52 protein-coding genes (1 of these 52 running past the window's edge) are annotated in these 57137 nt (G+C 62.3%); 10 read left to right on the forward strand and 42 right to left on the reverse strand.

Annotated features, from left to right (window positions below; genetic code table 11):
- Positions 1–233: 233 nt before the first annotated feature.
- The 14 genes from AAZU54_RS11110 to AAZU54_RS11175 form a co-directional block, all read right to left on the reverse strand.
- On the reverse strand, positions 234–923 hold the full coding sequence (locus AAZU54_RS11110) for a response regulator (RefSeq protein ID WP_186555734.1): 690 nt from the start codon (positions 921–923) through the stop codon (positions 234–236).
- The gene (locus tag AAZU54_RS11115; RefSeq protein ID WP_186555733.1) at positions 920–3574 is read right to left on the reverse strand and encodes a sensor histidine kinase; all 2655 of its coding nucleotides are present in this window, start codon (positions 3572–3574) and stop codon (positions 920–922) included. Before AAZU54_RS11115 ends, AAZU54_RS11110 begins: the two co-directional genes overlap by 4 nt.
- Before the next feature lie 60 nt (positions 3575–3634).
- On the reverse strand, positions 3635–4186 hold the full coding sequence (gene kdpC / locus AAZU54_RS11120; protein WP_434727153.1) for a potassium-transporting ATPase subunit KdpC: 552 nt from the start codon (positions 4184–4186) through the stop codon (positions 3635–3637).
- Positions 4187–4197: 11 nt separating this feature from the next.
- The gene (gene kdpB, locus AAZU54_RS11125; RefSeq protein WP_434727154.1) at positions 4198–6252 is read right to left on the reverse strand and encodes a potassium-transporting ATPase subunit KdpB; all 2055 of its coding nucleotides are present in this window, start codon (positions 6250–6252) and stop codon (positions 4198–4200) included.
- 10 nt (positions 6253–6262) lie between these two features.
- Positions 6263–7957 carry a potassium-transporting ATPase subunit KdpA gene (gene kdpA / locus AAZU54_RS11130; protein ID WP_186555730.1) on the reverse strand — a complete coding sequence of 565 codons (1695 nt, stop codon included), beginning with the start codon at positions 7955–7957 and terminating at the stop codon, positions 6263–6265.
- A 9-nt stretch (positions 7958–7966) separates the two neighbouring features.
- Positions 7967–8056, reverse strand: coding sequence for a K(+)-transporting ATPase subunit F (gene kdpF, locus AAZU54_RS11135; protein ID WP_186555729.1), 90 nt, complete (start codon positions 8054–8056; stop codon positions 7967–7969).
- 367 nt (positions 8057–8423) lie between these two features.
- On the reverse strand, positions 8424–9476 hold the full coding sequence (locus AAZU54_RS11140; RefSeq protein ID WP_186555728.1) for an AI-2E family transporter: 1053 nt from the start codon (positions 9474–9476) through the stop codon (positions 8424–8426).
- A gap of 12 nt (positions 9477–9488) precedes the next feature.
- Positions 9489–10271, reverse strand: coding sequence for a DUF4892 domain-containing protein (locus AAZU54_RS11145; RefSeq protein WP_312155816.1), 783 nt, complete (start codon positions 10269–10271; stop codon positions 9489–9491).
- A gap of 109 nt (positions 10272–10380) precedes the next feature.
- On the reverse strand, positions 10381–11235 hold the full coding sequence (locus AAZU54_RS11150; RefSeq protein WP_186555726.1) for an alpha/beta fold hydrolase: 855 nt from the start codon (positions 11233–11235) through the stop codon (positions 10381–10383).
- Positions 11232–12020 (reverse strand): alpha/beta fold hydrolase, encoded by a 789-nt coding sequence (locus AAZU54_RS11155; RefSeq protein WP_186555725.1) that lies wholly within the window; start codon positions 12018–12020, stop codon positions 11232–11234. The genes AAZU54_RS11150 and AAZU54_RS11155 overlap by 4 nt, the downstream gene beginning before the upstream one ends.
- A 103-nt stretch (positions 12021–12123) precedes the next feature.
- On the reverse strand, positions 12124–12465 hold the full coding sequence (locus AAZU54_RS11160; protein WP_434727155.1) for a hypothetical protein: 342 nt from the start codon (positions 12463–12465) through the stop codon (positions 12124–12126).
- A gap of 96 nt (positions 12466–12561) precedes the next feature.
- A complete protein-coding gene (gene sixA / locus AAZU54_RS11165) occupies positions 12562–13020 on the reverse strand; it encodes a phosphohistidine phosphatase SixA (RefSeq protein ID WP_186555723.1) in 459 nt (152 codons plus the stop codon).
- Complete coding sequence (locus tag AAZU54_RS11170; RefSeq protein WP_186555722.1) at positions 13017–13364, reverse strand: DUF4389 domain-containing protein; 348 nt, start codon at positions 13362–13364, stop codon at positions 13017–13019. Before AAZU54_RS11170 ends, sixA begins: the two co-directional genes overlap by 4 nt.
- Before the next feature lie 36 nt (positions 13365–13400).
- Positions 13401–14426: an NAD(P)H-dependent glycerol-3-phosphate dehydrogenase gene (locus AAZU54_RS11175; RefSeq protein WP_186555721.1), complete on the reverse strand. Its 1026-nt coding sequence runs from the start codon at positions 14424–14426 to the stop codon at positions 13401–13403.
- A 181-nt stretch (positions 14427–14607) separates the two neighbouring features.
- Between AAZU54_RS11175 and AAZU54_RS11180 the strand changes: the two genes are divergently transcribed.
- From AAZU54_RS11180 to fabB, 5 genes are all read left to right on the forward strand, one after another.
- A complete protein-coding gene (locus AAZU54_RS11180; protein WP_434727156.1) occupies positions 14608–16755 on the forward strand; it encodes a TonB-dependent receptor plug domain-containing protein in 2148 nt (715 codons plus the stop codon).
- Complete coding sequence (locus AAZU54_RS11185; protein WP_186555719.1) at positions 16755–17645, forward strand: ABC transporter substrate-binding protein; 891 nt, start codon at positions 16755–16757, stop codon at positions 17643–17645. Before AAZU54_RS11180 ends, AAZU54_RS11185 begins: the two co-directional genes overlap by 1 nt.
- Complete coding sequence (locus AAZU54_RS11190) at positions 17642–19573, forward strand: response regulator (RefSeq protein WP_434727157.1); 1932 nt, start codon at positions 17642–17644, stop codon at positions 19571–19573. The genes AAZU54_RS11185 and AAZU54_RS11190 overlap by 4 nt, the downstream gene beginning before the upstream one ends.
- Before the next feature lie 206 nt (positions 19574–19779).
- Positions 19780–20295, forward strand: coding sequence for a 3-hydroxyacyl-[acyl-carrier-protein] dehydratase FabA (fabA, locus tag AAZU54_RS11195; RefSeq protein ID WP_101318173.1), 516 nt, complete (start codon positions 19780–19782; stop codon positions 20293–20295).
- Between the two features lie 11 nt (positions 20296–20306).
- The gene (gene fabB / locus AAZU54_RS11200) at positions 20307–21527 is read left to right on the forward strand and encodes a beta-ketoacyl-ACP synthase I (RefSeq protein WP_186555717.1); all 1221 of its coding nucleotides are present in this window, start codon (positions 20307–20309) and stop codon (positions 21525–21527) included.
- A 242-nt stretch (positions 21528–21769) separates the two neighbouring features.
- Here the strand turns inward: fabB and AAZU54_RS11205 are convergent, their stop codons facing one another.
- Complete coding sequence (locus AAZU54_RS11205) at positions 21770–22774, reverse strand: amidohydrolase family protein (protein WP_186555716.1); 1005 nt, start codon at positions 22772–22774, stop codon at positions 21770–21772.
- Between the two features lie 116 nt (positions 22775–22890).
- Between AAZU54_RS11205 and AAZU54_RS11210 the strand changes: the two genes are divergently transcribed.
- Positions 22891–23754 (forward strand): pirin family protein, encoded by an 864-nt coding sequence (locus tag AAZU54_RS11210; protein ID WP_405129275.1) that lies wholly within the window; start codon positions 22891–22893, stop codon positions 23752–23754.
- 28 nt (positions 23755–23782) lie between these two features.
- Here AAZU54_RS11210 and AAZU54_RS11215 read toward each other — a convergent pair whose 3' ends face one another.
- The 4 genes from AAZU54_RS11215 to AAZU54_RS11230 all read right to left on the reverse strand — a co-directional run bounded on the left by AAZU54_RS11215 (position 23783) and on the right by AAZU54_RS11230 (position 27505).
- Positions 23783–24508 (reverse strand): dienelactone hydrolase family protein, encoded by a 726-nt coding sequence (locus tag AAZU54_RS11215; protein WP_312152706.1) that lies wholly within the window; start codon positions 24506–24508, stop codon positions 23783–23785.
- Between the two features lie 59 nt (positions 24509–24567).
- Positions 24568–26475 carry a molecular chaperone HtpG gene (gene htpG / locus AAZU54_RS11220; protein ID WP_186555713.1) on the reverse strand — a complete coding sequence of 636 codons (1908 nt, stop codon included), beginning with the start codon at positions 26473–26475 and terminating at the stop codon, positions 24568–24570.
- Between the two features lie 95 nt (positions 26476–26570).
- On the reverse strand, positions 26571–27029 hold the full coding sequence (locus AAZU54_RS11225) for a PaaI family thioesterase (RefSeq protein WP_186555712.1): 459 nt from the start codon (positions 27027–27029) through the stop codon (positions 26571–26573).
- A complete protein-coding gene (locus tag AAZU54_RS11230) occupies positions 27026–27505 on the reverse strand; it encodes a PaaI family thioesterase (RefSeq protein ID WP_186555711.1) in 480 nt (159 codons plus the stop codon). The genes AAZU54_RS11225 and AAZU54_RS11230 overlap by 4 nt, the downstream gene beginning before the upstream one ends.
- Before the next feature lie 156 nt (positions 27506–27661).
- On the opposite strand from AAZU54_RS11230, the gene AAZU54_RS11235 reads away from it, so the two are divergent.
- Complete coding sequence (locus AAZU54_RS11235; RefSeq protein ID WP_186555710.1) at positions 27662–27937, forward strand: hypothetical protein; 276 nt, start codon at positions 27662–27664, stop codon at positions 27935–27937.
- Positions 27938–27988: 51 nt separating this feature from the next.
- Here the strand turns inward: AAZU54_RS11235 and AAZU54_RS11240 are convergent, their stop codons facing one another.
- The 11 genes from AAZU54_RS11240 to sdhC form a co-directional block, all read right to left on the reverse strand.
- Entirely contained in the window at positions 27989–28753 is a 765-nt protein-coding gene (locus AAZU54_RS11240) for a DUF599 domain-containing protein (RefSeq protein WP_186555709.1), read from the reverse strand.
- Positions 28754–29028: 275 nt separating this feature from the next.
- Positions 29029–30342 (reverse strand): branched-chain amino acid transport system II carrier protein, encoded by a 1314-nt coding sequence (gene brnQ / locus AAZU54_RS11245; protein WP_186555708.1) that lies wholly within the window; start codon positions 30340–30342, stop codon positions 29029–29031.
- Positions 30343–30813: 471 nt separating this feature from the next.
- Entirely contained in the window at positions 30814–31698 is an 885-nt protein-coding gene (sucD, locus tag AAZU54_RS11250) for a succinate--CoA ligase subunit alpha (protein ID WP_016393102.1), read from the reverse strand.
- Positions 31698–32864: an ADP-forming succinate--CoA ligase subunit beta gene (sucC, locus tag AAZU54_RS11255; protein WP_186555707.1), complete on the reverse strand. Its 1167-nt coding sequence runs from the start codon at positions 32862–32864 to the stop codon at positions 31698–31700. The genes sucD and sucC overlap by 1 nt, the downstream gene beginning before the upstream one ends.
- Positions 32865–33036: 172 nt before the next feature.
- Positions 33037–34473 carry a dihydrolipoyl dehydrogenase gene (gene lpdA, locus AAZU54_RS11260; protein WP_434727158.1) on the reverse strand — a complete coding sequence of 479 codons (1437 nt, stop codon included), beginning with the start codon at positions 34471–34473 and terminating at the stop codon, positions 33037–33039.
- Positions 34474–34565: 92 nt separating this feature from the next.
- A complete protein-coding gene (odhB, locus tag AAZU54_RS11265) occupies positions 34566–35786 on the reverse strand; it encodes a 2-oxoglutarate dehydrogenase complex dihydrolipoyllysine-residue succinyltransferase (protein WP_392465314.1) in 1221 nt (406 codons plus the stop codon).
- Positions 35787–35828: 42 nt separating this feature from the next.
- Complete coding sequence (locus AAZU54_RS11270; RefSeq protein ID WP_186555704.1) at positions 35829–38660, reverse strand: 2-oxoglutarate dehydrogenase E1 component; 2832 nt, start codon at positions 38658–38660, stop codon at positions 35829–35831.
- A 246-nt stretch (positions 38661–38906) separates the two neighbouring features.
- Complete coding sequence (locus AAZU54_RS11275; RefSeq protein WP_172231853.1) at positions 38907–39611, reverse strand: succinate dehydrogenase iron-sulfur subunit; 705 nt, start codon at positions 39609–39611, stop codon at positions 38907–38909.
- Positions 39612–39622: 11 nt separating this feature from the next.
- The gene (gene sdhA, locus AAZU54_RS11280; protein ID WP_186555703.1) at positions 39623–41395 is read right to left on the reverse strand and encodes a succinate dehydrogenase flavoprotein subunit; all 1773 of its coding nucleotides are present in this window, start codon (positions 41393–41395) and stop codon (positions 39623–39625) included.
- Positions 41396–41398: 3 nt separating this feature from the next.
- Positions 41399–41767: a succinate dehydrogenase, hydrophobic membrane anchor protein gene (gene sdhD / locus AAZU54_RS11285; RefSeq protein ID WP_186555702.1), complete on the reverse strand. Its 369-nt coding sequence runs from the start codon at positions 41765–41767 to the stop codon at positions 41399–41401.
- Positions 41761–42147, reverse strand: coding sequence for a succinate dehydrogenase, cytochrome b556 subunit (gene sdhC, locus AAZU54_RS11290; RefSeq protein WP_186555701.1), 387 nt, complete (start codon positions 42145–42147; stop codon positions 41761–41763). The genes sdhD and sdhC overlap by 7 nt, the downstream gene beginning before the upstream one ends.
- Before the next feature lie 351 nt (positions 42148–42498).
- Here sdhC and gltA point away from each other — a divergent pair, with 351 nt between their 5' ends.
- Complete coding sequence (gene gltA, locus AAZU54_RS11295; protein ID WP_186555700.1) at positions 42499–43788, forward strand: citrate synthase; 1290 nt, start codon at positions 42499–42501, stop codon at positions 43786–43788.
- 71 nt (positions 43789–43859) lie between these two features.
- On the opposite strand, the gene AAZU54_RS11300 is transcribed toward gltA, so the two are convergent.
- From AAZU54_RS11300 to AAZU54_RS11340, 9 genes are all read right to left on the reverse strand, one after another.
- A complete protein-coding gene (locus tag AAZU54_RS11300) occupies positions 43860–44465 on the reverse strand; it encodes an START domain-containing protein (RefSeq protein ID WP_186555789.1) in 606 nt (201 codons plus the stop codon).
- A gap of 33 nt (positions 44466–44498) precedes the next feature.
- On the reverse strand, positions 44499–44753 hold the full coding sequence (locus AAZU54_RS11305; RefSeq protein WP_186555699.1) for a YkgJ family cysteine cluster protein: 255 nt from the start codon (positions 44751–44753) through the stop codon (positions 44499–44501).
- Between the two features lie 116 nt (positions 44754–44869).
- Entirely contained in the window at positions 44870–45376 is a 507-nt protein-coding gene (locus tag AAZU54_RS11310) for a hypothetical protein (RefSeq protein WP_405129277.1), read from the reverse strand.
- Between the two features lie 107 nt (positions 45377–45483).
- The gene (locus AAZU54_RS11315) at positions 45484–46926 is read right to left on the reverse strand and encodes a PLP-dependent aminotransferase family protein (RefSeq protein WP_186555697.1); all 1443 of its coding nucleotides are present in this window, start codon (positions 46924–46926) and stop codon (positions 45484–45486) included.
- Between the two features lie 232 nt (positions 46927–47158).
- The gene (locus AAZU54_RS11320) at positions 47159–47968 is read right to left on the reverse strand and encodes an OmpA family protein (protein ID WP_312152625.1); all 810 of its coding nucleotides are present in this window, start codon (positions 47966–47968) and stop codon (positions 47159–47161) included.
- Positions 47965–48318, reverse strand: a complete 354-nt coding sequence (locus AAZU54_RS11325) for a DUF4398 domain-containing protein (RefSeq protein WP_186555695.1) — start codon at positions 48316–48318, stop codon at positions 47965–47967. Before AAZU54_RS11325 ends, AAZU54_RS11320 begins: the two co-directional genes overlap by 4 nt.
- 10 nt (positions 48319–48328) lie before the next feature.
- The gene (locus AAZU54_RS11330; RefSeq protein ID WP_312152626.1) at positions 48329–49150 is read right to left on the reverse strand and encodes a substrate-binding periplasmic protein; all 822 of its coding nucleotides are present in this window, start codon (positions 49148–49150) and stop codon (positions 48329–48331) included.
- Positions 49151–49226: 76 nt separating this feature from the next.
- Positions 49227–50156, reverse strand: coding sequence for an electron transfer flavoprotein subunit alpha/FixB family protein (locus AAZU54_RS11335; protein ID WP_186555693.1), 930 nt, complete (start codon positions 50154–50156; stop codon positions 49227–49229).
- On the reverse strand, positions 50157–50906 hold the full coding sequence (locus AAZU54_RS11340; RefSeq protein WP_434727159.1) for an electron transfer flavoprotein subunit beta/FixA family protein: 750 nt from the start codon (positions 50904–50906) through the stop codon (positions 50157–50159).
- A gap of 543 nt (positions 50907–51449) precedes the next feature.
- Here AAZU54_RS11340 and AAZU54_RS11345 point away from each other — a divergent pair.
- On the forward strand, positions 51450–53114 hold the full coding sequence (locus AAZU54_RS11345; protein WP_434727160.1) for an electron transfer flavoprotein-ubiquinone oxidoreductase: 1665 nt from the start codon (positions 51450–51452) through the stop codon (positions 53112–53114).
- Between the two features lie 125 nt (positions 53115–53239).
- Here AAZU54_RS11345 and AAZU54_RS11350 read toward each other — a convergent pair whose 3' ends face one another.
- The 3 genes from AAZU54_RS11350 to AAZU54_RS11360 all read right to left on the reverse strand — a co-directional run bounded on the left by AAZU54_RS11350 (position 53240) and on the right by AAZU54_RS11360 (position 55764).
- Positions 53240–54565, reverse strand: coding sequence for an MFS transporter (locus AAZU54_RS11350; protein WP_434727161.1), 1326 nt, complete (start codon positions 54563–54565; stop codon positions 53240–53242).
- A 69-nt stretch (positions 54566–54634) separates the two neighbouring features.
- Positions 54635–55120, reverse strand: a complete 486-nt coding sequence (locus AAZU54_RS11355) for a histidine kinase (RefSeq protein ID WP_186555689.1) — start codon at positions 55118–55120, stop codon at positions 54635–54637.
- Between the two features lie 167 nt (positions 55121–55287).
- A complete protein-coding gene (locus AAZU54_RS11360; protein WP_186555688.1) occupies positions 55288–55764 on the reverse strand; it encodes a sigma-70 family RNA polymerase sigma factor in 477 nt (158 codons plus the stop codon).
- A 208-nt stretch (positions 55765–55972) separates the two neighbouring features.
- On the opposite strand from AAZU54_RS11360, the gene AAZU54_RS11365 reads away from it, so the two are divergent.
- Positions 55973–57137: the 5' portion of an efflux RND transporter periplasmic adaptor subunit gene (locus tag AAZU54_RS11365; protein ID WP_186555687.1), read on the forward strand. The gene runs 14 nt beyond the window's last position; 1165 of the gene's 1179 nt are visible here — the first part of the coding sequence; its start codon is at positions 55973–55975; its stop codon lies off the right edge, out of view.

Raw genomic sequence — 57137 nt, forward strand, 5'->3', positions numbered from 1 at the left:
TGGTCCGCTACAACCTGAAGCGCCTCCACAGCTACAACGGTTATCAAACCCCGGTAGCCATGGAGAAAAAGCTCAAGGATGCGGCATGAAACCTTAACTGGTGTCCAAAATAAGTTGACCAGTTCAGTTTACCCGCGAACGAGGGCTTAGCCCTCGCCATAAGGGGATGGTGGCCATGCCAGCTTGTTCGCGGATAAACCACTGCCACAGAGACTGAGGGGAGAGGTTGCAGCTTAAGGCGCGACCAATCGATACCCAACCCCAGGCTCGGTAATGATGAAGCGCGGCGCAGTCGGGTCATCGCCGAGCTTCTGCCGTACATGAGCGACGACGATGCGCAGGTAATGGCTGTCGTCGACGTGGGTCGGGCCCCAGATGTCCTTGAGCAGTTGTTGCTGGGTGATCACGCGACCGGGGTGCCCGGCCAGCTGGGCCAGCAGCGCGTACTCTTTGCGAGTCAACGCCACTTCGACGCCATCGAGGGTCACTTTGCGAAAGGCGAAGTCGACCAGCAGCGGGCCAAAGCTGGCCGTCGCCTGCCCTACTTCGGCTTGTGGGGCTTGGCGTAACAAGGCGCGGATGCGCGCGAGAAACTCCTGGATGCCAAATGGCTTGGTCACGTAGTCGTTGGCGCCGCCATCCAGCGCATCGACTTTCTGCACTTCGCTGGCGCGCACCGACAGCACCATCACCGGCACCGTGCTCCATTCGCGCAGCTCGCGCAGCACCTGCTGGCCGTCCATGTCAGGCAAGCCGAGGTCGAGCACCACTAGGTCCGGTTTGGCCAGCGCGGCTTGAGCCAGGCCTTCGGCGCCGTTGGCGGCTTCGATCACTTTGTAGCCCTGGGACACCAGGCTGATGCGCAGGAATTTGCGAATCTGTGGCTCATCGTCGATGACCAACAGGGTGGCGGCTTGGCTCATGAGTCTTGGCTTTCGGTTTCAGGTTGGGTGGGCAGCGGCAAGCATAGAGTGATGCAGGTGCCCTGGCCATCGATGCCTTCGCCGACCAGGATGCTACCGCCGTGGGCACCGATCATGCCTTGGCAGATCGCCAGGCCCAGGCCAGTGCCTTGCCCCCCGCGGTCGCCGCGGGCGGCGGTGTAGAACATGTCGAAGATCTTCTCGCGCTCGGCCACCGGGATGCCTGGGCCTTGGTCGCTGACGACAAGGCACAGTTGCTCGTCGCGCACCTGTACGCGCAGTTCGAGGCGGCCGTTGTTGGGTGAGAAGCGCGCGGCGTTTTCCAGGACATTGACCAATGCTTGCTCGATCAACGCAGCATGCACGAACAGCAGCGGCAACTCAGTGGGTACGTCGGTGCTCACCCGCAGTGGCGCCAGCACCACGCGCAGGCGGTTGAGGGCGCTGCCGACGATGTCGGCCGGGGCGACCCAGTCGCGGGCCAGCTTGAGACCACCGTGGCCGAGACGGGTCATGTCGAGCAGGTTCTGGATGTAGCGATCGAGACGCTCGGCTTCGTTGCGGGTGCCTTCGAGCAACTCGCGACGGTCCTCGGGAGGGATCGCATCGCCCAGCGCCAGCAGGCTGTCGATGCTGCCGCGCATGGCGGTCAGTGGGGTGCGCAGGTCGTGCGAGACCGAGGCGAGCAAGGCGCTGCGCAGTTGTTCGGTTTCGCCGTGCAGGCGCGCCGCTTCCAGTTGCTCGCCCAGGCGCGCGCGGGCCAGGGCCTGGGCCAGCGGTTGGGCCAGGGCCATCAGCAGCCGGCGGCGCTGGGGGCTCAGGCTGTCGTTTGTACGCGGGCGCACGCCCAGCAAGGCCAGCGGCTGGTCTTCGACCGCCAGCGGCCACCACCACCAGCGGCCATGGGGCAAGGTGTCGCTGCCGTGGCCGGCGGCCTGGCCATGTTGCCAGGCCCAGTCGGCCGCGGCGCGTTCGTTATCGGTCAGCGCCGGCGGCTGGCCACTGGCGACCTGCAGCAGGCCTTCGCTACCGCGCTCCATCAGGCACACCTGCACGTCTTGCCAGCCATCGAGGTGCTGGTTGGCGGCGTTGAGCACGGCCTGACGGTCGGTGGCCACTGTCAAGCGGCGCGACAGGTCGAGCAGTTGGTTGGTCTGCGCCTGAGTCTCGCGCAGGGCTTGCAGCTGGCGACGCTGACGCGCGGCAAGGTTGCCGGTCAGTGCCGCCATGAGCAGGAAGAACACCAGGGTCAGCACGTCTTCTTCGCGCTGGATGCTGAAGGAGAAGTTGGGCGGGATGAACAGAAAATCATAGGTCAGGAACGACAGCGCGGCGCAGGCCAGTGCCGGGCCGAGGCTGCTGCGTACTGCGACCAGCAATACAGCGGCGAGGAACACCAGCGAGATGTTCGGCAGCGCCAACACGCTGGACACCGCCCAAGCCAGACCCGCTGCCAGCGCGGTGGCGAGCAGCGCCAGCAGGTAATGGCGCCAGACCCAGACACGCTTGACCACCGCCCGCGCCGCTACCGGTTGCACATCGCGGTCGAGCACGTTGATCTCCAGGCCATGGCTTTCACGCAGCAGACGTGTAGCCACGCCCGCGCCGAAAAGACGACGGCGCCAGCGGTCGCGCGATTGGCCGACCAGCACCAGGCTGGCGCGGCGCTCGCTGGCGTGCTGGATCAGCGTGCGTGCGACTTCGCCAGCGCGCAGCAAGACCACCTCGCCGCCCAGCCGTTCGGCCAATTGCTGGGCCGCTTGCAGGCGTTGCCGGGCATTCTCGTCGCGCAGCTTGCCGTTATCGACATGGACCAGGCTCCACGGCAGGTGGCGGCGCTGGGCGACGCGGCTGGCGTGGCGCACCAGGCGCTCGGCCTGCTCGTCGCCGTCGACACCGACCAATAGCCGGCCGCGCAAGGCCGGAGCTTCCTGGCCGCGTTGGCGGTAGCCGTGGGCGAGGTCGGCATCGACCTGCGCGGCGGCGGTTTGCATGGCCAGCTCGCGCAAGGCGCTGAGGTTGGTTTGCGAGAAGAACGCGTCGATGGCGGCGCGGGCCTGCTCGGGGACGTAGACCTTGCCTTCGCGCAGGCGCTCGAGCAGCTCGCGCGGCGGCAGGTCGATCAGGACCAGTTCGAAGGCTTCTTGCAGGACCCAGTCCGGCAGGGTTTCGCGCACCTGCACGCCGGTGATGTCGCGGACTTTGTCGTTGAGGCTTTCCAGGTGCTGGACGTTGACCGTGGTGTAGACGTCGATGCCGGCTGCCAGCAGTTCCTGGACGTCTTGCCAGCGTTTGGCGTGGCGGCTGTTGGGGGCGTTGGTGTGGGCCAGTTCGTCGACCAGGACCAACGGCGGTGCGGCCTTGAGCAGGCCGTCGAGGTCCATTTCTTCCAGGGTTACCCCGCGGTAGTCGCTGCGTAGCAAGGGTTGCTGGAGCAGGCCGGCGAACAGCGCTTCGGTTTCGCCGCGGCCGTGGGTTTCGACCACCCCAGCGACCACTTGCACGCCTTGGCGTTGCTGGGCGTGGGCGGCCTGGAGCATGGCGTAGGTCTTGCCTACGCCAGGGGCGGCGCCGAGAAATACCTTGAGCCTGCCGCGGCCTTCGCGGGGCAAGCCCGCCAACAGCGCGTCGGCGCGGGCGGAATCACTCATGTTGCATCCTTCACTTTTGCGGCGGTCAGTCGGACTTGGGCCGCAATGCGGCCCCCACTATCAATGTGGCCATTTTTCCAAGGCCTGATTCAAGGCCAGGACGTTGACCACTGGCGGGCCGATCAATGGGTGGAGGGTGGCCTCTTCGAGCAGGGCTTGCAAGCGCTCTACCGGTACTTGCCGCGCCGCTGCCACCCGCGGGATCTGATAGGCCACCGCCGCTGGCGGCAGGTGCGGGTCCAGACCGCTGCCGGAGGTGGTCAGCAGGGCCTGCGGCACCGGGCCAAGATCTGCGCGGTAAAGCGCACTGGCATCGGCCGTTATCCGCTGCGCCAGCGCCGGATTACTCGGGCCGAGGTTACTCGCACCACTGGCCACAGTGGCATACCCTGCCGCCGAAGGCCGTGGATGGAACCAGCCATCGCCCGTGGCCTGCTGGGCGATCAAGGCAGACCCGCGCACCTGCCCTTGGGCGTCGCGCACCAGGCTGCCATTGGCCTGTTCGGGGAAGGCGAGCTGGGCAATCCCGGTCACCGCCAGGGGATACAGCGCACCGGTCACCAGGGTCATCAGCAGGGCCAGGCTCAAGGCCGGGCGTACATAAGCAGTCATGTTGGTCTCCTTCACACCAGGTGCAATGCGTTGAGCAGCAGGTCGATCAGCTTGATCCCGGCAAACGGCACGATGATCCCGCCCACGCCGTAGATCAGCAGGTTGCGCCGCAGCAGGTGGGCGGCGCTGGCGGCTTGCACGCGCACGCCGCGCAGGGCCAGCGGGATCAGCACGATGATGATCAGCGCATTGAACACGATCGCCGAAAGGATCGCGCTCTGCGGGCTGGCCAGTTGCATCAGGTTGAGCACGCCCAGTTGCGGGTAGATCGCGGCGAACAGCGCCGGAAGAATGGCGAAGTACTTGGCCACGTCGTTGGCGATCGAGAAGGTGGTCAGCGCGCCACGGGTGACCAGCAGTTCTTTGCCCACCTGGACCACGTCGAGCAGCTTGGTCGGGTCGCTGTCCAGGTCGACCATGTTGGCCGCCTCGCGGGCCGCCTGGGTGCCGTCGTTCATGGCCATGCCGACGTCTGCCTGGGCCAGGGCCGGGGCATCGTTGGCGCCGTCACCACACATGGCGACCAGGCGGCCGTCGTTCTGCTCCTGGCGGATGCGGGCGAGCTTCTTCTCTGGGGTGGCTTCGGCGAGCACGTCATCGACCCCGGCCTCGGCGGCAATGGCGGCGGCGGTCAGCGGGTTGTCGCCGGTGACCATCACGGTGCGGATGCCCAGCTTGCGCAATTGGGCGAAGCGTTCGCGAATGCCGGGCTTGACCACGTCCTTGAGGTGGATCACGCCGAGCAGGCGTTTGTCGACGCAAACCAGCAATGGCGTGCCGCCGCTCTGGGCGATGCGTTCGACCTCCTTGGCCAGCGGCACGGGCATCTCCAGGCGCTGCATGCCGACGAAGGCCAACACGGCATCGACGGCGCCCTTGCGGTAGCGGTGTTGTTGCAGGTCGACGCCAGAGAGACGGGTCTCGGCGCTGAAGGCGATGGGGGTCAATTGCTCAGGCGAGGGCTCGATGAAGTCGTGCAGTTGGCGCAGGTACTCGACAATCGACTTGCCTTCGGCAGTATCGTCGGCCAGCGACGCAAGCAAGGCGCCCTCCCCCAGCTCTTTGGCGCTAATGCCGGGTGCCGCGTGCAGCGCGCTGCAACGACGGTTGCCGAAGGTGATGGTGCCGGTCTTGTCGAGCATCAGCGTGTGCACATCACCCGCGGCCTCGACCGCGCGACCGGAGCGAGCGATCACATTCAACCGCACCAGGCGATCCATGCCGGCGATACCAATCGCCGACAGCAGGCCACCGATGGTGGTGGGGATCAGCGTGACCAACAGTGCGGCAAGGAAGATCAGTGGCAGGCTCCCTCCCACGAAATGGGTGAACGGCTGCAAGGTCACCACCACGATCAGGAAGATCAGGGTCAGGCCAATCAGCAGGATGTCCAGGGCGATTTCGTTGGGGGTTTTCTGCCGTTTGGCGCCTTCGACCAGGGCGATCATGCGGTCTAGGGTCGACTCGCCGGGGTTGCTGCTGATGCGGATCAGCAGCCAGTCGGACACCAGCCGGGTGTTGCCGGTGACGGCCGAGCGGTCGCCGCCGGACTCGCGGATCACCGGCGCTGATTCACCGGTAATGGCCGCTTCATTGACCGCAGCGATGCCTTCGATCACCTCGCCGTCACCGGGGATCAACTCACCGGCAATCACCTTGACCACGTCGCCCTTGCGCAGCTCGCTGGCGGCAACCTGCTCGAACTGGCCAGCGGCGTTGCGGCGGGTGGCTTGCAGCCCTTGGCTGCCGGCCTTGAGGCTGTCGGCGCGGGCCTTGCCACGGCCTTCGGCGAGAGCTTCGGCGAAGTTGGCGAACAGCACGGTGAACCACAGCCACAGGGCGATCTGCACCGCCACCGCGGTACTCACGCCGCTGTCCGGCGCGAAGCACAGCAGGGTGGTGAGGATGGCGGTCAGTTCGACCACCAGCATCACCGGCGAGCGTTTGAGCTGGCGTGGGTCGAGCTTGACCAACGCCTGGATCAGGGCCGGCCGCCACAACGCGGCGAGGCGGGTCTGGTCGGCGCTGACGCGCGGCGCTTTGACTTCAGCAATGGGCATGTTCATGGTTGATTCCTCAGAAACCCAGGCTCAGGTGTTCGGCAATGGGGCCCAGGGCCAGCGTTGGCAAGAAGGTCAGGCCGCCGACCAGCAGGATGGTGACCAGCAGCAGGCTGGTGAACAGTGGGCCGTGGGTGGGGAAGCTGTTGTGCCCCAGCGGCGCGCTTTTCTTCGCCGCCAAGCTTCCCGCCAGGGCCAGCACCGGCAGGATGTAGCCGAAGCGGCCGATGAGCATGGCCAGGGCGATCATCAGGTTGTGGTAGATCGTGTTGGCGCCGAAGCCGGCGAAGGCCGAGCCGTTGTTGGCGGTGCCGGAGGTATAGGCATAGAGCAGCTGGCTAAAGCCGTGCGCGCCGGGGTTGGTTACGGCAGCGGCCGGGCCTGGCAAGCTGGCGGCGATGGCGCCGAGCACCAGCACGCCAACGGGCATCACCAACAACGTCGCCACCAGCAACTGCACTTCGCGGGCCTGGAGCTTCTTGCCCAGATATTCCGGAGTGCGGCCGATCATCAGCCCGGCCAGGAACACTGCGATCAAGACGAACAGCAGCATGCCGTAGAGCCCGGCGCCGACGCCGCCGAAGATCACCTCGCCGACCATCATGTTGACCATCGCGACCATGCCGGTCAGCGGGTTGAGGCTGTCGTGCATGGCGTTGACCGAGCCGTTGGAGGCGGCGGTGGTGGTGACCGTCCATAGCACCGAACCGGTGGTGCCGAAGCGGCTCTCCTTGCCCTCCATCGGCGCCGATTGCTGCACCTGAGCGTTCTCAATTGCGGGGTTGGGCTGATATTCGGACCACAGCGCGGTGCTGCCACCGATCAGGAACAGCGCCAACATGCAGGCAAGGATTGCCCGGCTCTGGCGTAGGTCCTTGACGTAGTGGCCGAAGGTGAACACCAGTGCGACCGGGATGAGGATGATCGAGGCCACCTCGAACAGGTTGCTCCAGGCCGTTGGGTTCTCGAACGGGTGCGCCGAGTTGACGCCGAAGAAGCCGCCGCCGTTGGTGCCCAGCTGCTTGATGGCGATCTGGCTGGCGGCAGGGCCCAGTGGGATGGTCTGCTCGCTGCCTTGCAGGGTCAGCGCGTGGGCATAGTCGGCGAACGTCTGCGGTACGCCCTGCCAGACCAGCAGCAGCGCGAGCACGATGCACAGCGGCAGCAGGCCGTAGAGGGTGGCGCGGGTCATGTCGACCCAGAAGTTACCGAGGGTGGTGGACGAGCGCCGGGCGATGCCACGGCACAGCGCGACCAGCACGGCAAGACCGGTGGCGGCACTGACGAAGTTCTGCACGGTCAGGCCCAGCATCTGGCTCAGGTAGCTGACCGAAGCTTCACCGCTATAGGCCTGCCAATTGGTGTTGGTGACGAAGCTCACCGCCGTGTTGAACGCCAGCGACCATTCCTGGCCGGGTAGCTGTTGCGGATTCAGTGGCAGGTAACCCTGCAACAGCAGCACCGTGAACAGCAGGAGGAAGCCGGCCAGGTTGAATGCCAGCAGCGCCAAGGTGTACTGCTTCCAGTTCTGCTCCTGCTCGGGGCGCACCCCCGCCAGGCGATAGCAGCCCTGCTCCACGGGCGCAAGAACGGGTGACAGCCAGGTACGCTGGCCTTCCATGACCTTGTAGTAGAACCTTCCAAGCCACGGTGCTGGCAGCAGCACAATGGCGAAGAACGCCAGCAACAACGCGAAATCATAACTGTGCATGGCCGCTCCCTAGCTGCGATCGGCGCGCAACAGCGCCACCAGCAGGTAAACCGCCAACGCCACTGCCAGCAGCAGTGACACCCCATCGAGCATATTCATGAGCGATCTCCCCGAATTGCGGCGTTGGCCGCTTTGGGGAAATTGTCCGAGGGAGGGCCGTAAAGGGGCGAGATCGCGGGGTGGCTCAAGCCATAAAGAATGCGTAAAGACCAGCAGTTTGCTGTTAGCGGCTGCTGAGCCTGCGGGCTTGTCCCGCTCCAGTAATGCTGTTCACTTAAGGCCCTTGTCGCCTGCTTTGGGGCCGCGTTGCGGCCCTTCGCGGGCAAGCCCGCTCCTACAGGTACGGCGCTGACCGTCCGAGCGGTGCTATACCTGTGGGAGCGGGCTTGCCCGCGAAGGGCTGCAACGCGGCCCCAAAATCTTAAGTGAACAGCATTACGCTCCTCCAGGCGTTGTGCGGGCCGGATCAGCGCTGTGGCGTGTGCTGCCCGGCGCTACGGCTCCAGTCCAGCAGCAGGCTGTAGGCCACTGCGAGCAAGGTCGGCCCGATGAACAGGCCAATGAAGCCAAATGCGATCAACCCGCCAAATACCCCAAGCAGCACGATCACCAACGGCAGGTTGCCGCCGCGGCTGATCAAGTAGGGCTTGAGCACGTTATCCACGCCGCTGATGACGAAGGTACCCCAGATACCGAGGAACACCGCCATCCCATACTCCCCCTGCCACACCAGCCAGGCCGTCGCGGGGATCCAGGCCAACGGTGGCCCCATGGGGATCAGGCTGAGCATGAAGGTGACCAGGCCAAGCACGATAGCGCCAGGGACCCCAGCGATCAGGAATCCGATCATCGCCAGCAGCCCTTGCGCCGCCGCGGTACCAATCACGCCGTTGACCACCCGCTGCACGGTGCCGGCCACCAGGTCGATGTAGTACTCGGCACGCTCGCCGATCAACCGTTGCAACAAGCGCAAGACGAACGCCGCCAGACGTGGCCCGTCGCGGTAGAAGAAGAACACGAACACCAGGCTCAAGGTCAGCTCGAGCACGCCGCTGCCAATCTGTGCACTGCGCGCCAGCAGCCAGTTGCCCACCTGGCCCAGGTACGGTTTGATCGATGCAATCAGCGCAGCGCCTTGCTGGTCGACAGAGTCCCACATCGCCACCAGTCGTTCACCGACAAAGGGAATACCCCCCAGCCAACTCGGTGCGTCGGGCAAGCCATCGACCTGGACATCGCGCACGAAGGCCGTGGCATCACGAATATGATCGGCCAGGTTGAACCCCAGCCACACCAGCGGCAGCGCCACCAGCAAGATCCACACCGTGGTCAGCACGCTGGCGGCGAGGGTCTCGCGCCCGCCGAGCAGGCGCGTGAGCAGGCGCATCAATGGCCAGCTGGCGAACGCCAGGATAGCGCCCCACAGCAGCGCGGAAATAAACGGCGCCATCACCCACAAGCCGGCACCGAGCAGCGCCAGCAGGAGGATCTGGACCAGCAGGCGATCATTGTTGGCCATGGTGACTCACTTTCAGCGGATCAATTCCAGGTGCAAGCCTTCTGTCGGTGCCGTGCCCACTTCCAGGCGCGCGCTACGCACACCGGCCTTGGCCAGTTGTTCGCGCCAGGCTTCGGCTTGCTCGCCGCTCAAGCTCACGCGCAGGGTGCTGTCGAGGTTGAGGCTGCGGCTCAGCAGGGTCACCCAGGCATCCTTGGGCTCAGCAAGATCAGGGTAGTCGAGCTTGCCGGTGTCGCGCAGCTCGCGCATCACCGTAGCCGAGGTGGGCAGCAGTTCGCCCAGCGGTTGCTCGGCAACGAACTCTTCCACATGCAGGTAGGCGCGCTTGTTGCCAGCGGTGACGCTGTACAACGCTACCAGGGTGTTGGGCTCTTCTGCCGAGCGCCGCAGGAGGATGAACGCCTGTTGGTCGTCGCCGCCATTGAGCCGAGCGTTCTTGAACACTTCATTGGCCCACAGGCTGGCTTCGCCGCAGTCACGTTTTTCACACCAGAACAACGGGTAGCCGCCGTCACGCTGCAGCGCTTCGCGGGCGCTGGTGAAGGCTTCGCGCGCGGTACGCTCGGTGGGCAACAGGTAAGTGACGGAATTGACCTGGCCACGGCTCTCGACCTTGCCTTCAACGCGCAGGCGGCCACTGATCTTGCGCAATGCGCCCATCGGATAGACGCGCTCCTGCTCGACCGCAGGGCGCTCATCGACAACTTTGCCGTCCAACGGGACCGGCAGCGTGCCGGCCCACACTATCGGGCTGGCCAGGCCCAGGCAGGCGGCGATGACGATTCGAATGCTCATCGGCCACCCATGCCGCACGCAGCGCCGGTGATCGATGGATGGATGTCTGGCATGTACATGGTTGTCTCCCTGTTCAACCCGCCAAGCCTCGACACTTGTCCGGTGCAAGTCAAGGAAACCCGAAAAAGCGATTGATACAGTCTGCGACAAGGGTCGCGCCGTGCTCGTCATTCAGGTGCAGGTGATGGCCGCCTGGCAGTGAAACCTGTTCAAAGGGTAGCTGCTCCAGCAACGCCGTGTGCCGGGCAAGCATGCCATCGGCGGCCACCACCAGGCAGGCATTGCACTTTACGCGTTTGACGAAGGCCATGGCCTGGGTTTCGCTCAGCCGCACGGGCGATGGCAGGGTCAGGCGGCTGTCGCTGCGCCAGCTGTAACCGCCGGGCACCGGCATCAGGCCGCGCTGGGCCAGCAGTTCGGCGGCTTCGCGACTGACGGCGACCATGCCTTTCATGCGCGCCTCGACGCCCTCCTCCAGGTTGGCGTACACCGACTTGCGCTTGCCATCCAGGCGCAACTGGGCCTGCAGCGCCATGCCTAGCCGTTCGGCTGCGTCTTGCTCGACGCCGGTCGGCGCAATGACGCCGTCGATCATCAGCAAATGGCTGACCCGGTCAGGCAAGGCGCCGGCCAGTTGCACGGAAATGATCGCCCCCAATGAGTGCCCAAGCAGGCCGAAGCGCTCCCAACCGAGCTGTTGGGCAACCCGCACTACGTCGTGGGCGTAATCGGCCAGCGCATAGCTGGCGCCGGCCGGGCGATGCTCCGAGTAGCCATGCCCGGCCAAATCCAGCGCGACGATGCGCAGCCCTTTGAGACGGGGTGCCAGGCGGGCGAAGCTGTTGGCGTTGTCCAGCCAGCCATGCAGGGCGATCACCGGGATGCCGTCGGCGGGGCCGAACAGGTGCGCGGCCAGTTCGATATGGCCCAGGTTCAGGCGGATTTCCTCGACCTGCGCGCTCATGCCTGGCTCCAGCGATCGAACAGGCCCTTGATCAGGCTGGCGGTATCGTCAGGGCGCTCCAGCGGGAACATGTGCCCGCCCGGCACGCTGTGGTATTCGCCCTGGGGCATGCCGCGCACGGCCAAGGCATGGTGGCGGCGGATCACCCGGCTGCGCTCGCCGCGGACCATCGCCAGCGGCACCTGCAACTGGCGCGCCGGAGCTGGGCTGAGGTGGGGAATGCTGCGGTAGATGCTGATCTCGGTGGCCGGATCGAAGCGCAGGCGCAGGCCGTCTTGCGCTGCTTGCAGGCCGTGTTCCAGATAAGCTTCCAGGCAATCCGGGTCGAAGTGGCGGAACAGAGTCTTGCCGGCAAAGTAGCCACGGGCGCTGTCGCGATCACTGAACGACTCGCGCCGGCCCAAGGTGCGCCCAGCCGGGGTGATGCGGTCGATGAAGCCAAAGCGCTTGGCCGCGCGGATTACCCATTGATCGGCGCGGGTCAGCACGGGCGAGTCGAGCATTACCACGCCGCGGTAGTACTGCGGGCAACGCAGCGCCGCATGCAAGTGCAGCACGCCGCCCAGCGAGTGGCCGACGCCCCAGACCGGCGCGTCCTGTTGGGCCAGGTGATGGAGCAGCTCATTGACCAGGTTCAGCCAGTTGTCATCGACCGGAAAGCGCGGATCGTGCGCATGCTGCTCCAGGTGCTGGACTTGGTAGTCCGGCGCCAGTGCGGCAAACAGCTTGCCGTAGGTGGCCGAGGGAAAGCCATTGGCATGGGCGAAGAAGATCTGCTGCGACATGGCCGGCTGCTCTGCTGGGGGAATGATGGCCCATTGTCGGCAAGCGCGGCGGTGGCGGCAACGTTTGGATAGGTCATCGCCAAGGGCGATCAGGTCATCGAAGTCAATCGAAACTGGCCATCGAGCGGCGCAGACAGGCGTGCATATACGCCAGCTGATACTCCAGCGCCTCACGCGCCAGGCCTTTATCGCGCTCACTGAGCTGGAGCCTGCGCAAGGCCAGGCAGCTGGTTTGCAGCAAGTGCGCCATGCGCATACTGGCCTGGCGCAGCTGTTCGAGTTCGTATTGGCTCTCGAACTTGCGCAGCAACAGGTTGAAGCTGGCATCTGCGCAGTCTTGCAACAAACGGTGCTCGGCAAAATCCGGGACGCCCCGCTCATTGAGCTTATCCAGTGCCGCCTGCGGCTTTACCGACTGCACCAACTCCAGACGCCGACTGCTCATTCAATGCTCCCTGGCCCACTGCCCGCTTGATGTGCCGGCAACGCTAGCAACGCCCCCAACGCCAAAGCAACTGACAAAACTACCAGTTGCCAGGGATCAGCCTGGGTGGCTAAGGGCGCGCAGGGTCATCAGGCCCGCCAGCGGCCAATCGCCTTCCAGCTCGGCGAGGCTGGCGGTACTCATTGGCGCGGCTTGTTGCCCATGGCCATGCTCGAGCATGCCGACCAGCGCCCCAACCAACGGCTGGTGGCTGACCAACAAGACATGCTCCAGGCCCAACCGCTCGATCTCACCGATAACCTTTTGCACATCGCTTTCCGGAGTCAACCAGGGCACGGTGCGCACCGGCTCGGCGAAGCCCAGGGTGTCATGCACCAGTGCGGCGGTCTGCTGGGCGCGCACATAGGGGCTGGCGATGATCGCCTGCAGCGGCTGGCCGAGCAGCCGCGCAGCGCTGTGCAACACTTGCTCGCGGCCATGGGCGGTGAGGCGTCGCTCGGCATCGGTATTGGCGCGCGGCTCGGCCTCGCCGTGGCGTAGCACCCACAGCTTCACAGCTTGGGCTCCTCGTCACGCACCGGATGGGGCGCTGGGGCGACGGCATGCGGCGCCTCGCCTTCCGGGGTGCGCGGGGTTGGCCAGTCGGCGAACGGCCATGGCTTGTTATCGGTATGGAAGGTGCCGAAGCGACCGATCTGCGCCAGGTACTGGCTGAGGCTGTCGCCAAAGTTCATCAGGCTGGCGCTGGGCGCGCCATAGATCAGCCGGTAGATCAGCTGGACCAGGACCAGGCCGCCGAGCAGCAGCTCGGCCAGCTGCCAGACCACCAGGAACACCAGCATCCACAGCACCCGCAGGATGATCGACTCGCGCTGAGCGCGCTCGGGGGTATCGTTCATGTATTGCTCCTTGCTCTGGTCAGAGCCGCTGACGGCTCAGTTGAAACCGCTGGTGGAAATGAAGTCGACGTCGGTTTTCGGTTCGGCGCGCATCAGGTGCTCGATGACCTGGTTGAGCGTGCGACCCTCGAACAGGATCGCGTGCAAACCGGCCACCAGCGGCATGTACACCTGCGCCTCGTGGGCCTTGGCCTTGAGTACCTTGAGGGTGTTGACCCCTTCGGCCACTTCGCCTAAGCGGCTGACGGCCTGTTCCAGCGACAATCCCTGGCCCAAGGCATGGCCGACCTGGTAGTTGCGGCTCTTGGGCGAAGAGCAGGTGACGATCAGGTCACCGACCCCGGCCAGGCCAAGGAAGGTCATCGGGTTGGCGCCCAGGCTCACGGCAAAGCGGGTCATCTCGGCCAGGGCACGGGTAATCAGCATGCTCTTGGTGTTCTCGCCCATGCCCAGCGCCACAGCCATGCCGGCGATGATCGCGTAGACGTTCTTCAGCGCACCGCCCAGCTCGACGCCGAAGCGGTCGGCGCTGGCGTAGACACGGAAAGTGCGGCCATGCAGCACCTCCTGTACGCGCTGGCACAGCGCTTCATCTTCACTGGCGACCACGGTGGCGGTCAGCGCGTGCTCGGCGATCTCGCGGGCCAGGTTCGGCCCGGACAGCACGCCAATGCGCGCCTGCGGGGCGATCTCTTCGAGGATCTGGCTCATCAGCTTGAAGCTCTGCGCCTCGATGCCTTTGGTCAGGCTGACCAGGCATTTGCCCCGCAGCAGCTCGGCATGCGGCGCCAGCACGCTGCGCAGCGCGCTGGATGGCAGGGCGACGAAGATCAGCTCGGCGGCTTGCAGGGTAGCCAGCAGGTCGTTGACTGGCTCGACGCCGTCCTGCAGGCGAATGCCTTTGAGGTAGCGCGGGTTCTCGCGATTGACGCGCATGGCCTGGGCCTGGTCCGGATCGCGCATCCATTGGCGTACCGGGTTGCCGTTTTCCGCCAGCAGGTTCGCCACGGCGGTGCCAAAGCTGCCGCCTCCCAGCACCGCAACAGGTTGCTGTTCAGTCATATCCAATCCGTTAAAGCCATAAGTTAAGTGGCAACCGCTGCATTATACGGCCCGTGTGCGTCAGAACCAGTGGCAGACGCGTGCAAGCTGCGAAGTTGCAGGCAGCCTGCATGCGTGAACAAGCCAACACAGTACTCAGCCTTGACCTGAGCCGCTGGAAAAACCCGCAAGGTCAGTTAACATGCCTGTTTCAACACTGATACAAGGCCGTACCGTGTTTCCTGGCCCGCCACCGGTTCCTCGCCTGCTATTGCTGACTGCCCTGCTCGGCGGCCCTGCTGTGGCCGACGATCTGTTCATCGACAACCAGGACCTGCCGCAAGTTCTGACCGCCACCCGCCTGAAACAATCCCCAGCCGCGGTGCCGGGCAGCATGACCGTGCTCGACAGCGACCTGATCCGCGCCAGCGGCGCCCGGGATATTCCCGAGCTCCTGCGCCTGGTGCCAGGGATGATGATCGGCTATGGCGCCGGCAACCAGCCGACGGTCAACTACCACGGCAGTAACGTCAGCGAAGCCCGGCGCATGCAGGTGTTGATCGATGGCCGCTCGGTGTACCGCGCAGGCCTGGCCACGGTGGACTGGAGCGATATCCCGGTAGCCCTTGAGGATATCGAGCGGATCGAGGTGTTTCGCGGCCCCAACACCGTCAGCTACGGCGCCAACGCGCTGATGGCGGTGGTCAACATCCTCACCCGCAACCCCGCCGACAGCCATGGCACCCGGCTGAAAGTGACCCGCGGCGAGGACGGCATCAGTGATTTCTATGCCAGCCAAGGGCTTGGCTGGGACGGTGGGGATCTGCGCTTGTCGCTGTCTGGCCAGCAGGACGATGGGTTCGACCAGGACCAGTACGGCCGTGACTACCGCGACAGTCGCCGGTTGAACCGGATCAACCTTAATGTCAGCCACATGCTTGCGCCTAACCAGACCCTGGAGTGGCAGCTGGCGGCCAAAGAGGGTAGCAACCAGCGGCCATATACCTACCGACCGGTGTTTCCCTTCGTGACCCTGAGCGGCGACAGCGCCGACGTGAACGCCAAGGACTATGCCGGTTCGCTGCGCTGGAGCATCGATATCAACCCCGAACACAGCCTGTACGTGCAGGGTTCGGCGCAGCACTTCGACCGCCAGCAGGTGTGGCGGGCCTGTGATGCGGCACTCTCGTTCAGCCAGGAACTGACTCGTCTGTGGCAGATAGACTCGAACTACGCCGAGCAGGTGGCACGCAACATCACCAATCCCCCGGGCAACAGCAACCCCGCCTTACAGGCGTTGCGGGACCAGGTGAAACAGCAGTGGGACAGCCAGGGTGGCAGCCAGGTGGTGTGCGGCGATGTCGACCAGAGCACCCGGGAAACCCGCTATGACCTGGAGATCCAGGACACCCTGAGCCTGACCGACAACCTGCGCCTGCTCAGTGGTGCCAATTTCCGCTATGACAAAGCCGACTCGCAGACCTACTTCAATGGCACGCTGGACGATCAGACCTGGCGCTTGTTCGGCCAACTGGAGTGGCGCGCGGACGAACACTGGATCCTGCAAGGCGGGGCGATGTTCGAAGACAGTCGCCTGTCCGGCAGCTCGCTGACGCCACGGGTCGCGGTGAATTACCTGATCACCCCGCGGCATGGCTTGCGGGCCGTCTACTCTGAGGCGGTGCGCTCGCCAGACATGTTCGAGAACAACGTCAACTGGAGCTACACGGTCAACAACCTGACGCCCTATCAACCCTGGATGGGCAATGGTGAGTACTTCGTCAAGACCCGCGGCCCGGGCGATCTGGACCAGGAGCGGATGCGCTCGCGCGAGCTGGGTTACAACGGTAACTTCAGCGATATCGACCTGAGCATGGATGTGAAGCTGTTCTACGACGAGATCACCGGAATGATCAGTGAACCGCTGCGCAACAACCAGTACATTGCCAGCAACGCCAACAAGGCCAGTTTTCGTGGCACCGAGGCGCAGGTCGACTGGCGCCCGAGCCTGCGCGATCGCCTACGGCTGAGCTACGCCTACGTCGACGCCTGGGCCAGCAACCGCAATGACAGCCAGAACAGCGCACGCAACAGCGGCTCGGCTGGCTGGATGCGTGACTGGGGCGCGGGTTGGTCCAGCGCGCTGTTCTACTATGGCGATGCCAACCTCAACGACTATCGCTTCGAGCGCATCGACCTGCGCGTGGCCAAGCGCCTGCGCATTCAGGGCACCACCCTGGAGCTTGCCGCACTCTGGCAGCAGCGTCTGGACGACGAGCCGATCACCCTGCCCCAGAACCGTTACGACAGCCGTCACCGCCTGAGCGTCAGCGCGGAGCTGGAGTTCTGATGCTGCGTCTGCTGCGCCTGCTGCTGCTCTGCCTATGGCCACTGGGGACGCTGTCAGCCAGCGAGATCCTGTTGGTCGGGGGTGACGATCAGCCCGGCATCCGCAATTTCGTCGAGGCCATGCAAAGCCGTCGCAGCCATGACCAGGTGCGCTTTCAAAGCGTGGCCGAGCTGCCCCGCCCCAGCCAGCTGAAAAGCGATATTCGCCTGATCCTGCTCGACAACGCCGCGCTGGAATGGCGCCTGGGCGAAACCGCCGGGCCGCCGGCTTTGGCCATGCGGGTCAGCCGGGTGCAAGTTGAACAGCGCCTGGGAAAGTCGCGTCCGGCCTATTTGTGCCTGCTCTGGAGTGACCCGCCGCTGGCCCGGCAACTGCGCCTGACACGCTTGCTGCTGCCCCAGGCCCGCCGAATTGGCGTGCTGTACGGTGAACAAAGCCGCTTTCTGCTCGACGAACTGCGCCAGGCCGCCCAGCCCCTGGGCCTGGAGATAGTCGCCCAGGACTGGCCCGACCTGCGTGACAGCCGCCCGCTGCAGCACCTGTTGGGCAACAGCGACGTGCTGCTGGGGATCGATGACCCCGACCTGTACAACTCCAAGACCGCCAAGAACGTCCTGCTCAGCAGCTATGGCCGGCAGCTGGCACTGATCGGCCCCAACGTCGGCTTCGTTCGCGCTGGCGCCCTGGCCAGCACCTACAGCGACCAGGACGACTGGCTGGCGGTGCTCGACCGGCTGCTCGACCAGCCCCCGGCGCGCTGGCCGCGTAGCCTGTATCCCTCGCACTTTGGCGTCAGTGGCAACCAACAGGTCGCCCGCGCCCTGGGCCTGGAGCCGATTGATCCGAAGGCCGCCGCCCTGGCCCTGGCCGAAGGAGAACCCACCCCATGAGAAAGCGCCTGAGCTGGGACATCCATACCCGCACGCAAATCATCAGCCTCGGCCCGGCCTTGTTGCTGACGCTGTTGCTGATCAGCTTCTTTACCTTCGTGCGTATCCAGGACTTGCGCCAGGAGCTCAACCACACCGGCCAGCTGATCGCCAACCAGCTGGCGCCGGCCTCGGAGTACGGGGTGATCTCCGGCAACAACGAGGTGCTGGAAAGCCTGATGCGCGCGACCTTGAGCATTCCGCACGTGCGTTTTCTAGAAGTGCAGGACAGCCGCAACCATATCCTGGTGTATGTCGAGCAAGCCGATGAAAGCGCCAACCGCGCGCAGCGCGTGGAAGTGTTCCAGGCGCCGATCCGCCTCCAGCAGATCCGCCTGGACAACGACTTCCTGCAGCAAGGCAAGACGCCGATGCCGCGCATTGGCGATGACTACCTGGGCCGGGTAATCGTCGGCATGTCGGACGACGCCTTCAGCCAGCGCCAGCAAGAAATCGTCATCAAGGCCGGGATCCTGGCCCTGTTCGCCCTGTTGTTCACCTTCCTCCTCGCGCGCCGCTTGGCCATGAGCCTGGCCAAGCCCATCAGCGACATGGGCCACGCGGTCAAGGCGATCCAGCAGGGCGAGTTCAATGCCCCGGTGCCGGTGGTAGATGATAGCGAGCTGGGCCATCTGGCGCGTCACATCAACAACCTGGCCAGTGCCCTGGAGCAGGCCAGCCAAGAACAGAAGCAGGCAATCGCGCAGTTGATCCAGGCCCGCGAAGAGGCCGAACAGGCCAACCGCGCCAAGTCGGACTTCCTGGCCATGATGAGCCATGAACTGCGCACGCCGATGAATGGTGTGTTGGGCATGCTGCAATTGCTCGAAACCACCCAGCTGACCCACGAGCAGGCTGACTACACGGCAGTGGCCAGCGAATCGACCGGGCACCTGCTCAAGGTGATCAATGACATCCTCGACTTCTCGCGGATCGAGCGCACCAGCCTTGAGCTGGAGCATATCGATTTCAACCTGGGCGAGCTGATCAGCAGCAGCGTGCAGTCGTTCCAGCACAGCGCCCAGCAGCGCGGCCTGGACCTGCAGTTGAAACTGCCGACAGGCCTGGACCGGCTGGAAGTTGTCGGCGATCCGACACGCATCCGCCAGATCCTCCTGAACCTGATCGGCAACGCCTTGAAGTTCACCGAGCGCGGCCAGGTCGAAGTCGAGCCGCGCTGGCAGGTGCTCGACCGCCAGTTGATCTGGTTCAGCTGCGCGGTACGCGACACCGGCATCGGTATCGACAGCGACCGCCTGGAAATGATGTTCGTCGCCTTCCAGCAGGCCGACAGCTCGATCTCCCGACGCTACGGCGGTACTGGCCTGGGCCTGGCAATTGCGCGGACCCTGGCCGAACGCATGGGCGGCCAGTTGCGCGCCGAGAGCCGCGAGGGCCTGGGCTCGACCTTTACCCTGGAAATGCCCCTGGCCCTGGCCAGCAAGCCCGCCGCCCTGCTCCCAGGCAGCGCGGCGCATGGCCAGCCAGGCGAGGCTGGCGGGCGGATCCTGCTGGTCGAGGACAACCCGGTCAACCAAAGCGTGATCGAGGCGATGCTGCGTAGCCTCGGCTTTGAGGTCAGCGTGGCCATGGACGGCGCGCAGGCGGTAGAGCAGGTCGACCAGCAGCGCTTCGCTGCGGTACTGATGGATTGCCGCCTGCCGCTGATGGACGGCTATGAAGCGACCCGGCGCATTCGTCAGCTACGCCAAGGCGCCGGGCTACCGATCATCGCCTTGACCGCCAGTGCCTTGCAGGGCGATCGCGAGCGTTGCCTGGCGGCTGGCATGGACGATTACCTGAGCAAACCCTTCAAACGCACGGAACTGCAGCGGATCCTGCAGCGTTGGTTACCCGGACAGACAGCCGCGACTGGCGATAAATGCTAAAGTGCGGCAGTCTTAGACTAGACAGGACCGCCGCTGGGCCTGAAAATACTGGTTTCAGTGAACACCTGTACTTCATTTTCCAGGTGCGCTGTGACTTTCACCACAACGCAATAGTCTACCTGTAGGCTGCCGCCTTGAGCTCATAGTGCTCTGGGATGGCCGGGAAGATTCATCCCCTGCCGCATGGGGATTATTGAGGAGCTCGCATGACCAAACAAAACGCCTTTACTCGGGAAGACCTGCTGCGCTGCAGTCGCGGTGAGCTGTTCGGCCCAGGTAACGCGCAACTGCCCGCCCCGAACATGTTGATGGTCGATCGCATCACGCATATCAGCGAGGAAGGCGGAAAGTTCGGCAAAGGTGAATTGGTCGCCGAGCTGGATATCACTCCGGACCTGTGGTTCTTCGCCTGCCACTTCGAAGGTGATCCGGTGATGCCGGGCTGCCTGGGCCTCGATGCCATGTGGCAGTTGGTCGGTTTCTTCCTCGGCTGGCAGGGTCTGCCGGGCCGCGGTCGCGCCCTGGGTTCGGGCGAAGTGAAATTCTTCGGTCAGGTGCTGCCTACCGCCAAGAAAGTCACCTACAACATTCATATCAAGCGCGTCCTGAAGGGCAAGCTGAACATGGCCATCGCCGATGGCTCGGTCAGCGTCGACGGCCGCGAGATCTACACCGCCGAAGCCCTGCGGGTCGGCGTGTTCACCTCCACTGACAATTTCTAAGGGTTATTCGCATGCGCCGCGTCGTTATCACTGGTCTGGGCATCGTATCGTGCCTGGGCAATGACAAAGAGACCGTCACCGAAAACCTGCGCAAGAGCCGTCCGGGCATTCGCTACAACCCGGAATATAAGGAAATGGGGCTGCGTAGCCAGGTTTCCGGTTCCATCGACCTCAACCTCGAAGAACTGATCGACCGCAAGGTGTTCCGCTTTGTCGGCCACGCGGCTGCCTACGCCTACCTGGCGATGCAGGACGCGATCAAGGACTCGGGCCTGACCGAAGAGCAGGTTTCCAACCCACGCACCGGCCTGGTAGCAGGCTCCGGCGGCGCATCGACCCTGAACCAGATGGAAGCGCTGGATACCCTGCGCGAGAAGGGCGTCAAGCGCGTCGGTCCATACCGTGTCACCCGGACCATGGGCAGCACTGTATCGGCGTGCCTGGCAACGCCGTTCAAGATCAAGGGCATCAACTACTCGATCTCCTCGGCTTGCGCCACCAGCGCCCACTGCATCGGTACCGCGCTGGAGCAGATCCAGTGGGGCAAGCAGGACATCGTCTTCGCCGGCGGCGGTGAAGAAGAGCACTGGAGCCAGTCGTTCCTGTTCGACGCCATGGGCGCGCTGTCCACCAAGCGCAACGACACCCCTGAGCTGGCCTCGCGCGCCTACGACGCTGACCGTGACGGTTTCGTCATCGCCGGCGGCGGCGGCATGGTGGTGGTCGAAGAGCTGGAACATGCCCTGGCCCGTGGCGCCAAGATCTACGCCGAAATCGTCGGCTACGGCGCGACCTCCGATGGCTACGACATGGTCGCACCGAGCGGTGAAGGCGCCATCCGCTGCATGCAGCAGGCACTGTCCACCGTCGACACACCGATCGACTACCTGAACACCCACGGCACCTCGACTCCGGTCGGTGACGTCGCGGAAATGAAAGGTGTGCGTGAAGTGTTCGGCGACAAAGCGCCGAAGATCAGCTCGACCAAGAGCCTGTCCGGTCACTCGCTGGGCGCCGCTGGCGTGCACGAGGCGATCTACTGCCTGCTGATGATGGAAAACAACTTCATCGCCGGCTCCGCCAACATCGATGAGCTGGACCCAGAGGTCGCTGACCTGCCGATCCAGCGCGAAACCATCGAGAACGCCAAGATCGATACGGTCATGAGCAACAGCTTCGGCTTCGGTGGCACCAATGCCACCCTGGTACTGAAGCGTTGGGAAGGCAAGTAAGACCTTAGCGCTCTAGCGAAAACGCCCCGACTGGTTCGGGGCGTTTTTTGTTTGTGGCGTTGCTGGGGCTGTGCCGACGCTATCGCGGGGCAAGCCCGCTCCCACGTGGAAGTACGCGCATTACGTGGCTGTACGCGCATGGCGTGGATCTACGCGCATTGCGTGGATGTACGCGCATTAAGTGGCTGTACGCGCATTACGTGGGAGCGGGCTTGCCCCGCGATAGGGCCGGTACAGCCAGCTCAATGCCCCTTGGGCAACACCGCCAGAAAATTCTCCCGCGCCACCTTCTGCGCGACCTGCTCGGGCAATGCATCCAGGAACGGATCAAAGCCATGCAGCTGCTCGCCCAAGGTGCCAAACCGGCCCACCACATCCGAGCCAAGCATGAACCGATCAGGATAGCGCTCGACCAACGCCAACCACGCCTGGCGCGGCTTGCCCTGCTCATCCAGCAAGTACGGCTCTAGTACGCTCCACGACAGATCAATGTACAAGTTGGGGTAATCCTTGAGCATTCGGGTCAGCACTGGCAAGAGAAAGTCCATCTGCGTCTGGTGCCGATGAATCTCCATGCTGGTACCCGCATGCGCCCAGATGAAGCGGGTGTGCGGATGATTGCGCAGCGGCTCCTCGATCTCGGCCAAGTACAGCGGGTTGCGCTCGCGCTTGGAGGTGATGTTGGAGTGAATCAGTACGGGTAGATCGCGCTCAGCCGCCAGGTGATAGATGCGCGTCATCGCCTCGTTGTTGGCCCTGGGCGTGTCGCCGCTGGTCAGGGCAGTAAGGTCATCGTGGCGGGTGAACACCTCGCCAATGCCTTGCCACAGCCCCGGATACAGCTCAAGCATGCGCTCAATATGGCTGACAGCATTCTTGTCCACCGGATTGAAGCCGGTCAGAAACGGATGGAAGCGCTTGCGCTGCTGCGGCGTTAACTTTTCAAGAGCAGCCGCCACATAGATATCAGTGGCGCTGTACCAATACGCATCGGCGTCGTCACCCGCGTAATAGCGTGGGCGCTTGGGTTCGTCTTCATGCCATTTCTTGGCCACCGAAACGCCAGAAATCATCGACTGGTCGATCCCTGCCTGGTCCATCGCCTCGAGCAAGGCCGGCATGCCTTCGGTTTCCTGGAAGAAGTCGACGTAGTGCAGGTGGGCATCGCTGTAGCGGTAGTCGCGGGCCTGGGCCACCTGGCAGAGCAGGCCCGAAACCAGCACGGCAGCCAGTGTTCTGGCGATCATGGCAGCATCCTTATCCTGATTCGAACAGAGTAGACCCGCGCGCGCTCGCCGCGGTTCAGCAATCGACCACAACCCGTTATGCTGGTGGGCACTTACCGCGCCGCCTGGAGCCGAACATGAGCAGCCCGTTGATCATCCGTCCGCGCGCCGAATCGGTCGAGGGCCAGCCGATCCTGCGCCCACTGCCTTCGGCGCAGTGCCGCAGCGTCGGCCCGTTCGTCTTCTTCGACCATATGCTGGAGACCGACTATGCGCCTGGCAGCGGCATGGATATCCGCCAGCATCCGCATATTGGCCTGTCGACCCTGACCTACTTGTTCGAGGGCGAAATCCTGCACAAGGACAGCCTGGGCTCGGATCAGCGGGTTTTGCCTGGCGATGTCAGCTGGATGACGGCCGGGCGCGGCGTCGCCCATGTCGAGCGCACGCCCGCGGAGGGTTTTGCCAACGGCTCGCGCCTGCATGGGCTGCAGGTATGGCTGGCCTCGCCACGTGAGCATGAGCAGGGCCTGGCAAGCTACAGTCATCACCCCGCGGCGAGCCTGCCGGTCAGTGAAGCGCTGGGCGTGCGCATCTGCTTGATTGCCGGCAACGGCTTTTGCCTGGAGTCGCCGGTGCCCGTGCTCTCCCCTACCCTGTACGCCCATGTGCGCATGCAACCGGCGACAACCCTGCTGGTGCCGAGCGAGCATGCCCAGCGGGCGCTGTACCTGCTCGATGGCGAGTTGCAGCTCAATGGGCAGGAGGTCGAGCCGTGCAGCCTACTGGTGTTGCCGGAGGGTGAAGAGGTGACGCTGTATGCCGAGGGCGAATGCCAGTTGGTGCTGATCGGTGGCGCGCCGCTGGATGGGCCACGGCGGATGAACTGGAATTTTGTCGCAAGTGATCCGGCGCTGATCGAACAGGCCCGGGTGCGCTGGGCTGCTGGGGATTGGCCGGTGGTGCCTGGGGAAATCGAACGGATCGAGTTACCGCGCTAGTTGGGGCCGCTGCGCGGCCCCGGCACACTCAACCTTTGAACACTTCCGCCAGCAGGTTGTGCATCGCCTTGAACGCCCGCTCCGAGGTCTTGCGGTCGTACTGCATCTTGCCCGGCACATTGGCATTCGGATCAGTGAACGAATGCACCGCACCGCCATAGCTGAGCAACTGCCAATCGACCTTGGCGGCATTCATTTCTTCCTCGAACGCCGGCAACTGCTCACGCGGCACCAAGGGGTCCGAGGCACCATGCAGCACCAGCACCGAGCCCTTGATGCGCTTGGCGTCTTCTGGGTTCGGCGTATCCAGGGTGCCATGGAACGACACGGCAGCCTTAAGATCAGCCCCGGTACGCGCCAACTCCAGCGCACAGCAACCGCCAAAGCAGAAACCGAAGGTCGCCACCTTACCCGGCTCCAGCAGCGCCTTGGACTGCCCCAGCAGTTGATCCAACGCCTCTTTCATGCGCTTGCGCAACTCACCGCGATCATTCTTCAGCGGCATCATCGCGTTGCCTGCCTCATCGGCATTGGCCGGGCGCACCGACTGGCCATACAGGTCAGCGATCAATACCACATAACCCTTTTCGGCAACTTCCTTGGCAATGCGCTCGGCACCTTCACCGATACCCATCCAGTTCGGCGCCATCACCAGGCCTGGTCGCCCCAGCGCACCGGGCTCATACACCAAGCGGCTTTCATAGGTCTTGCCGGACAGGTGATAGACCAGCGATTCGACGATTACCTTGCTCATCAAACTCCTCCTTGCACCATGAAAAAAGCCCGCCGAAGCGGGCTTTCCTAGCAACTAACTCAAGCAGACAGCTCGACCAGCAGCTTGTTCAAGCGACGAACGTAGGCCGCTGGGTCCTTCAGGCTGTCGCCAGCCGCCAGCGCGGCCTGATCGAACAGGATGTGCGAAAGCTCCGCGAAGCGGTCTTCGCTCTGCTCGTTGTCGAGCTTGTCGATCAGCGGGTGAGCCGGGTTGAATTCGAAGATCGGCTTGGAATCCGGCACCTTCTGCCCGCTGGCTTCGAGGATCTGGCGCATCTGCAGACCCAGGTCCTGCTCGCCAATGGCGAGGATCGCCGGCGAATCGGTCAGACGATGCGAAACACGCACTTCGGCGACGCTGTCACCCAGGGCAGTCTTCAGACGCTCGACCAAGCCTTCCTTGTTTTTGGCGACTTCTTCCTGGGCCTTCTTGTCTTCTTCCGAATCCAGCTGGCCCAGGTCCAGGTCACCGCGAGCGACGTCGACAAAGTTCTTGCCGTCGAAGTCGCTCAGGTAGCTCATCAGCCACTCATCGATACGATCGGTCAGCAGCAGCACTTCGATGCCTTTCTTGCGGAAGACTTCCAGGTGCGGGCTGTTCTTGACCTGCGCGTAGGTTTCGCCGGTGAGGTAGTAGATCTTGTCCTGACCTTCCTTGGCGCGCGCCAGGTAATCGGCCAGCGACACGCTTTGCTCGCCGCTGTCGTCATGGGTCGAAGCGAAACGCAGCAGGCCGGCGATCTTCTCTTTGTTGGCGAAGTCTTCAGCGGGGCCTTCTTTGAGCACCTGGCCGAAGTTCTTCCAGAAGCCCTTGTACTGCTCAGGCTCGTTCTTGGCCAGTTTCTCCAGCATGTCCAGCACGCGCTTGGTCAGGGCCGTTTTCATCGAGTCGATGATCGGGTCCTTCTGCAGGATTTCACGCGAGACGTTCAGCGACAGGTCGTTGGAGTCGACCACACCCTTGATGAAACGCAGGTACAGCGGCAGGAACGACTCGGCCTGGTCCATGATGAACACGCGCTGCACGTACAGCTTCAGGCCGCGTGGCGCTTCGCGCTGGTACAGGTCGAACGGCGCGCGGGCCGGGACGTACAGCAGCGAGTTGTATTCGAGCTTGCCTTCGACCTTGTTGTGGCTCCAGGCCAGCGGGTTCTCGAAGTCATGGCCGATGTGCTTGTAGAACTCCTGGTACTCCTCGTCCTTGACCTCGGTGCGCGGACGGGTCCACAGGGCGCTGGCGCGGTTGACGGTTTCCCACTCTTGCGCAGGTTGCTCTTCGCCTTCAGCGGCTGCGGCTTGCTCTTTGGGCAGTTCGATCGGCAGGGCAATGTGGTCGGAGTACTTCTTGACCACGTTGCGCAGACGCCAGCCATCGGCGAACTCTTCTTCACCCTTTTTCAGGTGCAGGACGATACGGGTGCCACGCTGTGGCTTGTCGATGGTGGCGACTTCGAACTCACCCTCGCCCTTGGACGACCAGTGCACGCCCTCGGCAGCTGGCAGGCCGGCGCGGCGGCTGTAGACGTCGACTTTGTCGGCGACGATGAACGCCGAATAGAAGCCCACGCCGAATTGGCCAATCAGGTGCGAATCTTTTTTCTGATCGCCACTGAGGTTCTTCATGAAGTCGGCAGTGCCGGACTTGGCGATGGTACCCAGGTGGGCGATGACGTCTTCACGGCTCATGCCGATACCGTTGTCCTCAAGGGTCACGGTGTTGGCGTCTTTATCGAAGCTGACGCGGATCTTCAGGTCGGCGTCGCCTTCGAGCAGCTCAGGCTTGGCCAAGGCCTCGAAACGCAGCTTGTCAGCGGCGTCGGAGGCGTTGGAAATCAGCTCGCGCAGGAAGATTTCCTTGTTCGAGTACAGCGAGTGGATCATGAGGTGCAGCAGTTGCTTTACCTCGGTCTGGAAGCCCAGGGTTTCTTTTTGTGTCTCCACACTCATGGTCTTCAAAACTCCGATCTGATGGCAGTTGTCGCCCAGCGGCCCGATTGGCCTGCTTTTACGGCGGGATGACAAGCAGATGGGGGCTGACCTGACTATTTCAAGGGCTTTTCTGGTTCGATCTTGAAATGCGCACGGGCGGTGGCGATCGGCGTGTCCCGATCAGCCTGCCAGGCGGTGATGGCAACGTTGGTCACCCGCCTGCCCTGGCGCCACAGCTGGCAGTGGGCAAAGGTGTCGCGCAGGTGGCCGGCGCGCAGGTAATCGATGGAAAAATCGATGATCTTGGGAATGCTCACGCTTTCGCTGTAGATCAGCAGGTACAGCGCGGCGCTGAGCTCCATGAAGCCTGCGATCACCCCGCCATGAATCGCCGGCAACAGCGGATTGCCAACGTTGTCCGGGTTGGCCGGCAGGCGGAACAGCAGCTCGTCGCCGCGACGTTCGCACTCGATGCCAATCAGGCCTGCATAAGGGATCAATGCCAGCAGCGGCCGGTAGTCGCCCGCCGCGTGCGCTTCGTTAAGGCGCTGGCGAACATCGCGGGGGATCATACGCCCTGCTCCTTCTTCAAGCTGTTTCCAAAGCGGATGCCCCCTTTGACCTCCTGGCCCAGGCGCATGAAGGTGCCGACCACCTGGCAGATGGGTTGCTCGGGGTCATCCTGATAGGCCGTGCCGCGGGTGAAGATCACATCACGGGTCACCCGATAGCAGTATGCGTGACCGTGGATAGCCTTGCCGGGGTCGGCCGGGTGCATGTAATCGATGCGCAAATCCAGGGTCGGGCACACCTCGAACTGCTCCAGCGCGCAGAGCGTGGCCATGCCGCAGGTGGTGTCCATCAGCGTGGTCAGCGCACCGCCATGCACGGCGCCGGTCTGGGGGTTGCCGACAATCATTGGCGACCAGGGCATTACCAGGGTCATGCCACTGGCGTCAGCGTGATGCACGCGCATCTGCAAAACCTGACAATGTTTCAATGCTGAGAGAAAGCGCTCAGCCATGGCTATCAAGGGTGTGTCGCTCATCGGGCGATTTCCTTGTACTGATTCGTCAGCGGCACAAAATCAGTGAAAAGTCTATGTAGAACGGGGCGTTATATATCTGTAATCTTCGCGGAACTTATTCCACTTACTTGAGCTCGAAGGAACAAGTAAGTTATTCCACCAAGGAGAGACACCCCCATGCGTAAACCTTTTGCTTTTGCTCTGATGCTGGCCGCTGCCATGGGTCTGGCCGCTTGCGACAAGGCAAGTGAAGACAAAGCCCAGGACGCACAGCAACACGCTGAGCAAGCCCAGGAAAAAGCGGGCGAAGCTCAGGATAAAATGAACGAGGCTGCCAAGGAAAACGCCGAAGCCGCCAAAGATCAGGCCGAAGCGCAGCAAAAAGCTGCTGAAGAAGCCGCTGAAGAAACCGCACCTGCTACCCCGGCTCCAACCGAGCCAGCTAAGCAGTAATCGGTATAAACAAAAAAACCCGACACTGTCGGGTTTTTTTGTGCCTGATGTTTAAGGATTAATCGTTTCAGTCGATGCAATGGAACTTTCTTTAGCCGCATCGATCGGTGCACTTTCGGTCGGTGTGAACACCATCACGTCCAACACATCCGAATGGAACTCGCGGCGATAAAGAATCAGCACTACGCCAATCGTAGTGCCCATGAATATCCAGGGGCTAATGAACCAGGTCAACATGGCCATGCCGAAGTAATAAGAGCGCAAGCCCAAGTTGAACTGGTTGGCCGCCAGCGACAACACCCGCGCCGCGCGCGAGGCAAACGCCTTGCGCTCCAGTTCATTGACCAGGCGTTCGCCGATCATCGGCGCCGAACCGACCAGCACTGCAGCAAAGTTGTATTGGCGCATGCACCAGCTGAAGGTGAAGAAGGCATAGACGAACACCGCCGCCAGGCTCAGCAGCTTGATCTCCGAGACGCCCTGCGACGCCTCCTGCACCAAGGGCAGGTCGGCCAGCAGCGACAATGCCCGATCCGAGGCGCCAAGCACGGTGAGGATACCGGCCAGGATAATCAGGGTACTGGAGGCGAAGAACGAGGCGTTGCGCTCCAGGTTACCGATTACGCTGGCGTCGGCGATGCGGTTGTCGCGCAGGAGCATGCGGCGCATCCAGTCCTCGCGGTACAGGTGCAGGACACTGGCCAGGCAAGCGGTGTCGCGGCCCTTCCAGATGGCGTAGCGGGTGTAGCCACCCCAGCACAGGGCGAACCAGCAGACCGCCAACAGATTGCTCAAATTGCTTTGGATGAAGCTCATGCAGGGTTCTCGACCGTTCAGGTGCAAAGAAAGATATTGACCGGTTTTCGACGTTTGGATTCGGTAAAAGGCACGTGCTTGAGAGAATAATCTGCTTTGCTCGTGCGGGCCTTATCGCGGGGCGAGCCCGCTCCCACGCACGACATCTGCGCAGATGCCTGAGTGGGGACCGACCAGAAAAAAACCCCGCATCCTGACGGATACGGGGTTTTTGGTCTCAACCATTTGCTGGCGCCCTTCGGCTTGTGGCCGGCGCCTGCCTCCTGGTCAATCCATCAGGCCATGGCCTCGCGCGGCTTGCCGAGCATACGATCGCAGACCACAGCCCCGGCCAGAGTGATGACCGAAGGCACCAGCCAGGCCATGCCTTCATTGCTGAACGGCAGGTGAGCCATGAAGTCGGGCAGCACGTGAGCCAGGCTGCTGCCCTTGATCGCATCGACCACGCCGAATACCAGCGAGACCAACATCACCGGCGCCAGAATGCGCGTCGGCGAGTTCCACAGGTCTTTGACGAAGCTCAAGCCCACTACCACGATGCACGGCGGGTAGATGGCCGTCAGCACCGGAATCGAGAACATGATCAGCTTGGTCAGGCCCAGGTTGGAGATCAGCAGCGAGAAGCCTGCCAGGATCACCACCAAGGCGCGATACGACAGCGGCAGGATCTGGCTGAAGTACTCGGCGCAGGCGCAGGTCAGGCCTACCGCAGTCACCAGACAGGCCAGCGCGATCAACACGGCCAGGAAGCCACTGCCCAGCGATCCGAAGGTGTGCTGCACATAGGCATGCAATACCGCTGCGCCGTTAGTGGCATCCGCCGCGATATCGTGGCTGCCAGCACCCAGGCGGAACAGACTGATGTACACCAGGGCCAGGCCGACACCGGCAATCAGACCGGCAATGATGGCATAGCGGGTAATCAGCTGCGGCGACTCGACACCGCGCGAGCGGATGGCATTGACGATGACGATACCGAACACCAGGGCGCCCAGGGTATCCATGGTCAGGTAGCCATCGGAGAAGCCCTTGGAGAAGGCTGCGGCAGCATAGGCCGGTTGCGCTTCGCCAATGGTCCCCGCTGGCAGCGCGAAAGCAGCGATGCCCAGCACAGCCAGGGCAATGATCTTCAGCGGCGCCAGGAAGCGGCCAACGGTATCGAGCAGCTTGCCCGGATACATCGACACTGCCAGCACCACCAGGAAGTACACCAGGCTGTAGATGAACAAGGCCAACGGGCTTTCACCGGTCAGCGGCGCCACGCCTACCTCGAACGACACCGTAGCGGTACGCGGGGTGGCGAACAGAGGACCTACCGACAGGTAGCAGACAGCTGCCAGCAGGCCGCCGAAGAACTTGCCGATCGGGCTGCTCAACGCGTCCATGCCGCCGCCGACCTTGGCCAGGGCGACCACGGTGATGACCGGCAGGCCGACCGCGGTGACCAAAAAGCCCAAGGCTGCCATCCACACGTGCGGACCGGACTGCAGGCCGACGATAGGCGGGAAGATGATATTGCCGGCGCCTACGAAAAGCGCAAACGTCATAAAGCCAAGTGCCAGGATATCCTGGCCTTTTAACACTTTCATTTAGGGTCGTACCACACTGCTGAAATCGGGATTCGAGAAGGGATTTCCCCATGGGTGAGGGAAATGCTGCCCGGCTTGATAGGCCAGACCCGTTTAGCGTGTCGTTCCCTTTTGGGGCACGGGCACAGAGTGAGCGCGTAGGTTAAACGTTTTGCCTGGAAAACGCACTGTAACAGTGCTGCTTGTCCGATGTGCGTATGTGTTTGTCGTCTGCGCGACCGAGGACGCGGGCAATTATCGCAGGACTGGGAAAGGGGTAAGGCTTAAAAATTCTATTGAACCGATCGATTTTCTGTTGGCTGATCCGGCCTCTTCGCGGGCAAGCCCGCCCCTACAGGGACTTCATGTGCACTGTGGGAGCGGGCTTGCCCGCGAAGAGGCCAGATCAGCCAACAGCAATCTTGCCCCCCCAGAAACGACAAAGGCCACCCGAAGGTGGCCTCTGTGCGCGTGGGGGGTACTACGTGTTACTTACTTCTTGGCTTCCCAGCCAGTCAGCTCGGCCAGGGCCTTGCCGATGTCTGCCAGGGAACGCACGGTTTTCACACCAGCGTCTTGCAGGGCAGCGAACTTCTCGTCTGCAGTACCCTTGCCGCCGGAGATGATGGCGCCAGCGTGGCCCATGCGCTTACCAGCAGGTGCGGTAACACCAGCGATGTAAGACACGACAGGCTTGGTGACATTGGCCTTGATGTAGGCAGCCGCTTCTTCTTCAGCCGAACCGCCGATCTCACCGATCATGACGATCGCTTCGGTCTTCGGGTCTTCCTGGAACAGCTTCAGGATGTCGATGAAGTTGGAGCCTGGGATCGGGTCACCGCCGATGCCGACGCAGGTCGACTGGCCGAAGCCGGCGTCGGTGGTCTGCTTGACGGCTTCATAGGTCAGGGTGCCGGAACGCGAAACGATACCGACCTTGCCTGGCAAGTGAATGTGACCTGGCATGATGCCGATCTTGCACTCGCCCGGAGTGATAACGCCTGGGCAGTTAGGGCCGATCAGGGTAACACCCAGCTCGTCGCACTTGACCTTGGCATCGAGCATGTCCAGGGTAGGAATGCCTTCGGTGATGCAGACGATCAGCTTGATGCCGCCGAAGGCCGCTTCCAGGATCGAGTCTTTGCAGAAAGGAGCCGGAACGTAGATCACCGACGCATCAGCGCCGGTAGCTTCTACAGCTTCTTTCACAGTGTTGAACACTGGCAGGCCCAGGTGAGTGGTGCCGCCTTTGCCTGGGGTCACGCCGCCAACCATCTTGGTGCCGTAGGCGATGGCTTGTTCGGAGTGGAAAGTACCCTGCGAGCCGGTGAAGCCCTGGCAGATGACTTTGGTGTCTTTATTGATCAGGACGCTCATTACTTGCCCTCCGCAGCTTTGACAACTTGTTGAGCAGCGTCGGTCAGGCTGGTTGCAGCAATGATGTTCAAACCGCTTTCTGCCAGTACTTTAGCGCCGAGTTCGGCATTGTTGCCTTCCAGACGGACGACAACCGGTACTTTGACGCCGACTTCTTTCACAGCGCCGATGATGCCTTCGGCAATCATGTCGCAGCGAACGATGCCGCCGAAGATGTTGACCAGTACGGCCGCGACATTGCTGTCGGACAGGATGATCTTGAAGGCTTCGGTCACGCGCTCTTTGGTAGCACCACCACCTACGTCGAGGAAGTTGGCTGGCTTGCCGCCGTGCAGGTTGACGATGTCCATGGTACCCATGGCCAGGCCGGCACCGTTGACCATGCAGCCAATGTTGCCTTCCAGGGCTACGTAGTTCAGTTCGAACTTGGCAGCGTGGGCTTCACGGGCGTCGTCTTGCGACGGGTCGTGGAAGGTTTTCAGCTTAGGCTGACGGTACATGGCGTTGGCGTCGATGTTGATCTTGGCATCGAGGCAGTGCAGATCGCCATCGGCCTTGATCACCAGCGGGTTCACTTCCAGCAGGGCCAGATCGTGATCCTTGAACAGCTTGGCCAGACCTACGAAGATCTTGGCGAACTGAGTGACTTGCTTGCCTTCCAGGCCCAGCTGGAAAGCCAGCTCGCGACCTTGGAACGGCTGAGCGCCGACCAGCGGATCGATGGTGGCCTTGAGGATCTTCTCAGGAGTGTCGTGAGCGACTTTCTCGATGTCCACGCCACCTTCGGTGGAAGCCATGAACACGATACGACGGCTCGAACGGTCGACTACAGCGCCCAGGTACAGCTCTTTGGCGATGTCAGTGCAGGATTCGACCAGGATCTTGGAGACTGGTTGACCGTTGGCATCGGTCTGGTAAGTGACCAGATTCTTGCCCAACCATTGCGCAGCGAACGCCTTGGCGTCTTCTTTGCTGCGAACCAGCTTGACGCCGCCCGCTTTACCGCGACCGCCAGCGTGAACCTGAGCTTTTACAACCCACTCGGAACCGCCGATCTTTTCGCAGGCTTCTGCTGCAGCTTCAGGGGTGTCGACTGCGAAACCCTTGGAAACTGGCAGGCCGTATTCAGCGAACAGCTGCTTACCCTGATACTCGTGAAGATTCATGCTTTTTACCGTCTTCGTTAGGTACTGCGCTTCGGCGCTGCGCCAGTTACGGCGCCGCACCACCTGTGACCTTTAACCGTTGGGTGGTCCCAAAGGCCCGGTCCGGCGGACGTTCCGCGGTGAGTCATGCACGCAAGACTCACGACGGGCAGCCCGCCGTGGTTTCTTATAATTAACGCTTCTTACGGTTGGCTACGTGAATGGCACCGCCATTCACTGCCAGCGCGGCTTCATGCAGCGCTTCGGACAGGGTCGGATGGCTGAACACCATCATGCCGATGTCTTCGGCGCTGGTGCCGAATTCCATCGCGATTGCGCCCTGCTGCACCAGTTCGGCAGCCGATGGGCCAATCACATGCACACCCAGAACGCGGTCGGTCTTGGCATCGGCGATGACCTTGACGAAACCACCGGTGTCGTTGGCCGCCATCGCACGGCCGCTGGCCGCGAACGGGAAGGTGCCCACGTTAACCTCAACGCCTTCAGCCTTCAAGGCCTGTTCGGTCTTGCCGACCCACGCGATTTCCGGGTGGGTGTAGATAACCGATGGGATCAGGTCGTAGTTCATCTGGGCTTTGTGGCCCTTGATGCGCTCGACGACCATGATGCCCTCTTCCGAGGCCTTGTGCGCCAGCATCATGCCACGCACCACGTCACCGATGGCGTAGACGCCCGGAACGCTGGTAGCGCAGTAGTCATCGACGAAGATGTAGCCACGTTCGTCGATGTTGACGCCGCTGTCAGCCGCCAGCAGCTCGGTGGTCACAGGGCGACGGCCGACCGCAACGATCAGCTTGTCGAAGGTGATCTTCTGCTCGCCGCTGGCATCGGTGTAGGTCACTTCGACTTCGTTGCCGTTGACCTGCGAGCCGGTCACGCGAGCGCCCAGCTTGATGTCCAGACCTTGCTTGGTCAGGGTTTTCTGGGCTTCCTTGGCAACCGCGGTGTCTGCGGCCATCAGGAAGGTGTCCAGTGCTTCGAGAACGGTGACCTGGGCACCCAGGCGCGACCATACCGAACCCAGTTCCAGACCGATCACGCCAGCGCCGATGACGCCCAGACGCTTAGGCACTTCCTGGAATTCCAGGGCGCCGGTGGAGTCGACGATGACGTTCTGGTCGACCGGAGCCGGCGGAATGTCGATCGGGCGCGAGCCGGAAGCGAGAATGACGTTCTCGGCTTCGATGACTTCGGTGCTGCCGTCAGGCTTGGTGACTTCGACTTTCTTGCCCGCCAGCAGTTTGCCGTGGCCTTGGATCGAAGTGACGCCGTTGGCCTTGAACAGGGTGGCAACGCCACCGGTCAGGTTCTTGACGATGCCAGCCTTGCGGCCAACCATCGCAGCCACGTCCATCTTCACTTCACCAGTGGAGATACCGTGAACGTTGAAGCTCTCTTTGGCTTCCTTGTACTTCCAGGAGCTGTCCAGCAGAGCCTTGGAAGGAATGCAACCCACGTTCAAGCAGGTACCGCCCAGGGCCAGTTTGCCCTCGGCGTCGGTATATTTCTCGATGCAGGCGGTGCTCAGGCCAAGCTGAGCGGCCTTGATCGCGGCTACATAGCCGCCAGGGCCTGCACCAATCACTACCACGTCGAATTTCTGGGTCATAAAAGATTCCTTTTAAGCTTCAAGCGGCAAGCCTCAAGCGGCAAGTGGCGCACTCCCCCTGGAGCTTGCCACTTACCGCTTGCAGCTGCGTTTTAGATGTCCAGCAGCAGACGAGCCGGGTCTTCCAGCAGGTTCTTGATGGTCACCAGGAAGGTTACCGCTTCCTTACCGTCGATCAGGCGGTGATCGTAGGACAGCGCCAGGTACATCATCGGGCGAATGACCACTTGGCCATTGATCGCCATCGGACGCTGGATGATGTTGTGCATGCCCAGAATGGCCGCCTGCGGTGGGTTGACGATCGGGGTCGACATCATCGAGCCGAATGTACCACCGTTGGTGATGGTGAAGGTACCACCGGTCATTTCTTCGATGCCCAGCTTGCCGTCACGTGCCTTCTTGCCGAAGGTGGCGATGCCGTTCTCGATTTCCGCCAGGCTCATTTGCTCGGCGTTGCGCAGTACCGGTACCACCAGGCCACGGTCGCTGGAGACGGCGACGCCGACGTCAGCAAAGCCGTGGTAGACGATGTCGTTGCCGTCGATCGAGGCGTTGACTGCTGGGAAGCGCTTGAGGGCTTCGGTAGCGGCCTTGACGAAGAACGACATGAAGCCCAGGCGTACGCCGTTGTGGGACTTCTCGAAGAGGTCCTTGTACTTCGAACGCAGGGCCATGACTTCGGTCATGTCGACTTCGTTGAAGGTGGTCAGCATGGCCATGTTCGACTGGGCTTCGACCAGACGCTCGGCGATCTTGGCGCGCAGGCGGGTCATCGGCACGCGCTTCTCGGTGCGATCGCCGGCGGCGGTCACAACTGGGGCGGCGGCGGCAGGCTTGGCAGCAGGTGCTGCGGCAGGTGCGGACTTCTTGTTGGCAACGGCTGCAACCACGTCTTCTTTAGTGACGCGACCGCCTTTGCCAGTGCCAGCGATCGAAGCCAGGTCGATGCCGTTTTCTTCAGCCAGTTTGCGTGCGGCAGGCGCAGCAACTGGATCGTCTTCGCCAGCATCGGCAGCAGCGGCCGGAGCAGCGGCGCCGGCAGCCGGGGCGGCAGCAGGCGCAGCGGCAGCAGCGCCGCCTTCAACGATCGAGCCCAGGACTTCATCGGACAGGACGGTGTCGCCCTCGCCCTTGACGATTGCGCCCAGCACGCCGTCAGCGGTAGCCAGCACTTCCAGAACGACTTTGTCGGTCTCGATGTCGACGATCAGCTCGTCACGCTTGACGGCTTCGCCCGGCTGTTTGTGCCAGGTGGCAACGGTGCCATCGGCAACCGATTCCGGGAAGGTTGGGGCTTTGATCTCGATAGCCATTATCAGTGTTTCCTTAAATTCGGTTTCAGGTGCGCGAAAGCATTAAACAGTGAAGGCGTCTTGCAGCAGTTTCTCTTGCTGCTCGGCGTGCTTCGATGCGTAACCACAGGCTGGCGCGGCGGAAGCGTCGCGGCCGGCGTATTCCAGGACCAGTGCCTTGTTGTGGCGGCCCAGGATACGGCGCATGTGGTGCTGGCTGCTGTACCAGGCGCCCTGGTTCATCGGCTCTTCCTGGCACCACACTGCAGCCTTGAGGTTGCTGTACGGGGCAAGGATTTCCACCAGGTCGTCCTCAGGGAACGGATACAGCTGCTCGATACGCACGATGGCGATGTCTTCGCGGCCTTCGGCACGGCGTTTTTCCAGCAGATCGTAGTAGACCTTGCCGCTGCACAGGACGATGCGTTCGACCTTGGCCGGATCGAGCGTGTCGATTTCCGGGATCACGGTCTGGAACGAGCCTTCGGCCAGGTCTTCCAACGTCGAGATGGCCAACTTGTGGCGCAGCAGCGACTTCGGCGTCAGGACCACCAGCGGCTTACGCAGCGGACGGATCACCTGGCGACGCAGCAGGTGGTAGATCTGGGCTGGGGTGGTCGGTACGCAGACCTGGATGTTGTGCTCAGCGCACAGCTGCAGGTAACGCTCCAGACGCGCCGAGGAGTGCTCAGGACCCTGGCCTTCGTAGCCGTGCGGCAGCAGCATGGTCAGACCGCACAGACGGCCCCACTTGTGCTCGCCACTGGTGATGAACTGGTCGATCACCACTTGCGCACCGTTGGCGAAGTCGCCGAACTGGGCTTCCCAGATCACCAGCGCGTTTGGCGTGGTGGTCGAGTAGCCGTATTCGAAGGCCAGTACTGCTTCTTCCGAGAGGAAGGAGTCGTACAGGTCAAAGCGCGGCTGGCCCGGGAACAGGTTCTGCAGCGGCACGTAGGTGCTGGCGTCCTTCTGGTTGTGCAGCACCGCGTGGCGGTGCGAGAAGGTGCCACGGCCGATGTCCTGGCCGGTCATGCGGATCGGGTGACCTTCGAACTGCAGGGTGGCGTAGGCCATGGTCTCTGCATAACCCCAGTTGATCGGCAAGCCACCGGCTTGCATCTTCTGGCGATCTTCGTAGATCTTCGCGACCTGACGCTGAACGACGAAGCCTTCCGGCAGCTCAAGCAGCTTGGCCGACAGGTCCTGCAGGGTCTTGAGGTCGAAACGGGTGTCGTGACGCGCGGTCCAGGCATGGCCCAGGTATGGACGCCAGTCGACGAACAGCTCGCGGTTCGGCTCCTTGACCAGGCTCTTGACCACATGCAGGCCGTTGTCCAGGGCGTTGCGGTACTCGTCGATCTTGGCCTGAGCGCGCTCGGCGTCGATGCGACCGGCCTGGATCAGCGCCTCGGCATACAGCTCACGGGTGGTGCGCTGCTTGCTGATCTGCTGATACATCAGCGGCTGGGTACCGTTGGGCTCGTCGGCCTCGTTGTGGCCGCGACGACGGTAGCAGACCAGGTCGATGACCACGTCACGCTTGAACTGCATGCGGTAATCGATGGCCAGCTGGGTCACGAACAGCACCGCTTCCGGATCGTCACCGTTGACGTGCAGGATTGGCGCTTGAATCATCTTGGCAACGTCGGTGGCGTACTCGGTGGAACGCGAGTCCAGCGGGTTGCTGATGGTGAAACCGACCTGGTTGTTGATCACGATGTGCACGGTACCGCCGGTCTTGAAACCGCGGGTCTGCGACATCTGGAAGGTTTCCATGACCACGCCTTGGCCGGCGAAGGCCGCGTCGCCGTGGATCGAGATCGGCAGCACCTTGTCGCCAACGGTGTCGTTGCGGCGGTCCTGACGGGCGCGCACCGAACCCTCGACCACTGGCGATACGATTTCCAGGTGGGACGGGTTGAACGCCATGGCCAGGTGAACTTCGCCACCGGTGGTCATCACGTTCGAGGAGAAGCCCTGGTGATACTTCACGTCACCGGAGCCCAGCTCGTTCATCTTCTTGCCTTCGAACTCGTCGAACAGCTCGCGCGGGTTCTTGCCGAAGGTGTTGACCAGCACGTTCAGGCGGCCGCGGTGGGCCATGCCAATCACGACCTCCTTGGTGCCGTAGGAGCCGGAGCGCTGGATCATTTCGTCCAGCATCGGGATCAGGCTTTCGCCGCCTTCAAGACCGAAGCGCTTGGTGCCTGGGTACTTGGTGCCCAGGTATTTTTCCAAGCCTTCGCCTGCGGTCACGCGCTCAAGCAGGTGCGTTTGCACATCGGCGGAAAATTCCGGACGCCCACGCACGCTTTCCAGACGCTGCTGGAACCAGCTGCGCTGCTCGGAATCGACGATGTGGGTGAACTCGGCGCCGATGGTGCGACAATATGTCTTCTGCAGCGCATCGAGGATTTCGCGTAGGCTCGCTTCCTCTTTGCCGATGAACAGGTCGCCGGCACGGAAGGTCGTATCAAGATCGGCATTGGTCAAGCCGTAGTGATTGATCGACAGGTCTACGGGCGCAGGACGCTGCCACAACCCCAAGGGGTCGAGCTTGGCAGCTTGATGGCCGCGCATACGATAGGCCTGGATCAGTCGCAGAACTTCAACCTGCTTCTTCTCGTGTTCACTGCTCACGCTCCCGGCGGAAACCGGTTGGGCGCGGCGCTGGTTCTTCGCCAGCAGTACGAAATGGTCGCGGATTGTCGAGTGCGATACATCGGTAGCGGTGCTGCCGTCGGCGGGCAACTTCTGGAAGTAGGTGCGCCACTCTTCTGGCACAGCGTTAGGGTCGTGCAGGTAGAGCTCGTAGAGCTCTTCCACATATGCAGCGTTACCACCTGAAAGGTGGGCGCTTTCCCACATGCGCTGCATCACGCTTTCTTGCATGCTTGGTCACCCTCGTTCGGGGACGGATCGGCAAGCGCCTCAGCACACATGAGAAAGCCCGAGAACAGCGACTAACCACGCCACCGAGGATCCTGCAGATTTTCCGGGTACCAGCCCGGAAAGCCCCTGCTGGTCTCATATCTTCATAGGTAATGAGCGCGGGCTTTGTGGGCCCTTGCTCGGGTTTCACCTCAGCGCGGGCTCACCACCCGCGCCTTGGTGTCTTGCACTTGCAACAGCTTTGAATCAGGTGCCGCTTTGCAGCAGCATGTTACGTACGTGACCGATTGCCTTGGTAGGGTTCAGACCTTTCGGGCAAACGTTTACGCAGTTCATGATCCCGCGGCAGCGGAATACGCTGAACGGGTCATCCAGGGACGCCAGGCGCTCCTGGGTTTTGGTGTCACGGCTGTCGGCCAGGAAGCGATAAGCCTGCAGCAGAGCAGCTGGACCGAGGAACTTGTCTGGGTTCCACCAGAACGACGGGCAGGAAGTCGAGCAGCAAGCGCACAGGATGCACTCGTACAGACCGTCCAGCTTGTCGCGATCTTCCGGCGACTGCAGACGCTCGATGGCCGGAGCCGGGGTGTCGTTCTGCAGGAATGGCTTCACCTTCTCGTACTGCTTGTAGAAGATGCTCATATCGACCACCAGGTCACGAATGACCGGCAAGCCTGGCAGCGGACGCAGAATCAGCTTGTTGCCCTTGACCACGCCCGACAGCGGGGTGATGCAGGCCAGGCCGTTCTTGCCGTTCATGTTCATGCCATCGGAACCGCACACGCCTTCACGGCAGGAGCGACGGTACGAGAAACCCTCGTCCTTTTCCTTGATCAGTGCCAACACGTCCAGCACCATCAGGTCTTTGCCGCCGGTATCGACGTCGAACGACTCCATCTTGGGCGCCGAGTCGGTGTCGGGGTTGTAACGATAAACTTCGACTTTCAACATAGCAGCCACCCTTAGTAAGTCCGGATTTTTGGCTCGAAGGCCGGAACGGTCTTCGGCGCAAAGTTGACGCCGCGCTTGGCAACGCGCTTCTCACCCGGGTAGTACAGGGTGTGGCACAGCCAGTTTTCGTCGTCACGGTCTTCGAAGTCTTCACGGGCGTGAGCGCCGCGCGACTCTTTACGGGCTTCGGCCGCGATGGCGGTAGCTTCGGCGACTTCCAGCAGGTTCTGCAGCTCCAGCGCTTCGATACGCGCGGTGTTGAAGGCCTGGGACTTGTCGTTGATCTTCACGTTGGCGATGCGGTCACGCAGGCCAGCCAGCTGCTCGATACCCTTCTGCATGTATTCGCCAGTACGGAATACACCGAAGTAGTTCTGCATGCAGCTCTGCAGCTCGCGCTTGAGGCTGGCAACGTCTTCGCCAGTGGAGCGCTCGTTGAGTTTGTTCAGGCGGTTCAGGGCAACTTCGATGTCGGTGTCGCTGGCGTCGAGATGCTCGATGCCGTCGCTCAGCGCCTTCTCCAGGTGCAGGCCGGCAGCACGACCGAACACCACCAGGTCGAGCAGCGAGTTGCCGCCCAGGCGGTTGGCACCGTGAACCGATACGCACGCCACTTCACCTACGGCGAACAGGCCTGGGATGATGTGATCCTTGCCTTCTTCGTCCATGGTGATGGCCTGGCCATGGATGTTGGTGGCAACGCCACCCATCATGTAGTGGCAGGTCGGGACAACCGGAACCGGAGCGACGACCGGGTCGACGTGGGCGAAGGTCTTGGACAGTTCGCAGATACCTGGCAGGCGGCTGTGCAGCACTTCCTCGCCCAGGTGGTCCAGCTTCAGCAGTACGTGGTCCTTGTTCGGGCCCACGCCGTTGCCGGCGATGATTTCCTTGACCATGGAACGGGCGACAACGTCGCGGCCGGCCAGGTCTTTCGCGTTCGGCGCGTAACGCTCCATGAAGCGCTCGCCGTGGGCGTTGATCAGGTAACCACCTTCACCGCGGCAACCTTCGGTGACCAGTACACCGGCGCCGGCGATGCCGGTCGGGTGGAACTGCCACATCTCGATGTCCTGCACCGGTACACCGGCACGCAGGGCCATGCCGATACCGTCACCGGTATTGATCAGGGCATTGGTGGTGGAGGCGTAGATACGGCCCGCACCGCCAGTGGCCAGAACGGTGGCCTTGGACTTGATGTACATGGTTTCGCCGGTTTCGATGCAGATTGCGATCACACCGACAAAGGCGCCTTCCTGATTCTTCACCAGGTCAACGGCGTAGTACTCGTTGAGGAAGGTGGTACCGGCTTTCAGGTTGCCCTGGTACAGGGTGTGCAGCAGCGCGTGACCAGTACGGTCGGAAGCAGCACAGGTACGGGCGGCCTGGCCACCTTTACCGAAGTCCTTGGACTGACCACCGAACGGACGCTGGTAGATACGGCCGGTTTCGGTACGCGAGAACGGCAGGCCCATGTGGTCCAGCTCGAAGACCGCAGCCGGGCCTTCCTGACACATGTATTCGATAGCGTCCTGGTCACCGATGTAGTCGGAACCCTTGACGGTATCGTACATGTGCCAGCGCCAGTCATCGTTCGGGTCGGCCGAAGCGATGGCGCAGGTGATGCCGCCCTGGGCGGATACAGTGTGCGAACGGGTCGGGAAGACCTTGGTCACGACGGCAGTCTTGTGACCGCCCTGGGCCAGCTGCAGCGCTGCGCGCATGCCGGCGCCGCCGCCACCGATGATGATGGCGTCGAAGGAAATGGTTGGAATGCTAGCCATGGATCAGATACCCCAGAGAATCTGCACACCCCAGACGAAGTACGCGAACATTGCAACGCCGCATACCGCCTGGAACAGGAAACGAATCGCAGTCGCCGACTTGCCGAACGCCATTGGCGTCAGGTAGTCAGTGGCGATGGTCCACATGCCGACCCAGGCGTGAGCGCCCAGGGCCACCAGGGCCAACAGACTGAAGATACGCATCGCGTTGTTGGAGAACAGGATGTGCCACTGGGCGTAATCAATGCCCGGGTGCACCACCAGGTAGCCGATCAGGAAAATGAAATAAGCCGCGAGAACGACCGCAGAAACGCGCTGCGCCATCCAGTCATAGAGGCCCGAACGCGACAGGTTCGTGACATTGGTTACCATACCCAAACTCCCGCCAGAACGATCACCACCACGGAGATGACAATCACGATTTTCGAGCCCAGTTTGCCGCCTTCCAGCGTCTCACCGATGCCCATGTCCATGATCAGGTGGCGCACGCCTGCCACCAGGTGATACAGCAGGGCGGATAGCAGGCCCCAGGTCACCAGCTTGGCCAGCGGGCTGGTCAGACACGCTTTCACCTCAGCGAAGCCTTCCTCGGATCCGAGCGACTTGCCCAATGCATAAAGCATGATGGCAATACCCACGAAGAGGATGACACCGGAGATACGGTGAAGAATGGACGTGTATGCGGTGACAGGGAGCTTGATGGTCCTTAGGTCTAGGTTTACAGGTCGTTGGCTTTTCACGGCTTTTTTCACACTGAAGAGCCCCTAGCTAACAGGGCAAAGTTGTTGGTAAGTGTACTGGTCAGGTACCCACCACCCAGAGAACGGCGACCCCCATCAGGTCGGGCTTGCAAGCCCCTGGCGGTCGGCTGCCGAGTATAGACAGTTAGGCTGCTTATGACAACGTGAGGGGCTAGCCCAAATAGCGCATTGCCTTTAGCGAGCAAAAGGCGTAAATGGGCGACAATTTCGTGAAAAATCAGGGCTTAGAGGGCATTTCAACCAGCCTTTAGGCAAATTGACATTCGAATTTATCCCTCTATAGTGGTGCGGGCCCTGCGTGGGGGGTCTGTCTGATGATTTCTAGCATTAATAGGAGGCCACATGGCTGACAAAAAAGCGCAGTTGGTCATCGAGGGCGCTGCCCCCGTCGAGCTGCCCATTTTAACCGGCACCGTTGGTCCCGATGTAATCGACGTCCGCGGGTTGGGGGCTACCGGTCACTTCACCTTCGACCCTGGTTTCATGGCGACTGCCTCGTGCGAGTCGAAGATCACCTATATCGACGGCGACAAGGGTGTCCTGCTGCACCGCGGCTACCCGATCGAACAACTCGCCGAGAAATCGGACTACCTCGAAACCTGCTACCTGCTGCTCAACGGCGAACTGCCGAACGCTGAGCAGAAGGCCCAGTTCGTCAGCACCGTGAAAAACCACACCATGGTCCACGAGCAGCTGAAGTCCTTCTTCAACGGTTTCCGCCGCGACGCTCACCCAATGGCGGTGATGTGCGGTGTGGTTGGCGCCCTCTCGGCGTTCTACCACGACTCCCTGGATATCAATAACCCGCAACACCGCGAAATCTCCGCGGTGCGCCTGGTCGCCAAGATGCCGACCCTGGCCGCGATGGTTTACAAGTACTCCATGGGCCAGCCGATGATGTACCCGCGCAACGACCTGTCGTACGCGGAGAACTTCCTGCACATGATGTTCAACACCCCGTGCGAGATCAAACCGATCAGCCCGGTGCTGGCCAAGGCAATGGACCGGATCTTCATCCTCCATGCCGACCACGAGCAGAACGCCTCCACCTCGACCGTACGTCTGGCCGGCTCTTCCGGTGCCAACCCGTTCGCCTGTATCGCAGCCGGCATCGCCGCACTGTGGGGCCCGGCACACGGCGGCGCCAACGAAGCCGTACTGACCATGCTCGATGAGATCGGCGATGTGTCCAACATCGACAAGTTCATCGCCAAGGCCAAGGACAAGAACGATCCGTTCAAGCTGATGGGCTTCGGTCACCGGGTCTACAAGAACCGCGACCCGCGCGCCACCGTCATGAAGCAGACCTGCGACGAAGTCCTGCGCGAGCTGGGCATCAAGAACGACCCGCAGCTGCAACTGGCCATGCGCCTGGAAGAGATCGCCCTGACCGATCCGTACTTCATCGAGCGCTCGCTGTATCCGAACGTCGACTTCTACTCGGGGATCATCCTCAAGGCGATCGGCATTCCAACCAGCATGTTCACCGTGATCTTCGCCCTGGCACGTACTGTGGGCTGGATCTCGCACTGGAAAGAAATGCTCTCCAGCCCGTACAAGATTGGCCGCCCGCGCCAGCTGTACACTGGCGAACCGCAGCGTGACATCGTCAACCTGACGGATCGCAAGTAAGCTCATCGAGCTGAACGCAAAAAGGCTGCCCTCGGGCAGCCTTTTTTGTTCGTCCGGTTCGCAGCCCCGTCTCAGGGCTTCTCAGCGCGCTCACGCAGCGCTTTGAGCGTATTGAACGGCGCATCGACCACGAACTTGTTGGCCACCATCGCCGGCACGCTGCCACCTGGCTCGGTATGCACCTGGTAGGTCACCTCAGTGCTGTCACCCTGGGGCACCAGCTTCCAGAAACCCTCGACCTTGGCCACCCGCACATAGCCCTGCTCTTCAGGGAGGTACTGCGGTTTCTCTTCCAGCTTACGGGTCAAGCTGCCGTCCGCCTCTTGAATCGTGGTCACTTGCAGGATCGAGTCGCGCGGGGTTACTGGCCACGGCGTATTGAACTGGGTATAGGTCCAGCTCTGGTCACCTTCGTGCTTGAGCAGTTTCTGCGACTTGCACTCGTGAATCCAGGCGCAGGCCCCAACCACATCCTCCTGCAACGCCTTGACCTTGGCCAACGGCGCCTTGATCACGGTCACCCCGCGATACGCCTTGTACTTGGAGCCTGCGACCTCACTGAGGGACACCTTGATGCCCTCCTCGTCCTTGGCCACCTGCCAGTTCTCGGCCCAGGCGGCAGGCGCCAGCAGGACACCCATGCCACACAGCAGTGCAATACGCTTGAACGATCTCATCATCTTTATCCTTGTTGTCGAAGATCCAGCCAATCACGCCGCCGTCATCTGCTCCAGCCAACCGAGTAATCTGATCGCCTCATCACTGTCACTGCCACACACTTCCACATCCGCCTTGAAGCCACCGCACACCGCGGGGCGCTCAGGTCGGCCGAACAGCTCGCAAAGATTCTGCGCAGTCAGATGCAGGCAACGCTCCCCGGCCGGCTTGCCGTTGGGCATGCGCGGCATCGGCGAACTGATGGAAGGGGCAATGCAGCAGGCGCCGCAACCCTCTCGGCATTTCATGAAAACAGGACTCCCTGGAACGAAACGGGACGAACGTCCCTGGATAGTAACCGCTCAAACATACGTTTGAAATTGTTGACCGGATGAAATTGCCGTGACCTGGCAGTCAGTTCCGGCTACTGGCGAAACTCAAAATCGATGGCCGCCCCTTCGACATCATGGCGACTGTCATTGCGCAGCTGCAGCTGCATTTCGTTGCTGATCAGCCGGCCATTGAGCTGGAACGGGCTGTCATCGACCGGCGGGGTCTGCGGGAACATCGACGGCAGCAAAGGCTTGCGCCGTGATTTGCCGGTGGATTTCGAGGTATTCACGTTGGGCTCGAGCTGATTGACCATTTCCAGGGGCAGACTCAGGTCGAGCTTGGGCTTGGGCAGCGGCTTGGCCACCGCCTTGCTGACCGCCTTACGTTTTGCCTTGGCCGCAGGCTTGGCCTTGTTGCGACTGACAGCCTTGACCGGGGACTTGTTAGTCTTGGTCGCGATAGGCTTTTTCGCGGGCTTGGCCGGGGCACTCTTGGCCGCTGCCGCCTTGGTTTGCGGCTGGGCAGCCTGCAACATACCGCTGGAGAGGCACAGCGGCGCAAGACAGAGCAACAGGGCAAAAGAGCGAAGCGCTTTCATGGACATCAGGTACTGGCATAAAGATGCGTATGCTGTCTGTTCCGCCCGCATCTGGCAAGACAGGCTTTGTGCGAAAAGTCACCATTGGGCGACATTGCGCACAACGCCTAGAACAGCGAGCCGGTCGATTCCTTGCACAACTGATGGGCCAGCAAGCCAAGGGTGATCACCGCGCGCTCCGCCTCTTTGTTCCACGGAATACCGCAGTTCAGGCGAATACAGTGGTTGAATTGCTCGGTATTGCTGAAGATCAGCCCAGGCGCAATGCTGATGCCCTGCTCCAGCGCACGCACGTGCAAGTCCTGGGTATTGACCCGCCCTGGCAGGCTGACCCACAAAATGAAGCCACCGGTAGGCCGGGTCATCTGGGTACCTTCAGGGAAGTGCTGCTGCACCGCCAGCTGATAAGCGCTGAGGTTCTTGCGGTATTCCTGGCGAATGAAGCGCAGATGGCGATCATAGCCGCCGTTCTCCAGATAGGCCGCCACCCCCATCTGCGTCACACTGCAAGCTGAGTGGGTAGTGAAGGTCTGCAAGCGCTGGATCTCGGCCTGATAGCGCCCAGCGATCATCCAGCCTACCCGCACACCCGGCGACAAGGTCTTGGAAAAGCTTGAGCAATAGATCACCCGATCGAGGCGATCGAAGGCCTTGAGCGCCTTGGTCCGACCCTGCTCGAACATCAGCTCGCCGTAGATATCGTCCTCGACGATCTGGATGTCGAAATCCGATGCCAGGCGCAGCAGTTGCTTCTGGCGCTCTTCAGGGATGGTGCCGCCGAGCGGATTACTCAAGCGCGCGGTCAACACCAAGGCCTTGATCGACCACTGGTTAGCCGCCAGCTGCAAGGCTTCCAGGCTGATCCCGGTGGACGGATCACTGGGGATCTCGATGACTTTCAGGCCCAACAAGTCGGCCAATTGCAGCAAACCATAATAAGTCGGCGACTCAGCAGCGATCAGATCACCCGGCCGGGTCAGTACCCGCAACGACATCTGCAAGGCATCGACACAGCCATGGGTGACGATCACTTCACGCGGATCGACCAGCACCCCGGCATCACGCATGCGAATAGCAATTTGCCGGCGCAGTGGCTCAAAGCCGGGGCTGAACATGTAACTGAACGCCCGCGGGCTATGAAAGCGGGTGACCTTGGCCAACTGCTGATGCAGCGCCCTGACCGGCAGGTAATCCACGTGCGGCACCGCCGCGCCGAACGGAAACACGCCATCGCGACGGGCCTCGGTCAGCACTTGCTGAATGATGCTGGCACGTGTGACCAACCCGGGGCGCTCGACCCGGGCGATATCCGGGGTCTGCGCGGTCAGGGCGGGAGTCTGGTGCACGTAGTAGCCAGACTGCGGCCGGGCGCGGATCAAGCCCTGATCTTCGAGGTTGGCGTAGGCCTGCAACACCGTGGCATGGCTGACATTGAGCTGGGCGCTCATCTTGCGCACGGAGGGCACGCGTTCGCCTGGCTGGTAGACACCGCGACGGATGTCATCGGCCAGTTGCTGGGCGATGCGCTGGTAGAGCAGCAGGTTGGTCATGACGGTGTTCTCGAAGCGCGGACAGGTCGTTGTTGTTGTGCGACACACTGAGAGGCAGAGTACCGGAACAGTTGCAAAGTGTACTGGGACAGATTGCAGAATAGTCGACAACACAGTGGCGTGACCAGCGCCTCGAAGCGCCGATGTCGTGCTCAGAACAACCGAGGCGGGAGGCGTCTTGTCGCGGCGAGCTGCCGCAAAGGGGCGCCAGGCGCCCCACCCTGCTCCAAGATCACCGCGGGGCGGCGAGCTTGCCTTTATCGTCAGAGAAAACGATCTCAACCCGGCGATTCTGCGCCCTGCCCCGCTCCGAGGCATTGGCTTCGATCGGATATTGATCGCCATAGCCCTCGACCTGGATACGCTTTTCATCGACCCCCAGGTCGACCAGCATGTCCGCCACCGACTGGGCACGATCACGCGACAATTTGAGATTGTCTTGCGCCGTACCGGTGCTGTCGGTGTAGCCTTCGATTCGCACCACTCGACGCGGATTGAGTTGAAGGAACTGCACCAACTTGAGAACGGTGCGGCTAGCCGAATTCTTCAGATCCGCCCGTCCGGTATCGAACAACACATCGCCCAGGGTCATCACCAAGCCACGATCGGTCTGCTCGGAGGCCAGCGCAGCGATTTGCGCCTCAACCCACTTGCCTTGTTGCTGCACGCTGGCCAACTTGGCCTCGCGCAGGGCCAGTTGCAGGCGCTGGCGATCCAGGTCGAGCTTGGCGATCCGCTCCTGGTTGAGCGCAAGCTTGGCATGCTCAGCGGCAATCTCACTGTAGCGCTGGCTCAGGTAGGCGTAGTGACGCACATCGGCACCGGTGCCGATGTAGCTGGACAGGCGCTCGGCCCGGGCCAACGACTCACCGGCACGGATCACATCACGCGGCGCACTGCGCAGCACATTGGAATCGTCCTTGACCTTCTGGAACGCTGCACTGGCCTCATCCAGGGCCGACTCGCTACGCTGACTGGCGCAGCCCTGCAAGCCGACCAGGGCCAGCAAGGTCAGCGCGGCCATTGGCTTGAAGCGCATCATGGCTGCACCTCCAGCTGTTTGCGCAAGCGTTTGACGCGCGACTGCAGCAGTTCGAGCTGCTCCTCGCTCTTGTGGGTCAGCACCCGCGCCTCGGCCAGGCGTGCATCGAGCTCAGCCTGTTCGGCGCGCATGCGCGCATCGCGATGGTCTTCGGTGGCCAAGTTGCTCTTGGCTCGGGCCAGCTTGTCTTCGGCCAGCTTGAGCTCGGGCACCTGCTCGGTGGCGCCGACCGCCTTGGCCTGTTCCAGCGCCTGCTCGGACAGGCGCAACTGTTCATTGGGCGCCGGGTCATTGGCGCAACCGGCCAGGCCGAGTGCGGCCATCGCCAGAATCAAGGGTTGGATTCTCAACGCAATCTTCCTACTGTTTGGGGGCGTCCAGCGGCGCCTGCATCTGCGCCTTCCAGCGCTCGACATTACGTTGCAGGACAGCCTCGGACGCACCGGAGATCGGCAATTCTGTCAGCTTTTTAGCCAGTTGTCCGCGCAACCAGCTGTCGTTGCAGGCCGAATTGTGCGACAGCGCCAGGTACAAGCCCGGCCGATCCACCGGCAGGCCGCGGGCGATCAGGTCATTGGCCATGCCCAGCCCCTGCACCATGGCCATGCCCGAGTAGCGGCCAGCCAGCACATAATCGACCTGGCCCAGCACCAGCTTCTGGAATGCCTGGGTCAGGTTCTGCGACGGCGTCAGCTTGAGCTGGGCCTTGGCGAAGGCATCGAAGGCCGGCGTCAGCCGAGCGCGCTCGGACAGGCTGCCCTGGTACTGGGCCAGGTCCGCCGGGCCGTCGAACTGCACATTGCCATCGTGGCGAGTCCACACCAGGTATTCGTTCAGTTGCAGGGGCGGATGGATGTAGTCCAGTGCGGTCAGCTGCTGCACTTGCATGGGCGTGTCGAGCAACAGGTCCATGCGCCCGCTGCGCACTTCTTCCAAGGCCTGATCGCGCTTGCCGGCATGTAGCACTTCGACCGTCACCCCCAGCTCACTGGCAACTTGGCGCAGCAAATCGACATTGGCGCCGATCAGATGGCGAGGGTCTTTTGGGTCTTGCCAGGAATAGGGGGGAGCATCCGGGCTGCCGGTCGCCACCAGGCGCTCGCATTTACCCGCCGCCATCGCCAGCGGCGACAGCAACGCCGCCAGGCAAGCCAGCAGCGGGCCCGTTCCGCGATACTTCATGCGCTACTCCTTGCAGCCATAAAAAAAGCCCGACCCTCGATGAGGGCCGGGCTTCTTTATAAGTGAAGCAGGCGAATCAGACCAGCTTTTCCAGCTCTGGAACGGCTTCGAACAGGTCCGCGACCAGGCCGTAGTCAGCCACCTGGAAGATCGGCGCCTCTTCATCCTTGTTGATCGCAACGATCACTTTGGAATCCTTCATGCCGGCCAAGTGCTGGATTGCGCCGGAGATGCCGACCGCGATGTACAGCTGCGGGGCGACGATCTTGCCGGTCTGGCCGACCTGCATGTCGTTGGGCACAAAACCTGCGTCGACCGCGGCGCGCGAAGCACCGACTGCGGCGCCAAGCTTGTCGGCCAGGGCATACAGGTGCTTGAAGTTGTCACCGTTGCCCATGCCACGACCGCCGGAAACGACGATCTTGGCAGCGGTCAGTTCAGGACGGTCGGACTTGGCCAGCTCTTCACCGACGAACGCCGATTTGCCCGCATCGTGCGCCGAGGCAACCGCTTCGACCGCAGCCGAACCACCCTCGGCGGCGACAGCGTCGAAGCCGGTGGTACGCACGGTGATGACCTTGACCGCAGCGCTCGATTGCACGGTGGCAATGGCGTTACCGGCGTAGATCGGACGCTTGAAGGTATCGGCCGATTCAACCGAGATGATCTCGGAGATCTGGTCGACATCGAGCAGCGCAGCAACGCGTGGCAGGATGTTCTTGCCGTTGGTGGTGGCGGGGGCCAGCACGTGGCTGTAGCCCTTGGCCAGCTCAGCTACCAGCGGCGCGACGTTTTCCGGCAGCAGGTGGGCGTAGGCTGCGTTATCGGCAACCAGTACCTTGGCCACGCCAGCGATCTTGGCCGCAGCCTCAGCGACGCCACCGACGTTCTGGCCTGCGACCAGCACATTGACATCGCCACCGATCTTGGCAGCAGCGGCGACAGTGTTCAGGGTAGCCGGGGCAACGGCACCGTTTTCGTATTCAGCGACAACCAGGATAGTCATTTAGATTACCTTCGCCTCGTTCTTCAGTTTCTCGACCAGTTCGGCCACCGACTTGACCTTGATGCCAGCGCTGCGAGCAGCCGGCGCTTCAACTTTCAGGGTCTTGGTGGTGGAGGCGGTGGAAACGCCCAGCGCGTCTGGAGTCACGGTTTCCAGCGGCTTCTTCTTGGCCTTCATGATGTTGGGCAGCGACGCGTAGCGCGGCTCGTTCAGACGCAGGTCGGTGGTGACGATCGCTGGCAGGTTGAGCGCAACGGTCTGCAGGCCGCCATCGATTTCACGGGTGACGTTGAGCTTGTCGCCAGCCACTTCGACCTTGGAGGCGAAGGTGCCTTGGGCGTAGCCCGTCAGCGCCGCCAGCATCTGGCCGGTCTGGTTGTTGTCACTGTCGATGGCCTGCTTGCCGAGGATCACCAGCTGTGGCTGCTCCTTGTCGACCAGGGTCTTGAGCGCCTTGGCCACGGCCAGCGAGTTCAGCTCGTCGCTGGTCTCGACCAGGATGGCGCGATCAGCACCCAGCGCCAGCGCGGTGCGCAGTTGCTCCTGGGCTGCGGTCGGGCCGACGGCGACGGCGACGATCTCGGTCACAACGCCCTTCTCTTTCAGGCGCACGGCTTCTTCCACGGCGATTTCGCAGAAGGGGTTCATGGACATCTTGACGTTTGCAAGGTCGACGCCGGAGTTGTCCGCCTTGACGCGAACCTTGACGTTGTAGTCGACCACTCGTTTGACAGCTACAAGAACCTTCATGGATTCCTCGTTACTCTCCGGTGAAAAGAATGTCGCCTGGGGCTGGCCCGGCGATTGCGCGTGGGTACAAGGGCACCTCTAAAAACGTTGCGGGGCGAGCGATCTTCACAGTGACCAATCAGTCTTGTTCAGACCCTGCCGGCAAAACCCGCGAGTCATTTTCTGTCGTGGCGTGTAAACTCCACTACACAACGGGTTTTAGCCTCAAAACCCTGCTCTACGCCTGGTCTTTAGGGGTGCACCTGCGCCCGACGGTCAGCCTACGGCGAGCGTAAAACCGCTCGTATCTTGACCGTAACACCCATCCCGGTCAATACGGCAAATCGGCCAGCCTCCAGCCGCGTACCTGTGATTTTACTGGGCTGCGGCAAATTCAAACAAACGTTTGTATTGGACCCGCCGAGTGGTGTAGATATAATGCGCGCCAAGACAAAACGGTGTAGTCCGCCATCCGCAAAGCTACAGCATAGATAGCTGCGAGTGACCCACCGATAAAACCCACAAGACAAGCAACAGCGATGAGCCTTGAGTAGGAGAGAACCAGTGGAACGCGAATACATGGAATTCGACGTGGTCATTGTCGGCGCCGGGCCGGCAGGCCTGTCCGCCGCCTGCCGCCTGAAGCAGAAGGCCGCCGAAGCCGGTAGCGAGATCAGCGTCTGCGTGGTCGAGAAAGGCTCCGAAGTCGGTGCGCACATCCTCTCTGGTGCGGTGTTCGAGCCGCGCGCGCTCAACGAGCTGTTCCCCGATTGGAAAGAGCTCGGCGCGCCACTGAACACCGAGGTCAAGCGCGACGACATCTATGTGCTCAAGGACAAGGGCAGTTCGGTCAAGGTACCCGACCTGTTCGTGCCCAAGACCATGCACAACCAAGGCAACTACATCATCTCGCTGGGCAACCTGTGCCGCTGGCTGGCCCAGCAGGCCGAGAACCTGGGCGTGGAAATCTACCCAGGCTTCGCAGCCCAAGAGGCGCTGTTCGATGAAAACGGCGTGGTTCGCGGCATCGTCACCGGCGACTTGGGCGTCGACCGCGAAGGCAACCCCAAAGACGGCCTGTACACCCCAGGCATGGAGCTGCGCGCCAAGTACACCCTGTTTGCCGAAGGCTGCCGTGGCCACATCGGCAAGCAGCTGATCAAGCGCTTCAACCTCGACAGCGAATCCGACATCCAGCACTACGGCATCGGCATCAAGGAAATCTGGGAAATCGACGCGGCCAAGCATGAGCAAGGCCTGGTGGTGCATACCGCCGGCTGGCCGCTGGATGTGGTCAGCAGCGAAAACACCGGTGGCTCGTTCCTGTATCACCTGGAAAACAACCAGGTGGTGGTCGGCTTGATCGTCGACCTGTCCTACGCCAACCCATACCTGTCGCCGTTCGACGAGTTCCAGCGACTCAAGCACCACCCGGTGATCAGCCAGTACCTCGAAGGCGGCAAGCGCATCAGCTACGGCGCCCGCGCCATCTGTAAGGGCGGCTACAACTCGCTGCCCAAGATGGTCTTCAACGGTGGCGCGCTGATCGGTTGCGACCTGGGCACGCTGAACTTCGCCAAGATCAAAGGCAGCCACACGGCGATGAAATCCGGCATGCTCGCCGCCGATGCAGTGGCCGACGCGCTGATCGCCGGTAGCGAGGGCGGCGATGCGCTGACCACTTACGTTGACGCATTCAAAGCCAGCTGGCTGCATGACGAGCTGTTCGCCAGCCGTAACTTCGGCCCGGCCATGCATAAGTTCGGCCCGCTGTTTGGCGCAGCCTTCAACTATGTCGACCAGAACTGGTTCGGCGGCAAGCTGCCGTTCACCCTGCGCGACACCAAGCCCGATTACGCTTGCCTGAAGCTTGCGGCCGACTCCAAGAAGATCGACTACCCCAAACCCGACGGCAAGCTCAGTTTCGACAAGCTCAGCTCGGTATTCCTCTCCAGCACCAACCATGAAGAGGAACAACCCTGCCACCTGAAGCTGACCGACCCGAACATCCCGATCGCCAGCAACCTGCCGCTGTACGACGAGCCGGCCCAGCGCTATTGCCCGGCCGGGGTCTACGAGGTGGTCACCCAGGAAGACGGCGCCAAGCGCTTCCAGATCAACGCGCAGAACTGCGTGCACTGCAAGACCTGCGACATCAAGGATCCGGCCCAGAACATTACCTGGGTCACCCCTGAAGGTGCCGGTGGGCCTAACTACCCGAACATGTAAGTGCAGCGCGCTGTATGAAAAAGCCCCCTGGCCGTGAGGTCAGGGGGCTTTTTTGCACTCAAGGCGGTGGGCCGAGACGCATGCAGAAGTGTCTAGGTCGCTCGTGAGAGCGAGCGCCACCCGCGTTACTTCTCAGCACACATGACCGGCACCGCCTGCGAATCGAACACCAACCGCTCCCGCCCCTTGAAATACAGAGCCGTAAGCAAGCCGACCATGCCCATCAGCAGACAAAAGCCGACACACACCCACGGGCTCCACGGCATCAAGGCAATCAGCGCCAGCGGCGTGGTACTGGCCCACAAGGCGTAGGCGACGTTGTAGGTGAAGGAAATACCCGACACGCGGATCTGCGCCGGAAACAGCCCGACCATCACCGACGGCACCACGCCGACCACCCCACAGCACAGTCCGGCCAGGGCATAGGCCGGCCAGATCAGGCTCCACTGCCCCACCAGGCTGGCATACAGCGCGCCAATCCCAACAGGCAGCAACAGGCTGTAGATCTTCAGCGCCCGCCAGGCGCCCAGGCGGTCGACCAGCAACCCGGCCAACACGCAGCCGATATTCAAGAACACGATGCCAACGCTGCTCAAGGCAAAGGTCTGCCCGGCCGCAATGCCAAAGCGCTGCTGCATCACGGTTGGGGTGATCACCACCAACACCACCACCGCCGAGGTCAATACGCAGGTCAGCAACGCCGCCGGCAGCAACGCCCGGCGATGCTCGCGCAACACCTGGCGCAGCGGGAACGCCACCGGCTGCTCGCGACGCTCGCGCAAGGCAAGAAATACCGGCGTCTCGCTCAGCCAGCGGCGCAGCCACACGCCGATCACCCCAAACACCCCGCCCAGCAGGAACGGATAGCGCCAGGCGTAATCGAGAATCTCCTGCGGGCTGAACAGTTGCGCCAGCAAGGTCGCCGTCAGCGCGCCCAGCAGGTAACCGAAGGTCAGCCCCGCCTGCAGAAAGCCCAAGGCATAACCGCGCCGCCCTTCGGGCGCATGCTCGGCGACAAAGGTCCAGGCACTGGGCACCTCCCCGCCCACGGCGGCGCCCTGCAAGATACGCAACGCCAACAGGATCAGCGGCGCCGCGTAGCCGATATCGGTATAGGTCGGCATCACCCCGATCAACAGGCATGGCAGGGCCATCATCACGATGCTCAGGCTGAACACCCGCTTGCGCCCCAGATGATCGGCAAAGTGCGCCATCAGGATGCCGCCCAACGGGCGCGCAAGATAACCGGTGACGAAAATCCCGAAACTCTGCAGCAGGCGCAGCCACTCGGGCATCTCAGGCGGGAAGAACAATTGGCTAAGGGTCAGGGCGAAGAACACGAAAATGATGAAATCGTAGATCTCCAACGCGCCGCCCAACGCCGCCAGGCCCAGGGTCCGGTGGTCGCCACGGGTAAACCGGGGCTGGCGAGCGGTATCGATGGCAGTCATGGCAGGGGTCCGCAGATCGGCAAAGGGCAAGAGGATAGCAAATGCCCGCGGCCTGTTGCCGCATGCCGTTCAGCTTGAGCGACTGAATACCGTCTGGGCGAAGTTCAGCCGCTGGCGCGGATAGGCCGAATGACCGGACAGGCCCGGCGGCAGAGCCACCTGCCCGACCACCACCGGCAAGTCGATGATCGACATGAACGACTCCAGCGCCTCGCTATCTGGCACCTTGGGCAGGCTGATGCTCACCGCCTTGCGCTCGCTCTGCGCGACCGCCGGTACTTTCAGATGTTGCGAGTGATACAGCAAGGCGTGCTGAATCTGCGTGCTGACCCGGCAAAAACGCGCCAGGTCGACACCGGCATGGCTGGCCAGGTCTATATTGCCAATCAGCAGGTTGAACGGCTGCAAAGCGCATTGCACCAGGCGCTGCAGGTCATCGAAGTTGTCTACCGGGGCGATCCGGTAATAACCCAGGGCATTGAGCATCTTCTCCAGCTGCAAGCGTTGGCTGGGGTGCTCGTCGGCGATGAGGATGCGCATGCATTTGTTTGGCATCGATCGAACCTGGGCAGCAAGGTGATGGAAACTCCCTGACCATACTGCGCCAGTACAGGCAATCGCCAGGGCGATGCCTGGAGAGGGTCTTCATTGATAGTTGTCCTGAAACCCGGAGAAATCAAGTCGCCAGCACCGGGATTTGTCGCCCATCGCCCAGGTTTTGCTCAGGATTCCCACTGACGCATGCGCACCCGGCAGTGCTTCATGGCATTGACGATGTGCTTTTCCACGAGACTGCGCGAAATACCCAGGTGTTCGGCGATCTGCTGGTGCGACATGCCGTCGAGTTTACGCAACAGAAAACTGTCACGACACGGCGCGCTGAGCTCATCCAAGGCACGCTGCATCAGCGCCAGACGCTGGTTCAATTGCATGCTCTGGGACGGGGCCGGGCTGTGCCAGCGCTCGTCAAGGTCGAGCACCTCCAGCGGTTCGGCCTTGCGTACCAGGTGGCGCCGATGGCGATCGATCACCAAGTTCATCGCCGTGCGATAGAGGAAGGCGCGCGGGTTCTCGATCTGCTCAGGCTCGTTACGCTCCAGCACCCGCAGGTAGGCATCATGGATAACATCTTCCGCCGCCTGACGATTACCCAGGCGCGCACTGAGGAAGCTCACCAACTCGCGATAGTAATGTTCCACGACGGCACCTGGCATGTCCCTGCACAACGGCGAAGGAGGAAAAGCTCGAAGGAGTGATATCAAGCTGGAATCTTACAAATTATAATGATTCTCAGCAACAGACAGGCACTCGCCTAGGCTAAATCATCTGCACTGCGCTTCGTTTATCTGGGACCTCCGTGCGCATCCACTTGGCAGCGCGTGGCCATCCTTCTGGCTGGAAGTCCACATGAGTCGCACATCCAATACCCGCCGTCGCATCCTCCTCGGCGGCCTGGGCCTGCTTGGCCTGGGCAGCCTGCTGGCGTGGCAGGCGCTGCCCTTCGGCGCCCTGCCCGTCAGCACCGTCGCCGTGACCCGCGCCGATATAGAGAGCAGCGTCACCGCCCTTGGCACCTTGCAACCCAGGCGCTATGTCGATGTCGGCGCGCAGGCATCCGGGCAGATTCGCAAGCTGCACGTAGAAGCCGGGGATGAGGTGCGCCAAGGCCAGCTACTGGTCGAGATCGATCCTTCCACCCAGCAGGCGAAATTCGACGCCGCCCGTTTTGCGATCGACAATCTCAAGGCGCAACTGGCCGAGCAACGCGCCCAGTTCCAGCTGGCTCGCCAGCAGTACCAGCGCCAGCGCAGCCTCGCCGCAGCCGGCGCCAGCCGCGATGAAGACCTGCAGATCGCCGATGCCCAGCTCAAGGTGACCCAAGCGCGGATCGACATGTACCAGGCGCAGATCCACCAGGCCCAGGCCAGCGTGCGCAGCGATGAGGCCGAACTTGGCTACACCCGCATCTATGCCCCCATGGACGGAACCGTGGTCGCAGTGGATGCCCGCGAGGGCCAGACCCTCAACGCCCAACAGCAGACCCCCCTGATCCTGCGCATAGCCAAGCTCTCGCCAATGACCGTCTGGGCCCAGGTTTCCGAGGCCGACATCGGCAAGGTCAAACCCGGCATGACTGCCTACTTCACCACCCTTGCCGGCGGCAAGCGGCGCTGGACCAGCACGGTCAGGCAGATCTTGCCGATCCCGCCCAAGCCGCTCGAGCAGACCAGCCAAGGCGGCGGTAGCCCGATCAGCGCTAGCTCCGCAGGCAGCGCCAGCCAGGTAGTCCAGTACACCGTGCTGTTGGACGTGGACAACCCCGATGGCGCCCTGATGGCTGAGATGACGACCCAGGTGTTCTTTGTCGCAGGTCACGCCAGCCAAGTCCTCACGGCGCCGTTGGCCGCCCTCGACGACAGTGATGGCGACGGCCTGCGCCTGGCCCAGGTGCTCAACCGCCAGGGCAAGATCGAACAACGGCAAGTGCGCACTGGCCTAAGCGACCGGCTGCGGGTGCAGATCCTCGATGGCTTGAGCGAAGGCGAGCAACTGGTCATTGGCGCGCCTCGCG

It is taken from the genome of Pseudomonas sp. Je.1.5.c (assembly GCF_051129895.1).
GTDB classification, from domain to species: Bacteria; Pseudomonadota; Gammaproteobacteria; order Pseudomonadales; family Pseudomonadaceae; genus Aquipseudomonas; species Aquipseudomonas urmiensis.

Coding starts and splice junctions, on each gene's coding strand:
- AAZU54_RS11110 (WP_186555734.1), bottom strand. CDS start 923: ATGAGCCAAGCCGCCACCCTGTTGGTCATCGACGATGAGCCACAGATT.
- AAZU54_RS11115 (WP_186555733.1), bottom strand. CDS start 3,574: ATGAGTGATTCCGCCCGCGCCGACGCGCTGTTGGCGGGCTTGCCCCGC.
- kdpC (WP_434727153.1), bottom strand. CDS start 4,186: ATGACTGCTTATGTACGCCCGGCCTTGAGCCTGGCCCTGCTGATGACC.
- kdpB (WP_434727154.1), bottom strand. CDS start 6,252: ATGAACATGCCCATTGCTGAAGTCAAAGCGCCGCGCGTCAGCGCCGAC.
- kdpA (WP_186555730.1), bottom strand. CDS start 7,957: ATGCACAGTTATGATTTCGCGTTGTTGCTGGCGTTCTTCGCCATTGTG.
- kdpF (WP_186555729.1), bottom strand. CDS start 8,056: ATGAATATGCTCGATGGGGTGTCACTGCTGCTGGCAGTGGCGTTGGCG.
- AAZU54_RS11140 (WP_186555728.1), bottom strand. CDS start 9,476: ATGGCCAACAATGATCGCCTGCTGGTCCAGATCCTCCTGCTGGCGCTG.
- AAZU54_RS11145 (WP_312155816.1), bottom strand. CDS start 10,271: ATGAGCATTCGAATCGTCATCGCCGCCTGCCTGGGCCTGGCCAGCCCG.
- AAZU54_RS11150 (WP_186555726.1), bottom strand. CDS start 11,235: ATGAGCGCGCAGGTCGAGGAAATCCGCCTGAACCTGGGCCATATCGAA.
- AAZU54_RS11155 (WP_186555725.1), bottom strand. CDS start 12,020: ATGTCGCAGCAGATCTTCTTCGCCCATGCCAATGGCTTTCCCTCGGCC.
- AAZU54_RS11160 (WP_434727155.1), bottom strand. CDS start 12,465: ATGAGCAGTCGGCGTCTGGAGTTGGTGCAGTCGGTAAAGCCGCAGGCG.
- AAZU54_RS11170 (WP_186555722.1), bottom strand. CDS start 13,364: ATGAACGATACCCCCGAGCGCGCTCAGCGCGAGTCGATCATCCTGCGG.
- AAZU54_RS11175 (WP_186555721.1), bottom strand. CDS start 14,426: ATGACTGAACAGCAACCTGTTGCGGTGCTGGGAGGCGGCAGCTTTGGC.
- AAZU54_RS11180 (WP_434727156.1), top strand. CDS start 14,608: ATGCCTGTTTCAACACTGATACAAGGCCGTACCGTGTTTCCTGGCCCG.
- AAZU54_RS11185 (WP_186555719.1), top strand. CDS start 16,755: ATGCTGCGTCTGCTGCGCCTGCTGCTGCTCTGCCTATGGCCACTGGGG.
- AAZU54_RS11190 (WP_434727157.1), top strand. CDS start 17,642: ATGAGAAAGCGCCTGAGCTGGGACATCCATACCCGCACGCAAATCATC.
- fabA (WP_101318173.1), top strand. CDS start 19,780: ATGACCAAACAAAACGCCTTTACTCGGGAAGACCTGCTGCGCTGCAGT.
- fabB (WP_186555717.1), top strand. CDS start 20,307: ATGCGCCGCGTCGTTATCACTGGTCTGGGCATCGTATCGTGCCTGGGC.
- AAZU54_RS11205 (WP_186555716.1), bottom strand. CDS start 22,774: ATGATCGCCAGAACACTGGCTGCCGTGCTGGTTTCGGGCCTGCTCTGC.
- AAZU54_RS11210 (WP_405129275.1), top strand. CDS start 22,891: ATGAGCAGCCCGTTGATCATCCGTCCGCGCGCCGAATCGGTCGAGGGC.
- AAZU54_RS11215 (WP_312152706.1), bottom strand. CDS start 24,508: ATGAGCAAGGTAATCGTCGAATCGCTGGTCTATCACCTGTCCGGCAAG.
- htpG (WP_186555713.1), bottom strand. CDS start 26,475: ATGAGTGTGGAGACACAAAAAGAAACCCTGGGCTTCCAGACCGAGGTA.
- AAZU54_RS11225 (WP_186555712.1), bottom strand. CDS start 27,029: ATGATCCCCCGCGATGTTCGCCAGCGCCTTAACGAAGCGCACGCGGCG.
- AAZU54_RS11230 (WP_186555711.1), bottom strand. CDS start 27,505: ATGAGCGACACACCCTTGATAGCCATGGCTGAGCGCTTTCTCTCAGCA.
- AAZU54_RS11235 (WP_186555710.1), top strand. CDS start 27,662: ATGCGTAAACCTTTTGCTTTTGCTCTGATGCTGGCCGCTGCCATGGGT.
- AAZU54_RS11240 (WP_186555709.1), bottom strand. CDS start 28,753: ATGAGCTTCATCCAAAGCAATTTGAGCAATCTGTTGGCGGTCTGCTGG.
- brnQ (WP_186555708.1), bottom strand. CDS start 30,342: ATGAAAGTGTTAAAAGGCCAGGATATCCTGGCACTTGGCTTTATGACG.
- sucD (WP_016393102.1), bottom strand. CDS start 31,698: ATGAGCGTCCTGATCAATAAAGACACCAAAGTCATCTGCCAGGGCTTC.
- sucC (WP_186555707.1), bottom strand. CDS start 32,864: ATGAATCTTCACGAGTATCAGGGTAAGCAGCTGTTCGCTGAATACGGC.
- lpdA (WP_434727158.1), bottom strand. CDS start 34,473: ATGACCCAGAAATTCGACGTGGTAGTGATTGGTGCAGGCCCTGGCGGC.
- odhB (WP_392465314.1), bottom strand. CDS start 35,786: ATGGCTATCGAGATCAAAGCCCCAACCTTCCCGGAATCGGTTGCCGAT.
- AAZU54_RS11270 (WP_186555704.1), bottom strand. CDS start 38,660: ATGCAAGAAAGCGTGATGCAGCGCATGTGGGAAAGCGCCCACCTTTCA.
- AAZU54_RS11275 (WP_172231853.1), bottom strand. CDS start 39,611: ATGTTGAAAGTCGAAGTTTATCGTTACAACCCCGACACCGACTCGGCG.
- sdhA (WP_186555703.1), bottom strand. CDS start 41,395: ATGGCTAGCATTCCAACCATTTCCTTCGACGCCATCATCATCGGTGGC.
- sdhD (WP_186555702.1), bottom strand. CDS start 41,767: ATGGTAACCAATGTCACGAACCTGTCGCGTTCGGGCCTCTATGACTGG.
- gltA (WP_186555700.1), top strand. CDS start 42,499: ATGGCTGACAAAAAAGCGCAGTTGGTCATCGAGGGCGCTGCCCCCGTC.
- AAZU54_RS11300 (WP_186555789.1), bottom strand. CDS start 44,465: ATGAGATCGTTCAAGCGTATTGCACTGCTGTGTGGCATGGGTGTCCTG.
- AAZU54_RS11305 (WP_186555699.1), bottom strand. CDS start 44,753: ATGAAATGCCGAGAGGGTTGCGGCGCCTGCTGCATTGCCCCTTCCATC.
- AAZU54_RS11310 (WP_405129277.1), bottom strand. CDS start 45,376: ATGAAAGCGCTTCGCTCTTTTGCCCTGTTGCTCTGTCTTGCGCCGCTG.
- AAZU54_RS11315 (WP_186555697.1), bottom strand. CDS start 46,926: ATGACCAACCTGCTGCTCTACCAGCGCATCGCCCAGCAACTGGCCGAT.
- AAZU54_RS11320 (WP_312152625.1), bottom strand. CDS start 47,968: ATGATGCGCTTCAAGCCAATGGCCGCGCTGACCTTGCTGGCCCTGGTC.
- AAZU54_RS11330 (WP_312152626.1), bottom strand. CDS start 49,150: ATGAAGTATCGCGGAACGGGCCCGCTGCTGGCTTGCCTGGCGGCGTTG.
- AAZU54_RS11335 (WP_186555693.1), bottom strand. CDS start 50,156: ATGACTATCCTGGTTGTCGCTGAATACGAAAACGGTGCCGTTGCCCCG.
- AAZU54_RS11340 (WP_434727159.1), bottom strand. CDS start 50,906: ATGAAGGTTCTTGTAGCTGTCAAACGAGTGGTCGACTACAACGTCAAG.
- AAZU54_RS11350 (WP_434727161.1), bottom strand. CDS start 54,565: ATGACTGCCATCGATACCGCTCGCCAGCCCCGGTTTACCCGTGGCGAC.
- AAZU54_RS11355 (WP_186555689.1), bottom strand. CDS start 55,120: ATGCCAAACAAATGCATGCGCATCCTCATCGCCGACGAGCACCCCAGC.